Below are 57449 nucleotides of genomic sequence, written 5' to 3'. Positions count from 1 at the left end.
GGCCGGGCCCCGATGTTCATCGACTTTCAGGGCTTTCCCTTCGCCAGCACCGAGCTCCTGGAAACGCGGCTGCCGAACGGCACCGCGGAAGGAGAACGCAGCTACACGCCGTTCTATCGCCACGGCTCCTCCACGGCGCCCGGTTTCGCCAGGGTCCCACGTCTCGCCTATGGGCGTTGGGTCGAGAGCCTGTCCTTCGTCACGACCAATGCCGGTACCTTGCCGCTCATTCTGCAGCACTCTGCCGCGCAGCCTTGGATGCCGAAGCACAAGCTGCAGGCGCCAAGCGAGACGACGCAGGGCACACTGATCGCACGCGTCCCTTACAGCCGTCGCACCGCGATCGGCCAGACGGCGGTGGAGGAGAAGCGCCGGAACGGAAAGCCCCTGCGCATCGGTGCTCCGCTTGCCGGGGTCGCGCCGCTCGCCGCCGACTATCCGCGCATCGGAGTTTACGCTGAGCAATCCGCCGACGGCGCGCGCGATCTGTTCCGCGAATCCGACGGACGCGGGGCCCTGGTGATCGGCAGCGCCACCGCCTCGCACATGACGAACAGCTGGCAACTCGCCGATATCCGCTGGATCGGCGCGCCCTCCGCGCTCGATTTGCGCTTCTTCGATGGCCCGGCCGCGCACCCGGACCATCCCGGCATCGCCAATGTCAGCTTCGAGCAGTTGGGCGCGGCCAATGAGGGCAAGTCGAACGCTGTCGATCTCGCAGCGGTGGACGCGATCGAGATCAGCTCCAGTGCGACGCGTAGCGACCCGTATGATGCCGCCAGCCCGCTCGACGTGGTGCTGACGGTGAGCTGCGGCGGTGTCAAGGAAAGGCGCACGTTCCAGAGCCGGTCCGACACGCTGCGGCTGCGCCTCGTGCTGAAAGCCGCAGGCGGATCGGCCGCGATGAGCTTCACGGATACGGGGGCCCGCGCACCGGACGGAGTGGATGCACCGCTGCTGCTTCTGGCCCCGGAAAAGGATGGCTGGAATGGCGGGCTGAGCGACGAGGTCACCGTCACGCTGCATACGCCGCGGATCGGCTATCTCGATTTCGACCGTTGGCTCGGCAATGCCGATCTGCGCAAGCGGATCTTCAAGGATGACGCCATCGCCCGGCGCTTCGAGGGCGCGCTGCTCGCCGCCTATCTGATGCGTCACCAGGATGAGAGCCTCGCGGCCGCGCTCGACCGGTTGCCCGATCCGGCCGTGGAGCAGCTGCGGATCGAGCTCATCCTGCTCGATCAACTCGCCAGTATGCCGGCGAAGCCCGACAGCGAGACCTTCGACGTCGCGGAAGCGCTGCGGAAGATCGCCGAGAACCTGAAGGACAACACGCTCTGGACGCCCGAGCGTCTGCACGCCAAGATTTTCGCCCCGATCGCGCAGGCATTCTGCTGCACGGTCACTATCGGTCCGGGCCCTTCGCTGAGGCTTGCTGGCAAAGCCAGCGATTTCAGGGCGATCATCCCGGCCGGCCATGTCGCGCGCCTGTCTGTCGATGCGCTCGTCCCGGCCGAGCACTTCGCCGGGCAGGTTATCCATCCGCCCGTGTTCGACTCCGGCCTTCTGCAATTCACGACACGCGCCATCGCCGGCAAGCACCTCGCTTTCCCGGCCGCGGCGGTTCGGGTCGAGACGATGCTGGCCTTCACGCCCGCGCAGCAGGACAGGGAGGCTCGGAACCGGCTTGCCGCCGAGATGATCACGGTTCAGCCGATCCGTAGCTCCCGCCGCTATGAGATCGTCACCAGGGACCAGCTGCCGAAAGGTCCATTGCACGCCGAGCGGACACGCTTCTGGCGACTGATCGGCGAAATCGACGTGACGTCGCAGCGCTGGCGCCCGAGCGGGCGCCCGATCTATCATCACATCAACCCGAGAGATTTTCGCGAGGACGGCCAGAAGGCGGACACCCCGCTCGACCCGGCCGTGGAGCTCCGGCTCGATCAGGCTGGTCGGCTGGCTCGTTTCGAGGGGGAGGCGTTTTTCGACCGCTCGAATCTCGACGCTCAGAGCATCACCCAGAAGCTGCTGCCCTTGCCCTCGCGCACGGTGCTGCAACCGCATTTCTGGGACCAGCCTTCCGCCACCTATTTCCGTCATCGCTTCACCCTGCGCTCGCGCTATGCTGGCGCCTTGCGGGCCGGCCGCGAGCTCATTTCCTGGTCGGCGGAGGAGGCGAGGCCGGAGACGGGCTGGACGATGCGCGTCGCAATGCTCGCCGACCAGTCGCGCATCATGCTGACCCGGCCGCAATTGCGCGCGCTGATCCCCCTGACGACGGCGCCGGGCGGCGGGGCCGACAGGCATCCCGGGCCGCCGGTGATCGGCGTGCTGCAGGAGCCGCCTTTCGCCCGCGGTGGGCTCGCCGATCGGATCGCTTCGGAGATCAAGACCGGCTTCGGCTACGGCTTTGAAGCGCTCCCACAATCGGGCTCGGGCAAGCAGGTCGCAACCGTCGAGATCCTCGACGCGCGCAAGGAGATCGGACCGACCCCCTATCTGGACTACCGCCCCATGGACAAGACGCGGGCGCTCGGCATGACGCTGATGGCAGAAGGCCCGGTCGGCCTGACCTTCGACCATGCCAACGCCACGGCGCCGGCCTTCCCGAACAGCCTCGTCATGCTCTCGCCACGCGATATCGGCGATGCGGCCTCCGACGCCGTTTCGCTCGAGGAGCACTTCCTCGGCGTTTCGCTACGCCGTCACCTCGATCCGGCATGGACGACGGAAGAGACCGTCGCGTCCATCGGCCTCGACGCCGAGCGCGGCTGGTGGATCGAGCTGGATCTGCAGAAGGGGATGCCTGAAAAGCTGCTGCGATACGGCGCCGACGGGGCCGAAGCGGATCTGCTGCTGAGCGCTGAAGCCGGCGGCGCCCTCGTCCTGCGTACCCTCAAGCTCGCCGTCGACGGCCATGTCGCGGGAGCCAAGGACAAGCATGTCGACATTGCACGCTTGCCGTCGATCCAGACGGGCTCGCCGGAGGAACGCGATTTCGCGAAGCTCGCCGTCCTGCATCAGCCGGTCTCCGCCGGACGCTATTCGCTTTCCGTATTCGCGGTTCCGACAGCGAACTGGGTCGACACAGCCGCCGGCCGCAGCAGCGCGCCGCTGATGCTGGCAAGCTTCGAATGGTCGCCGCCCGCCAAGGACAAGGGCAAGGGCAAGAAGGAGCTGCCGGTCGCCGTCACTTTGACGGCAGCGGAAAGCGCTACTGCCCGTGCCGCGATGGCGAGCTTGTCGACCTTCCTGGCCTGGACACGGACCAGCCGCGATTTCGACTTCGTGCATGTCGCCGAGCAGAAGCAGCCGAACGGTTCGGGCGATCAGAATGACTTTGCCGCGGTACCGGTGCAGACAACGGAACTCGTCGCCATGCTCACGGCGAACCACGAGAAGATCCAGCTGATGCGCAGCGGCAGCAATGGCCAGCCCGCCTGGCTGATCTCGTCGACCCTCCTCAGCCCGTTTCCGCTCCACGTCCACCGCCATCTTGCGGCGCTCACCACCCGCTATCTCGACGAGCCGGGGCGGCCGGTCGAGACTTTCTGCCGTTCGTCGCTGCTCGCTGGCGCGGTCAACGCGCTTGTCTTGCCGTCGGGCGCCATCAAATCCCCCTCTGCCGAAGACCGCGTGCGAGTCGTCGAGTTCGAGACGCCGGCCGCGATCCTGTGCGGGACCCCGTCGGAGGCGATCCCGCTGACATACCACAAGGCCTATTTCGACCTGACCGGGACCGGCTTCGGATCGGAAATCAAGGGCATGCGGCTGCTGCTGCGCCTGGTCGGATCGCCCACGCATCTTCGCGGTTTCACGAGCCTGGTGCTCGTGCTGACCGATGCGAACAAGAAGCGCCGCGAGATCAAGATCCAGCTCGACCACAGCACGGAGGGGTTCATCAAGGCGCTCGAGCTTCGGATGGAGGGGGCTAAGGTCGCGTCCGTGCTGCAATTGCGGTCCGACGGAGAGGTACGTCCGGCCTCGAACCATGTCAGTGGCGACGATTTCGCGATGCCGCCAGTGATCGACGGGAATTCCGGCTTTTTCCTGCATATCGCGGCGCAGGGCGGCTCCGGCGAGTTCTGGGCCGACGTTTCGTTGCTGCATGTCCCGAAGCCACTCTCGGGCGCTTTCGAATTCGATTGGCTGTTTGGCCGGGCCGGCGGGGATGAGCCGGCGCTCGAGGTGACGCCGCAGGCCTTGCGCCAGATGGTCGAGGCGCAGGCGCGCATCGTCGCGGTCTCGCCGCCGATCCCGATCATTTCGCATGATGGGGTGCTGAAGACATAGGCGCGGATCGCATAGGCCGACATCTAGGTCCGATCCAGCCATGGCGTTCGACGGAAATCGATGCCGCCAGTCCTGTCATGCGGCTGCGCCGGCTGCCGCATGACAGGGGATGCTGATTGATGACGAGATCGGAATCCGAAAATCGATCGAACAGTGCTTCAGGGTTTCTTCCGGCTCGTGGCGTTTCCTCGGCATTGCGGTCCTGCTGGCCGTCAAAAGACAGGGCTCGGTAGGGACCAGCTCAACAGAGCTCATCAGGGCGCGGTGCGAGGCCGAGAATGTGCCGCCGCAGCTGTATTCGGCCCGGCATCGTTCCGGCTGCTGCGTCGCTCGAAAAAGCTCTAGGCCTCGCGCGACATGTATTCCGGCGCCACGAAATCGTCCGGCGGCGAGGCTTGATAGCGCTCGATCACGACGTCGAAGGCCGAGCGAAGATGCTGCTCCAGCGCTTCCGCTGCGCCCGCCGCGTCCCCCGCCAGCAGGCGGCGGAACACCGCGACGTGTTCGCGCGCCATGCTGCGTATCTCTTCCACGCTGGTGCCCTTCTGGAAGGTGTAGTGCGTCGACAGCAGGGGCAGTTGCGAGCGGTAGATTGCCGAGCACATCTCGCTGTTGGGGCTCTTGAGCACCATGTCGAGATGGAGGTCCTGTTCGAGTTCGAGGATCGTCGTCGCGGCCGGGCGGGTTTCGGCATCGACATAGCGTTCGACCCTGCGCAGGGCACGCGTAACGGCGGGGCGGCCGAGGAGGGGGGCTGCGCGCATAAGGGCGGCGGGCTCGAGCAGCCAGCGCATCTCGTAGCGGTTGCGCAGATCGTCCATGGACAGAGGCCCCACATACCAGCGCGAGCCTTCGAGCCGCGCGATATCGAGCCGCTCCAATCGCACCAGGATCTCGTGCGCGATGGTCCGGCTGACGCCGTAGGCGCGCGCCAGCCCGCTCTCGTTGACGGTGAACTTGCCATAGGCGAGGCAGGCGGAAATTTCGCGCTCGACCTCCGGATAGAGCCGTGCGCGGTGGCTGCGCGAGCCGCCGGCGGTGTCGAACCCCTCCGGCAGGACGAGTCCGGCTTCGAGCAGATCGACCCGGTGCAGCTTGCCGGCTCCCTGCCCGACCTGGAAGCCGCGCCGCGCCAGACGGCTGACCAGCCCCGCTTCTTCAAGCTCCCGCAATGCCGCCGCGGCCGGCACGCGACTGGTGCCGAATGCCTTCGCGACGGAAGTCTCGTTCACCACGGTGCCGTCCGGCAGCGTGCCGTCGCGAATGTTGCTCTGGAGTGTGTCGGCGATGAGCCTGTACATCGGCAGGCCGACCAGGGTTTCGCCGACCTTGCCAGCCGGAGACGCCGAAGCTCTCGTCATGCTGCCTGCGCCTTTCAAAGCCGCTCACATCAGTCGATGCGTTCAGGCGGGCTGGGCGAACCGCCTGAACGCCTCCTCGCTTGGTGTCGAACTCGCGCCCGGCCGTTGTGGGCGCCGAAAGGCGCCGGCCTCGACCGCGGCGGGCTCTTCGAACCAGTCCTTGATCCAGGGGATATACTCCAGAATCGTCGAGGCGGGATGCCAGAAGGCGAGGTGGACGTGAACCTGAGACATGTCGCCGGCATGCGGGGCGACCGGCAGGCGCCGGGCATGGGCTGCATCCGTCACTTGAATGTATTCGGTGATGCCCCCGAGGCGGGTCACGTCCGGCTGGACATAATGGATCGCTCCGGCGTCGAGGAAGGCGTTGAAGGCGTCGAGCGTGTAGAGCTGCTCGCCGAGCGCAACCGGGATCGTGGTCGCCCGGGCCAGTGCGCCGTGGGAGGCGACGTCGTCGTACCAGAGCGGCTCCTCGAACCAGAGCAAATCATAGGCCTCGGCCCGGGCGCAGAAGCGCATGCAGGTCGGGAGATCCCATTTCCCGTTGCCGTCCACCGCAATGGTGACGCTGTCGCCAACCGCCCTGCGCACCTTCTCGATGCGCGTGAGGTCGGTGTTCGGGTCGGCATGGCCGACCTTGAGCTTGATGCGCCGGAAACCGCCTTTTTCGACGGCGGCGACGCTGCCCGCGACCAATGCGTCGTCCGGAATCGAGAGCCAGCCGATGTCGGTGTTGTAGGCGTCGAGGACCGTACTGGTCGCGCCGCCGAGGACATGCCAGAGCGGTTGCTCCGCCGCCTTGGCCTTGAGATCCCAGAGCGCCACGTCGACCGCCGCAAGGGCGAGCTGGGTGATGCCGGCGCGGCCGATCCACTGCAGTGCCGGCGATCGGGCCAGACGGTGCCAGAGCCGCGTGATTTCGCCGGCGTCCTCGCCGAGCAGCAGCGGTGCATAGCAGTCGCGTATGCAGGCGGTGATCAGCCTGTCCGACGGCAGATGCGCATGAGTTCCGGTGAAACCGTAGCCGGAAAGGCCGGTCTCCGTCTCGATGCGGCAGCCGACCACGCCCCAATGCGAGATCGTATGGGTCGAATCGGAGATCTGCCCGCTCGTGACCGGGATATGCAGGATAAAGGGCTCGACCTTGATGATCTTCATGGTGTGCCTCAGGCGACGCGGAAGCGGAGTGCTTCGCCGGCGCGAAGCCTGCGAATATTCTCGCCGATCATCGCAGTGGTGCCGTCGAAGGCAATTTCTGTCACGCCGGCGATGTGCGGCGTCAGCGCGATGCGCGGATGGCCGACGAGGCGGCTGCCTTCGGCCGGAGGCTCCTGGCGTACGGTGTCGAGACCGGCCGCGCGGATGCGCCCCTGATCGAGGGCGCCGATCAAGGCCTCTTCGTCGACGATCGCACCCCGGCCGACATTGATCAGGGAGGCGTTCGGCTTCATCCGGGCGAGGAAGGCGGCATCGACCAGAGCGTCCGACTGGGCGTTGTGGGGCGCCGTCACGACGATGAAGTCCGCTTCCGCGCAGAGGGCGTCGAGCCGGTCTAGCCCGCCGACCCAGGCGAAGCCGTCAGGCGTCGTCTCCGGCGCGGTCCGCTTGACGCCGACGAGCCTCATGTCGAAGGCGCGCAGCCGCTGCGCCACGGCCGAGCCGATGTTTCCGAGGCCGATCAGCCCGGCGCATTTGCCGGCCAGGCCGAGATTGAGGTGCTCGGTCCAGACCCAGCGCCGGGTCTCGATCTTCTCGGCCGACTCGGAAGGCAGGCGCGCGCAGGCCAGGACGAGCATCACTGCGTGCTCGGCCACGGAGGCGGCCATTCCCGAGAACTCCGAGGGCGCGTTGGCGACCTGCACGCCATGGCGCTTGGCGGCGGCGGTGTCGACCTTGTCGTAGCCGACGCCGAACTGGTGGACGAGCTTGATCGCGCTGCCGGCGAGCAACTCCTCGGTGACGGCCATGCCCAGCGGAATCAGCACCTCGCAAGCGCGCGCCGCGGCGTGATCGAGATGGGCGCGGTTCACGATCCGGCAGTCCGGCAGCAGCCGCTCCAGCCGATCGACCAGGGCGTCGGGCCAATCGCCGCACAGCGCGACCTTCACCTCTCGATTAGTCATTGCGCGCTCCTCCCAAAAACGCTTAATGCATACGAAGTTCATTATTCCAAGCCGAGACACGGCGCAAGAAGTCAATGGGAGGCTGTTGCGGAATGGCTAAGATCGTCGGAGTGCAGGTGCTGCAGGCGGACCTGAAGCCCAAGGTGAAGCGGACCGATGCGGTCCAGAGCTTCGAGCTGCAGGAGACCCCGATCGTTCGTATCCGGGATGCCGACGGCGTGATCGGGACCGGCTACAGCTACACGATCGGCACCGGCGGCTCGTCGGTGATCCACATGCTGAATGACCACCTCGTCCCCGTGCTGCTCGGCCGCGAGGCCGACGACATCGAAGCGATCTGGCGCGACCTGATGTATCGCGTCCATGCAACCACCGTGGGGCCCGTGACCTCGCTCGCGCTTGCGGCAGTCGACACCGCGCTCTGGGACCTGCGCGGGCGCCGGACCGGCCTGCCATTGCACCGCCTGGCCGGTGGCGCCAAGGACCGGATCAAGCTCTACAACACCGAGAATGGCTGGCTGCATCTTGACCAGTCCGAATTGGTCGAGGAGGCGATCCGCGCCAAGGAGGACGGTTTCGGCGCTTCCAAGCTGAAGCTCGGGCGCCCGCACGCGGCTGAAGATGCGCGCCGCATCGCCGCGGTGCGCGAGGCGGTCGGAGCCGAATGGGACATCATGACCGATGCCAACCAAGGGTTCCATATGGACGAGGCGATCCGGCGGGCGAAGGCGTTCGAGCCCTTTGATATCGCTTGGTTCGAGGAGCCTATCCATGCCGATGACGTCGCCGCGCATCGCCGGCTCTGCCAGTCGACCTCGATCCCGATCGCGGTCGGCGAATCGATGTACAGCCTGTCGCAGTTCAAGGACTACATGCAGGCGGGTGCCTGTTCGATCGTGCAGACCGATGTCGCGCGTATCGGCGGCATCACGCCCTGGCTGAAGGTCGCGCATATGGCCGAGGGCTTCAACATCCCGGTTTGTCCGCACTTTCTGATGGAGATCCACCTCGGCCTGTGCTGCGCCGTGCCCAACAGCCGCTGGCTGGAGTTCATCCCGCAGCTCGATCTCGTGACCCATACCGGCATCCGTATCGAGAACGGGGTCGCCTTCCCGTCCGAGCAACCAGGGCTGGGCATCGACTGGAACTGGGAAGCGCTTGACCGCACGGTGAGCGCAAGGCAGGCCCACGGCAACTGGTGACGGATCGCGTCCCTGCGCGAACTGCGGACAATGAAGAAGGCCGGCATCATCGATGCCGGCCTTCTTCATTGGGATCCGGGATAGCCGGCGCGCCGAGCGCTCAGGCCGGCTGGCTGCGGCTGCGCAGCCCGGCCACGATCGGCCACAGGATGACGGTGCCGGTCACCAGCGCGAGCGTGCCCGCGATCGGCCGGTCGACAAGGCCGACGAAGCTGCCGCCCGACATGATCATGGAGTTCACGAAGTTCTCCTCGATCATCGGCCCGAGGACGAGCCCGAGAATGGCCGGCGCGAGCGGGATGTCGTTCTCCTCCATGAAGAAGGCGAGCACGCCGAAGCCGAGCATCACCCAGATGTCGAAAAGCGAGTTGTTGATCGCATAGGCTCCCAGGATCGACAGAACCAGGATCACGGGCATGAGCAGATCGCGCGGCGCTTTGAGGATCTTCGCCGAGACCTTGATCAAGGCCCAGCCGAGCGGAAGCATGATCAGATTGGCGAGGATGAAGACGATGAACAGCGCATAGACGTTCTCCGGCGAATTGAGGAAGATCGTCGGGCCCGGGTTCATATTCTTCATGAAGAGCACGCCAATGGCGATCGCGGTGATGGAGTCGCCGGGAATTCCAAAGACCAGTGCCGGGATCCAGGCGCCCGATACCGCGCTGTTGTTGGAGGCGCCGGCCTCGATCAGGCCTTCGGGATGGCCCGTGCCGAACTTCTCCGGCTCCTTCGAAAAGCGCTTGCTCATGGCATAGGACAGCCAGGCCGCCATGTCGGCTCCCGCGCCCGGCAGGATCCCGACCGCGGTGCCGAGCGTGCTGCCGCGAAGTATCTGCCAGGGATACTGCTTGGTGAGGCGCCACATGCTGGCGAAGATGCCGCCGATCTTCTTCTGCACGATCTCGAGCGACCCCGAGGGGCTGATCATGTGGCGCAGCACCTCGGACAGGGCGAACATGCCGACGATGACCGGGATCAACGAAATGCCGGCCATCAGGTCGGTGGAGCCGAAGGTCAGCCGCGGCACCGCGCCCGGATTGTTCATGCCCACCATTGCCACGATGAGCCCGAGCAAGAGCGACAGCACGCCCTTGCTCGGACTGGACGAGCCGATGAATACGGCCGCGCTCAGGCCGAGCAGCGAAATCCAGAAGAACTCGACCGCCCCGAATTTGAGGGCGTAATCGGCGATCGCCGGCGCGGCCGCCATCAGCACGGCGCTCCCGAAGAGGCCGCCCATCACCGAGAAGACGAGGCTGATGCCGAGCGCCTTCTCCGGCTCGCCCTTCAGGCTCATCCGATAGGAATCCTCGACATAGGCCGCCGAGGCGGGCGTACCGGGGATGCGCAGCAGGCAGCCGGGGATATCGCCGGCGAAGATCGCCATCGAGGACGCGGTGACGATGGCGGCCACCGCCGGCACCGCCGGCATGAAGAACGTCAGCGGGACGAGAAGGGCGACCGCCATGGTCGCCGAGAGTCCGGGGATCGCTCCGACCAGGAGGCCATAGGCCGCCGAGGCGATGATGACGAGAAGGACGCTCGGGGCGAGCACCATCTCGAGTGCGGTGAGGTAAGCATCGAGCACGGGGTCACCAGCGGATCGGTTCTAGCAGGCCCCAGGGCAGCTGCACCCTCAGGCCGAGATGGAACAGGCTGTGCATGAGCAGTGCGGCGCCGACGGCGACAGCGAGGGCCAGTTGCCAGCGCACTCCGAGCGAAAGGAACAGCGCCAGCAGCAGCACTGAGACGGTCGGCAGGAAGCCGAGCGTGCCGACGCAGAGCACATAGAAGGCCACGCCGATCGGGATCGCGGCGAAGCGCAGCAGGAACACCGGATTGCGGGTCCAGGGCTGGAGGCTGATGAGCGGCGCCGCGCGCTGGCGGCCACCCTCGACGACCAGTGCGACGGCGGTCACGCCGAGCAGAACGGCCAGAAGCAGCGGAAAAAAGCCCGGGCCATAGATCTGCTTGCTGGGATTGGGCAGTTGTATCCCGGCGATCCCCAGGCACAGCGCCGCAAATGCGGCGATGATTCCGAGGCCTAGATTATTCACCTTCATCGCACACTCCGCGCGGCGGCGGGCCGCGCCGGCGATCGGACCGGCGCGGCAGAGATCGGGTTCAATCGCGCTGTCGGATGCCGATCGCCTTCATGACGTCGCCGGTCTGCGTGAAGTCCTTGTCGAGATAGGTGGCGAAATCGTCACCGGCGGCCCAGACCAGGCCGAAGCCGCGGCCCTTCATCGTCTTGGTGAAGTTCTCGGATTCATAGACTTTCTTCAGGCTGCTCGTCAGCCGCTCACGGACATCCGCCGGCAGCTTGGGAGGGGCGACGATGCCGCGCCAGGCGCCCGCGCTGTAATTGGCGCCGAGTGCCTCGTTCGCCGTCGGCACGTTCGGAAAGGCTGCGGTGCGCTCTTTGCCGATGGTCGCGAGCGCGCGCACTTTGCCGGCTTCGACCATCGAGGCACCCTCGGGCAGCGAGGAGGCAACGATATGGACGCCGCCGGCGGCCAGTTGCTGGAAGCCCGGCGCGGCGCCTTGCGTCGGGACGAGCGTCACCTTGTTGGGGTCGATGCCAATCGAGTGCAGCAGCCCGCCGAAGGCGAGATGGGCGGCGCCGCCGATCGGCACTCCCGACATCTTGTAGGTGCCGGGCTGGCCGGCGCGGATCGCCTCGACGACCTCCTTCGCCGCTTTCCATTGCGAGGTCGCATTCACGTGAATGGCGCTCGGGTCGAAGTTCACCAGCGCGATCGGCGTGAAATTCTTCCAGGTGATGTCGCCGGTGGCGCCCCAGTAATAGGTCGAGAGTTCGGTCGTCGCGAGACCGATGGTGTAGCCGTCCGGTGCCGCCTTCGCGATTTCGGCATGAGCGATGACGCCGCCCGCGCCGACGCGGTTGACGACGTTGACGGGCGTGCCGAGCTCCTGTTCCAGCCCTCCCGCGATCAGCCGCGCCACCGCATCGGTGCCGCCGCCCGCCGCCCAAGGCACGATCAGCGTGATGGGACGTTCCGGATATTTGGCCTGGACGGCGAGGACCGAGGCGGCGAGCGCGACGGCGGCCAGTGTCATTCGTTTGAGCATTTGTACCTCCCTGACGGCGTGATTGTTCGGGTCGGCGAGCCGCGCCTGGTTTCCGCGAAGCTACAAACGGCCCCTTGCAACGTCAATGCATATTGCATGGAGAATGCGATTAATGGCGGCGGCCGTGAGGGTCTTCGCCTGGATGTCAGCTGCGGAAGCGGAGGGCGCTCCGAGAATTGGCGGCCGCCATTCGCAACGGCAAAAGGAAGCCGAGCTTGACGCTTCAATCGTGTAGCTGAGCATTGCGGCTTCGATCGAGGTTGCGATGTATGAGCGCAACCAGGTCAGCGAGGTCCTGGTAGGTCCGCCGGTTGAGCCGTGCGCGCTTGCAGGACGATATCATCCTGACCCTGATCAAGCCGCGCTGCGACCTCTTCGCTACCACGAGAGCTACGGCCATCAGGCCGACTTCGGCATGGCGATAAAGCCGCTATCGCTCCAAGGGTTGGGGGGCGCACAAGTCCAGACTGTGACAGCGCTATCGCATTGCTCAGATTGTGGCTCGGCCTATGGTCGGCGGGAAACAGATCTCTTGGGCAATTGGGGGAAGCGATGACGGCGAGACAGATGCAGGGCTGGCGCGACAGGGCGGCGGTGAGTTTCACCGCGGAAAAGCAGCCGGCGCATGGCTCGCGCGGCATGGTCGTCACCAACCATCCGCTTGCCTCGGCGGCCGGTGCCGAAATGCTGGCGGCCGGCGGAAACGCCATCGATGCGGCGATCGCGGCCCTGTTCACGCTTACGGTCGTCGAGCCGATGATGGTCGGCATTTTCGGCGGCGGTCTCTCCCATATCCGCCTGCATGACGGCACCCATGTCGTGCTTGACGGTCTGAGCGCGGCGCCGCGTGCCGCCACGCCCGATATGTATCGCCCGGTCTCGGACCGCATGCCCGCCTATATGGAGACGGTGGATCGCGAGAACACGATCGGAGCAAAGGCGGTTGCGACGCCCGGCACGCTGCGCGGTTGGTGCGACGCGAACCGGCGCTTCGGACGGCTCTCGCTTGCCGACGTCATGGAGCCGGCGATCCGCCATGCCCGGCGCGGCTTTGCCGTCACGCCCTATCTCGCCGCCTGCATCGCGGAGGCCGCCGCCGATCTGGCCGGGGACCCCGAAATTGCACGCCTGTACCTGCCCGGCGGCACGCCGCTCGCCGCCGGCCACCGCCTGGTGACGGGCGATTACGCGGACACGCTCGCCAGCATCGCCGCCGAGGGACCGGATGCACTCTATGGCGGCGCGCTCGGCCGGCATATCAGCGATCACATGGCCAGGGCCGGCGGCCTGATCGGGCTCGACGATCTCATGGCCGTCAGGACGATCGATCGCCCTCCGGTTTACGGCAGTTATCGCGGCTTCGACATTTACGGGCCGCCGCCGCCTTCGGCCGGTGGCGTGCATGTCGCGCAGATGCTCAACATACTCGAGCACTACGATATGGCCGGTCTCGGCTTCGGGTCGGTCGAGAGCATGCATCTGCTCGGCGAGGCCCTGAAGATCGCCTTCGCCGATCGCGCCGCAGCCACTGCCGATCCCGCTTTCGTTCAGGTGCCGGTCGAGCAGCTCATGTCGAAGGCCTATGCCGGGGAGCGGCGTGGCCGCATCGACACCAGGCGCACCGCCAGTTGGGCCCCCGGCGTGGTCTCATCGGAATCGGCCAATACCACGCATGTCACCGTGGCCGACGCCGAGGGCAACATCGTCGCCAGCACGCAGACGATCAACGGATTGTTCGGCGCCCGCTTCATCATTCCCGGCACCGGCATCGTGCCGAACAACTACATGGCGCTGTTCGATCCCCATCCCGGCCACGCGTTGTCGATCGCGCCGGGCAAGCGCGTCACCACCTCGATGGCGCCGACCATCGTCTTCCGCGACGGCCAACCCGCTTTCGCGCTCGGGCTGCCGGGGGGCTTGCGGATATTCGGCTCGGTGATGCAGGCCCTCGTCAACCTGATCGATCATGGCATGAGCCTGCAGGAAGCGGTCGAGGCGCCCAGGCTGTGGACGCAAGGCGAGGCGCTGGAGGTGGAAGAGGCCGTACCCGCTGCCCAGCGTGACGGGCTCGCCGCGCGCGGCTGGAACGTGCTGCCGGTCGCCCATGTCGGTGGTGGCATGACGGCCATCGCCTTCGGCCCGGGTGGTGCCACCACGGGCGCGGCCTGCTGGCGTGCCGACGGTTTGGCCATGGGCCTCGGCGGCGGCCTGGCGCGGGCCGGCACGCGCTTCTGGCCCGACGCACCGAATGTCACGCTGGAGGCGGATTGACCTCAGGCGGTCAGTTTCAGCACCGCATTGAGCAGCACGTCCGCGCCATCCCGGCATTGCTCGGGCGTGCTGTATTCCGTCTCGTTGTGGCTGATGCCTGTATCGCTCGGGACGAAGAACAGCGCTGAAGGGCAATAATCCATCATCGGCACCGCGTCATGGCTGGCCACGGTAAGAATATCCCGCTGGGAAAAGCCCAACCTCTCGGCCGTGTCGCGGATCAGGGTGCTCATCGCCGGATCGCAGTTGATCGGGCCGAACTCGAAATATTGCTCAAGATCGATCGATACGCCGCGCTCCTGCGCAATGCGGCGGCAGGCGTCGCGCAATTCCATTTCCATGGCGAGCGCCATGTCGGCATCCGGGTGGCGCACGTCGCAGCTCAGCCGGACCTCTTGGGGAATGACGCCGCGTACATTGGGATAAACTTCAAGATAGGGCGCGTTCGAGCGCCCGTCACGCCCGCGCGACCGGCCGATCCGGTCGATCTCCAGCGTCAGCGCCGCCGCGCCGACCAGCGCATCATGGCGCTGCTCCATCAAAGTCGGCCCGACATGCGCCGCCTGACCCTTGATCGTCGCCACGAAATAGCGCGCCTTGAACGAGCCGGTCACCACGCCGATCTGTTCGCCGCCTTCCTTCAGCAGCGGCCCTTGCTCGACATGAACCTCGAGATAAGCCGTGAAGGGGCGCCCCCCGACTGCCATGTTGCCGGCATATCCGATGCGCTTCAGCGCCTCGCCGACACTCAGGCCTGACGGGTCCTGCCGCGACAGGGCGAAGTCGAGCGTCATGTCGCCCGTGAACACCGAGGAGCCCATGGTCATCGGCGAGAAGCGCGCGCCCTCCTCGTTGGTCCAGGCGATCACTTCGATCGGCAGGCGCGTCTGCAGATCCAGGTCGCGCAGCCGGCGCAGCACCTCGAGGCCGGCCATCACGCCATAGACGCCATCGAACTTTCCGCCCGTCGGCACGGTGTCGAGGTGACTGCCGATTGCCACCGGCGCGGCGGCGTGGTCCGTACCCTCGCGGCGGGCGAAGATGTTGCCGATGCCGTCCACCGTGACGCTACAGCCGGCCTCCTCCGCCCATTTGCGGAACAGGTCGCGGGCGCGCCCGTCTTCTTCCGACAATGCCAGACGGCGACACCCGCCTCCGGGCGTTCCGCCGATCTCGCCGATCTCCATCAATGCGGACCACAGCCGGTCGCCATTCACGCGCAGCATGCTCACGGCACAAACTCCCAAAGGCCTACAGGCGCTCGATTCCGCACCATTCCGCCAGGAACAGCGCCATGGTCTTGGTCACGGCCTTGACCGAGTCGAGGTCGACCCGCTCATCGAAGCCATGAGGCCTTTCGCAGATCGGCCCGTAAACCAGGCCGGGCGTATTCTGGTAGAGGCCGAAGAAGCGGGCATCGGTCGCCGCCGAGGTGATCTCCTCCTGCAGGACCGCATTGAATACCGCCTGATGGGCACGACCGAGCACGGCTTCCGGGCCCTCCGCATTCTCCAGCACATACCCTTCCGCCATATGGCCATGATACTCGATGCGCGGCTGGTGGTTCGACAGATAGGGATCGGCCAGCGCCGCCTCGTGCACCCGCGCCTCGATCTCGCGCTGGATATCGGAGAGCTTCACGCCGGGCAGCACGCCGACCCGGATGTTGAGCACGGCCTTGGACGGGACGCTCGAGGTCCACTCGCCGCCCGAGATCTCGCCGAGATTGACCCGGATCGGATGCGGGTGGTCCTTGTAGAGCGGGTGGTGAACCTTGCGGGCGTTCCACTCATCCTCGAGCTGCTTGATCGGCGGCCACAGCAGGAGCGCCTTCTCGATGGCGTTGGAGCCGACATTGTTGAAGCCCGCCGAAGCATGCTGCGGATCGCCTTCGACATGGACGCGGAACCAGATCAGGCCGACCTCGGCCCGCATCAGCTTCGGTTCCAGCGGCTCCGGCACGAAGGCGCAATCGGCGCGGTAGCCGCGTTGCAGGCAGGCAAGCGTGCCGTTGCCGGTGCATTCCTCTTCGACGACCGACTGGAAATGGATCGGCGCCGTCGGCGCAAAGCCCGCCGCGCGCACGGCATCGAACGCGAACAGCGTGCCCGCCAGGCCCGATTTCATGTCGCCGGCGCCTCGGCCATACATCCATTTGCCATCGATGCGCGGCTCGAAGGGCGGTGTCGTCCAGCGTTCCCAGGCGCCCGTCGGCACCACGTCGATATGGCCATTGAAGATCAGCGAGCGGCCCTTGCGCTGTGCCGGACGATAGGTGCCGACCACATTGTAGGCGTTCTCATAGCTTGCATCGACCACGGGCGCGAAGCCGGGCAGGTCCTTGATGTCCTCGACCTGGACCTTCCAGTGGTCGACCGCCAGGCCGCGCTTGGCCATCGCGCTCGCCATCAGGTCCTGCACGGTATGCTCATGACCGCGCACCGACGGGCAGCGCACCATCTCTTGGGTGAAGCGGACCTGCTCGTCGAAACCACGATCGACTGCCGCCGTGATCGCGGCGGCGATATCCTTATCCAGCATGATCGTTCCCTTTGACCTCAGGACGAGGAGCGCGACGCGAAGCGCCGCCTGAACACCGGACCGAGCGTGGTCAGTCCCTTGGGCAGGAACATCACGATGAGGATGATGATCGCGCCATAGACCAGCAGCCGGTACTGATCGAGATCGCGCAGCAGCTCGACGATGCCGGTCAGGATCAGCGCCCCGATCAGCGGGCCGCTGAAGGTGCTGAGCCCGCCGACCAGTGCCATCGCGATCACCAGGATCATCAGGTCGATGCCGACCGCCGCCGTCGGCGTGAGGATGCTGATGTAATGCGCGTAGAAGGCGCCGGAGATGCCGACCAGGAAGGCGCTGATCCCGAAGACCAGCAGCTTCTGGCGGGTGAGGTTGACGCCGAGGCTCTCCGCGGCATCCTCGGCATCGCGCATCGCGATGATCGAGAGCCCCGTCCGGGAGCGCATCAGCAGCATGATCACCGCGGTCGAGGCGATCAGCAGCAGCAGGATGAGATAGTAATACGGTACCTTGTCGGCCGGCGAGAACACGACCTTGCCGAGCAGCGGCAGGGTGAAGCCTTCGAACGGCCGGATGCCCCACAGGCCGAGCTCGCCGCGCGTGATCGTCTGCAGGTTCGAGATCACGATGCGCACGATCTCGGCAAAGCCCAGCGTCACGATCGCGACATGCGCCATCGACCGGATCCGCAGGATCGGCAGCCCGATGAACAGGCCCGTTGCGGTCGCAGCCAGCGCGCCGAGCCAGATCGTCAGCCAGGGGCTCAGGCCCAGCTTGATGCTGAGCAGCGCCGAGACATAGGCCCCGATGCCGAAAAAGGCGTGATGGCCGAAGGTCTTCATCCCGCCAAATCCCGCCACCAGATTCCAGGCCGAGGCGAAGATGCCGAAGATCATCGACAGGATCAGCACATGCAGCAGATAGGGATTGCGCGTGACCAGCGGCACCGCGACCATCCCCAGGAGGGCGACTGCGATGATGAGCCATTGCGACGGCTTTACCGGTTGGAACATGCGTCTCTCCAAACGGTCGGCGGGAGTGTTGGCATGGTGGTGCTGGCTCTCATGACGGCTTCTTGCCGAACAGGCCCCATGGCCGCCACCAGATCACGGCGATCATCATCGCGAAGCCGATGACGTCGCGCCATTCCGACGAGGTCAGCTGCACGCCAATCGCCTCGACGACGCCGAGCAGCAGGCCGCCGGCGATCGCGCCCGGGAAACTGCCGAGCCCGCCGAGAATGACCACGACGAACCCCTTGAGCAGGATCGGCATGCCGCTCCACGGGTTGATCGCATAGATCGGCGCCAGCATGGCGGCCGCGACCGCGCCGAGCGCACCGGCGATGCCGAAGGTGATCAGATAGATGTGCTGCGCCGGAATGCCGACGACGGCAGCCGCGTCGCGGTCCTGCGCAGTGGCGCGGATCGCCCAGCCCAGCCGCGTCTTCTTCAGGATGAAGGTCATCGCCCCGATCGTCACGATGGCGACCACGAGGATCAGCAGGCGCTGCAGCGGCAGGCGGACGCTGCCGATCTCGATCATGCCGTCGAGATAATAGGGCACGCTCTGGAACTGCTCGCCGAAGGTCAGCAAGGCGGCGTTCTGCAGGAAGATCGACAGTCCCAATGTCGCTGCGATCGTCGAGAACATCCAGGCTTCCTTGCCCATCAGGTAATGGACCGTCAGGCGCTGGATCAGCATGCCGAGGATGAAGGTCGCGACGACCGCCACCGGAATGGCGAGATAGGACGGCACCCCATAGGTCACCGCCAGGAAGAACACGAAATAGCCGCCGAGCATGTAGAACTCGCCATGGGCGAGGTTCAGCACGCGCATCGTGCCGTAGACCAGCGCGATGCCGCTGCCGATCAGCGCGTACATCGAGCCGATGATCAGGCCGTTGATGATCTGTTCGAGGAAGATCGCGAAGGTCACAGGCTTCCCCTCAAACGCCGAGATAGACGCGGCGGATCACATCGGAATGGATCATCTCGTCTCCTGTCCCCGACAGCACGACGCGCCCGCCTTCGAGCAGGTAGCCATGGTTGGACAGGCCGAAGGAGAGCTGCACATTCTGCTCGTTGAAGATCACCGCGACGCCGTCCTGGTTGATGCGCTTGATGATCTCGCCGATCTGTTTGACGACCCGCGGCGAGAGGCCGAGATAAGGCTCGTCCATCAGCAGCAGGCGTGGCTTCGACATCAGGCTGCGTGCGATCGCGACCATCTGCTGTTCGCCGCCGCTCATCTTGCCGGCGATCTGGTCGCGCCGCTCCGCCAGGATCGGAAACAGGCTCTCCACCCATTCGAGCCGGTTGCGCGCCTCCTTGCTGACGCTGCGGTGATAGGCGCCCAGCAGCACGTTCTCGCGCACGGTCATCGCCGAAAACAGGCGGCGGCGCTCCAGCACCATCGCGATGCCGAGGCCCACCATCTCATGCGTCGGCACGCGGGTGATGTCCTGGCCCTCGAACATCACCTTGCCGGATTTGGCCGGCGCCAGGCCCATGATCGCCTTGAGCACGGTGCTTTTACCCGAGCCGTTGGGGCCGAGCACGGCGACCACCTCGCTCTGGCCGACCTGCATGGAGACGTCCCAGAGGACCTGGTAGTCGCCATAAAGGACGTTGAGGCCCTCGACCGTCAGTATGGGGGTATCAGCCATGACCGTCACCGTCGCCGAGATAGAGTTCGATGACCTCCGGGTGACGCGCGATCTCGGCCGGCGTGCCCTCGGCCATGCGCACGCCGCGATTCATGAAGATCGCGCGGTCGGCAAGCTCGGTGATCACCTTCATGTTGTGCTCGATGATGATCAGCGTCAGCCCTTCGCCGCGCAGTCGCTTCACCAGTTCGATCAGTCCGGGCACGCTCGCCATGTCGACGCCGCCCGTCACCTCGTCGAGCAGCAGCAGCTTCGGCCGCGTCGCCATGGCGCGCGCCATTTCCAGCCGCTTGCGCTGGCCGGTACTCAGCCCCTTGGCGAGAATGTCGGCCCGTTCGCTCAAGCCAACCATGTCCACATAGCGCCGGGCCTCGACGCGCGCATCGGCCATGGAACGGTGATGGGCGATGGCGCCGACCATGACATTCTCGACGACGGTGAGTTCGTCGAAGGGCTGGGTGATCTGGAAGGTGCGCGCCAGGCCTGCCCGGCAGCGCCGATCGGGCCTGGTGTCCGTGATCTCGTGCCCATCGAAGGTGATCCTGCCCTTGGTCGGCGCGTGCACCCCGGCGATGACGTGGAAGGTCGTGGTCTTGCCGGCCCCGTTTGGCCCCATCAGCGCGAGGATCTCGCCAGGTTGCACGGAAAAGCTCAGATTATCGACGGCGACGATGCCGCCGAAAGCCATCGTGATGCCCTCGACCTTCAACAAGGGCGTCACGGGCGCCGGATTTTGCATAGAGTCGGACCCCGCCGCTGCCACGAAACGATCACGCAATGAAACGGCGCGCCGGGGTACCGTTGACTGGTCCCGACGCGCCTGCCGTGTCCTATTTGGCCGGCTTGAACGTGGACGTCGCAGCGGTCGAGGGCCAGATCGCGCGGCTCACGCCATCCTGGATCTGGGCGATCGGCACCGGGAAATAATCCGCGCCGGTCTTGGGCGTATGGATTTCGGTATCATAGACCAGCCGGGCGATGACGCATTGCGAATCCGTCTTTGCGAAAGCTTCCGACAGCTTGGCGGGTTCGATCGAGCCGGCCTTCTTGATGTTGTCGAGGAGCATCGTCATCTGGCAGTAGCCTTGGGCGTGGTCGCCATTGCCCTCGACCTTGGCCTCCGTCTTGAACATCTCCGCGAAGCCCTTGTGCTTCGGGTTGTTGACGGGGTCGAAGAACAGCGGCGTCCACAACAGCCCGTTGGCGGCGGCACCCGCGCCCTTCAGGAATTCCGGGCGGATCGGGTAGTAGACCGCCAGATGGAGTGATTTGAGGCCCTGCTCCTTGATCTGCTTGACCAGCGCGATGCCGGAATTGACCGAGGTGAAGATCGAGATCAGCACGTCGGGCTCGTTGCCACGCAGCTTGGAGAGCTGTGGATAGAAATCGGCATAGCCGAGCGGCACGGTCTCGCTCGACGACACCGACCAGCCATCCTTTTTGAACAGCGGCTCGGTATATTCGACGTTCGACTTGCCGTAGTCGGTGTCCTCTACGATGAAGGCGACCTTCTTCTTGTCGGCCTTGACGGCGCCCTGCTTGATCAGGTCCTGCACCGAGCTGAACAGCGCATCGGCATAGGCATCGCTGTTGAAGCTCGCCTTCCAGAAATTGCCGAACCGCGCCGGATCGCTCTTGATCTTCTTGGCGATTTCGATGGAGACGGGCTGTCCGCTCATCATGAACTTGCCGAAGCTTGGCGCGACTTCCATCAGCGCCAGCGTGACCGAGCTCGCGATCGTATCGCCGACCAGGATATCGACATTGTCGCGGGTCAGGAGCTTCTGCGCCGCGCTGACGCCGACCTCCGGACGCGAGGCACTGTCCTCGAAGATCAGCTTGATCTTGCTCTTCGCGCCGCCGATCTCGATGCCGCCGGCCTTGTTGGCCTGTTCGGCCGCGACCTCATAGGCCTGCCGCATCGAAATGCCGGAATTCGCCGCCGGGCCGCTCAGGGGGCCGATCACGCCGATGGTGATGTCGCGCGCCGAAACGCTCCCCGCCATGCCTGCGGTCGTGGCGCCGATGAGCGTTGCCGCAAACGAATAGCGGAGGATCTTGTCTGTGACTGCCATGATATTCCCCCTGTTCCTGGTTTGCTTATCGGGAGCCGCCACACGGCTGCGACGCTTCTAGGCCGGTTCGGCCAGCGGCTCGGTTCCGCACCACTCCGCGATGAACAGCGCCATGGCCTTGGTGATGCTTTTCACCGACGACAGGCTGACGCATTCGTCGAAGCCATGAATGTTTTTGGAAATTGGCCCGTAGCACAGTGACGGAATCTGATCGTACAGCGCGTAAACCCGCGTATCGAGATAGGCGGGCGTCATGAAGGTCTCGAGCGGGGCCGCGAAAACCGCTTCGTGGGCCCGGCCGAGCACGGCTTCCGCATCCGAGCCCGGCTCCAGCACAGAGCCTTCGGTGTGGAAGCCGTTGAAGGTGATGCGCGGCGCGTTATTGGAGAAATATGCATCGCCACGGGCGAAGTTCTCGATCGTTTCGCGAATTTCTCTGGCGGCGTCGGCGGCGCGCACGCCAGGGTAAATCGCGATCCGGCAATCGAACACGCACCAGCACGGCACCGAGGAGGCCCAGTCGCCGCCCTCGATCTTGCCGATGTTCAGGTTGATCGGGTGCGCCTCATTCTCGAAATGCGGATGCTGTGCCTTGCGCGTGTTCCACTCTGCTTCGAGTTGGCGCAACCGGCCGATCACCCGGTAGGCGGCATCGATGGCATTGGCGCCCTGGCCCATCTCACGCACATGCACCGGCACGCCGCGCACCTCGACCTGGAACCAGATCACGCCGGCATTGGCCCGGACCAGCTTGTTGTCCTCCGGCTCGGGGATCAGCACCGCATCGGCCTTGTAGCCGCGCAGATGCGTCATCAGGGCGCCGTTGCCGGTCGATTCTTCCTCGACGACCGACTGCACGTAAACCGTCGCCGCCGGCTGCAGGCCGAGACGACGCAGCGCATCGAGCGCGAAGACATTGGCGGCAGCGCCTGCCTTCATGTCGCCCGCGCCGCGGCCGAACATCCAGTCGCCCACGATTTCGCCGCCATACGGCTTGTGCTGCCACATCGCTTCGGGCCCAGGCGGCACCACGTCGAGATGCGACTGGAGGATCAGCGACCGTCCGGTTTCCTTGCGCGGATGATGGATCGCGACGACGATCGGCGCCTTCGAATGGTGTTCCGACCAGGGCGAGCCGCCGGGATGGGCTTCGATCGCCGCTCGGTCCATCGCGAATCGGTCCATGACGTAGCCGCGGCTGCTCAATTCGCGATAGGTGAAATCCTGCACGGCATGTTCTGCGCCACGCACCGAGGCAAACGAGACCAGCTTGCGAGTATAGGCGATCTGGTCGTCGAAACCCTTCTCGACCGACGCAATAATGGCGTTCTGCAGTTCGGGCGCCAGTGCCATCATCCCTCCTCGCCCTGGCAGGTTGCCCGCCTGAGCTTCCGGCGCGCTTCTTATGAGCGAGCTTCGGTTCGACGCTGCAATAGGAAAAGCACTTTGCGATGGTGTCAAGCTGTGTCACGAGGTATCATCAGGCGATACGTCGTCGTGAGCATTAGCAGGCTTGCCCGTTCGCGAAACAGGTCGTGAAAGAGGCTGCGATGGAAGCAAGAGACGGACTGTCCAAAGTGCGTGCCGTCGAGCGGGCCATGGCGATTCTGCGCGCCTTCAGCCCTGCCGCCTCACGGCTGTCGCTTGCGGAGCTGACGCGACATACTGGCCTCGACAAGAGCACCACGCGGCGGCTGCTGCAGACACTCGCCACGGCCGAGTTCATCGAGTTTGACGACAGCACCAAGACCTACGCCCTTGGGCCGGGCATTCTCCTGCTCGTTCCGGGCGTACGCTATGGCAGCGACCTGCGCGATATCGCGGCGCCGATTCTGGCCCGCCTCTCCGAACGGACCGGGGCGACCTCGTTCATCTGGACGTATTTTCGGGGCTTTGCCCTGTGCCTCGACCGTGTCAAAGGGCCCGATCTCCATATCGTCACGCCCTGGTCCGCCATCGGTACCCGCATCGCCATGAACTGCGCCGGCGGCCCACGCGTCCTGCTCGCCTTCCTGCCGCGCGAGGAGCGTGCGCATGTGTTGAGCGGGCCGCTGCCGCGCCACACCGTGCATACCGTGACGGATCCGGCTGCGCTTGAGGCTGCCGCGGACGATATCAGGCAGCGCGGCTGGGAATTCGCCGTGGATGACTACACGCTCGGCCTGTCGGGCCTCGGTGCACCAGTCTTCGACCATGCAGGCGCACTCGCCGGCAGCATCAGCATCACCGCCCTGACCCCGCAATTCGTCATGCAGGATGGCAAGCCGCGCGATCTTCCGCTGGTACTGGAGGCCGCTGCCGAAATCAGCGCGCGGCTCGGGCGTTGATATTGCTTGGGTTGCCGTTTCGGGAAGGCTTGGAGCGGATGAAGGGACGATGCGGGCCGCCATAGCTGACATGGCATGCGCGGACATTGGGCTCGGCTGCGCTGCCGAACCGCACATGTGTGGTTGTCGGCTGGCTCGGCGGGCCCTGCACCCCGGCGATCCTGAAGCGCCGGGGCTCGCGGCAGTGACGGCATGGAGTTGATCCGCTTCCGTCGACTGTTACGGAAGCGGGCCAATTCCAACTCCGTAGAGCATCGAAAAGAACGAGAACCAGAGGATCGTCAGTTGCCGCGTGCGGACCCGGCCGATGCGGTCGGCGCGAGCCTCCGCGCCCCCACCGCGGGGGAGGGGGGGCGGTATCCGCTTCGCCCGGAAATGCTCTACGAATCGAGGGCTGAAAGATCCGGCGCGCAATTGTGCCATTCCGTCACCTGCTGGAAGACAGCGCCAAGGCGGGCAATGAACGCCTCCGAAGCGGGGGCCGAAAGCAGCTGGATGCCGACCGGCAGCCCGGAACCCGAAAAGCCGGCGGGAAGGGCAAGGCCCGTCGCATCGACGAAGTTTCCGGCGCGGGTGAAGACCGCGGGCGAGGAGAAGTCCTCGGTAACCTCCGACACGGGGATGGCAGGATCCGCCAGGCAGGGCGTCAGCAGCGCGTGATACTCCTTGCTCCAGCGCTGCCAGACCAGCTGCATCTCACGATGATAGCCCAGCGCGTCGAGATAGGCCGAGGCGGAGATCGCCTTGCCGCTGAGCACGCGGCTCCGGACGCCTGGCCCGAAGGGGAGTGCCTCATCCTCGATATGGTGGCGGTGATAGGCATAGGCCTCCGAGGCGATGATCACCCCGTTCGCCTGCATGAGGCGCATGAAATCGAAGGGGACGGTCGCTATCTCGATGGTGGCGCCCAGCTCGCGAAAGGTTGCGATCGCCGCTTCCGTTGCCGTTTGGACATCGTCGGCAACCGGCACGGGATAATGGCGCGGGTCCATGGTCGCGATGCGGATGCCTGCGAGCGGGCGTGCACGTTCCGTCCCGGGCCAGCTGGCCTGATCGCCATGCCGGGGGGCGTCACCGACGGCCCGGGTCAGGAGAAGCGCATCCTCGGCGGTCCGGGCGAGAAACCCGATCGTGTCGAGCGTCGAGGACAGCGGGACGGTGCCGGCCAGATCGATCCGGCCGCGCGAGGTCTTCAGGCCGGTCACGCCATTCGCCGCAGCCGGGATTCGCACGGACCCGCCTGTATCCGAGCCGAGCGCGGCAGGAACGAGGCCTGCGGCCACCGCGACGCCGGATCCGCTCGACGAGCCACCCGGAATCCGCGGTTCGCTCAGATCCCACGGGTTGAGCGGCGTGCCGAGATGCGGGTTGGTTCCCCAGCCGCCAAAGGCGAATTCGACCATCTGCGTCTTGCCGAGAACCACCATGCCGGCCTCGATCAGGCGCTGGACCACCGGGGCTGTCGCATCTGCGCGACGCTCGCTCCAGACACGCGAACCGGCTGTGGTGACACGTCCCTTGATGTCGCAGAGATCCTTGACCGCAATCGGCAGGCCATCCAGCGGGCCCAGCCCGTAGGCCGCCGCGCGACGCCGGTCGGCTGCATCGGCCAGATCGAGCGCGGCCACCTCGTCGACCGAGGCGAAGGCGTTCAGCGCTCCATCGAGCCGCCGGATGCGGTCGAGATAATATTCGGTCAGGGAGCGGCTTGAATAGGTTCCGGCTTCGAGGCCGGCGGCCAGCGTCGAAAGCGTGGCCGAGGTCAGGTCGGGCATGAATGACTCAAAAATTGGGGACCGGCTCCATCGCGGAGCCGGTCCCGTTCAGGATCAGCGCTTGTTCCAGGCCGGGATCGGGAAGACCGGCTTCACGGTGGCGACATCCTTCGGCCAGACGGTTTCGAGCCGCCCGTCGGTCTGCGCCTGGAGGACCGGGAAAGGCATCTTCAGCTGCTTGCCGGTCTCGTCGATCGCATAGGGGCCGGCGAGGACCGTCACCTTGTCGGAGAGATCGAGCGAGGCCTTCTTCAGGGCCGCCGCATCGGTGCTCCCGGCCTTCTTGATGATTTCCTCGGTCAGCACGCCCGCGCCATAGGCCAGGACGGTCTGATAGTCCGGCGCGAACTCGGCGTTCGGGAATTTCGCCTTGTAGGCGTCGGCGAACTGCTGGCGGTTCAACCCGGCCGTGACCGCCCAGTTGATCGCCGGATGGTAGTTGGTGTGGCTGAAGATATAGGCGCCATCCTTGCCCACGGCGGCCGCGAACTGCGGCGTCGAGGCATATTCCATGAACACGAACGGGAAATGGATGTTGAGCTGCTTCATCTGGCGCAGAATGCTGATCTGGTCGCCCTCATAGGCCGCCGGGAACAGCGCTTCGGCACCGCTGGCGCGGACCTTCTGCAGGATCGTGCTGAAGTCCTTCTGTCCCTTGGGGAATTTCTCGAGCAGGACGAGCTCCATGCCCGCCTCCTTGACGAGCTCGCGCCCGCCTTCCGCCTCGCCGGCCGGATAGGGTTCGTCGGAGTGGATGATCGCGACCTTCTTGACGCCGAGATCCTTGGCCAGTTCCGTCGACGCCCGCAGGATGGCCGACACCGGCATCTGCGTGCCGGACACCATATATTTGAAGCCCTGGCGATAGAGATCATTGCTGGCGGCCGACCAGACCATCATGTATTTCCCGTGACGCTCGGTCACGGTCGCGGCCGCAGCGGTCAGCGTCGAGCCGAACGGCGCGAAGACCAAATCCACCTTCTCGTCGGAGATCAGGTTCTCGTAGACGCGCGTGACCATCTGCTTGTCGCTGCGATCGTCCAGCTTGACGATCTCGACCGGGACCTTCTTGCCGCCGATCTCGATGCCGCCGCGCTTGTTGACGTCGTCCACCCAGATATCGATGCCGCGTGCGCCTGACTGCGAGGCGAGCGCGAAGCTGCCGGTCGACGAGACGGTCATGCCGACGCGGAGCTTTTCGGCGGCCTCGGCCGCGCCGGCCATGATGAGCGCGCCAAGTGCACCGACGCTCACCGTCCGAAACAGTGTTGACCTCATGAACATTCCTCCCTGCTATCGCGTGACGCCAGCGTCCGCCGGCGCGAGCCTTCATGGCTTGATCCGCAAGCTGATCCAATCCACCTATAACGTCAAGTAACAGGCGAGCGGGCCATGGCGCTGAATTTCAGGCAGACGGAAATCCTGTGGGCCATCGTCATGGCTGGGTCATCGAGCGGGGCTGCCCGGCTGCTGAATGTCAGTCAGCCCGCCGTCAGCAAGATGCTCTCGCAAATCGAGGCCCAGCTCGGCAGCAGCTTGTTCGAGCGCGTGCGCGGCAAGTTGCAGCCGACCGAGCAGGTGCGGCTGCTTTTCGACGAGATCGCCAAGGCGCAGAAGATCATGCGCCGCGTCAACGATATCGCCGACAGTCTGACGAAAGAGGGCGGCGGCGCGCTGTCCCTGGCATCGATTCCCAGCCTGGCCTACGCCATTGTTCCCGGCGTTATCGCGCGTTTCCGGCTGGAAAACCCCGAAATTGTCGTGCGCTTGGAAACCGGCGCCGTGCCGGAGATGATCGAGAGCGTGCTTCAGGGCGAGGCTGAGCTTGGTCTTCTGGTCATGTTGACGGATCATCCGCTCCTGACCGTTCTGCCGCTGTTCGAAGGGCGTATGCTCGCGGCGCTTCCGCGGAATCATCCACTGGCCGTCAAGCCGTTGGTATCGCTCGCGGATCTGTCTCCTTATCCGCATATTCTCGTCGGCAGCCGCATGCCGTTCGGCATGCTCACGAGTAGCGCCTTCGAGCAGGCCGGCTTGCCCTGCCGGGTCTGCGCCGACGTGACGAACAGCCTGCAGGCCTGTGCGCTGGTCGATGCAGGCGTTGGTGTCGCGCTCGTTGACGAGTTCACGGCGCGGAACCTGTCCTGGCTGAACGTCGTGACCCGGCCGCTCAAGGAAAAAATCTCGCTGCGGACCAGCATTGTCCACAGCCGTAATCGGCCGCCGGGGCCGTTGGCGAAGCGGTTCATCGCCTTGCTCCGCCAGTGATCCGCGGAGCCTGTCGCGGGGTCGGCCGGCTCTCCTCGTCGGGCAAGGGCGCAATTTTCGGCCGAGGCTCTGCAAAGAAAATGGACACAGGAAGTAACCTGTAGTTATGATGCCTCCGGATAAGGAGTCGGGCAGCTCGCGCTCGGCCATCAGGGAGGTGACATGCAGTCGGCGGATCACGCGGCGGCGGTCGAGGCCAGTCGCAGACAGGATGAGGGTGGCGAGCGACTGCGCGCGCGCATGGCGGCAGCGTTCTTTGCTGCGGTCATTGCGGCGCTTGCGCTCGTGCCGGTGCTGACCGGCAATACCTCCTTCGCCTTCTACCTCATGCTGTGGATCACGATGGCGAGCGCGCTCAACATCGTGGTCGGTTTCACCGGCTACCTGCCCTTTGGCTATGTCGTCTTCTACGGCGTTGGCGCCTATGCGGCCGGCATCTGCTACAAGGTCCTCGGTTGGCCGATCCCGCTGGCTCTCGTGGCATCCGGGGTCGCCGGCATCTGCCTGGCGCTCCTGCTCGCGCCGACGCTGCGGCTCAAGGGCGTCTATTTCGGCATCGTCAGTCTGGCGCTGGCCACGATCATGCGCCTGATCATCGCCAACCTGCCCTCCGACATCACCGGCGGCAGCATGGGGCTGATCCTGTCCTCCTCGAACAACCCCTTCGCCAGCTACTATGCCATGCTCCTCGTCATGGCGGCGACGCTGCTCAGCGTGCTCTGGCTGGCGCAGTCGGCGCTCGGCAAGGCGCTCAAGGCGATCCGTGACGACGATGGAGCGGCCGCCTGCATCGGCATCGACGTGCCGCGTACCCGCCTCGTGGCCTGGCTGCTTGCGGCGCTGTTCCCGGCGCTCGCCGGGGGCGTCGAGGCCTGGCACACCAATATCATCGATCCCGAATACGCCTTCCACGTGCTGATCACCGCGAAGAGCATCGTCTACGCGATGGCGGGCGGTTTCGGCACGATTATCGGCCCGGTGGTCGGCGCCGCAGTGCTGCTCGGGATCGACCATGTGATCTGGCAGAAATTCCCGCTGATCAACCTGCTCCTGCTCGGTCTCGTCATCATCGCGCTGATGCTCTTCCTGCCGCGCGGGATCGTCGGAACCGTGCTGAAGCGGCGGCCGCAGCTGCGGCGCTTCATCGCCTGAGGGGAAACATCGTGAGCGGACTTCTCCTTCAAGGCATCATCAACGGCCTGATCATGGGCGTGATCTACGGTCTGATCGGTGCCGGCCTGAACATCGTATTCGGCGTGCTGCGCGTCGTGAACTTCGCCCATGGCGAGTTCGTCATCCTGGGCGCCTATTTCGCCTGGTTCCTGTTGCAGGCGCTCGGCATCCAGCCCTTCCTGGCGATGCCTCTGACCTTCGCCGTGTTCTTCGGTGTCAGCTACCTGCTCTATTTCGTGCTGATCCCGCCCTTGGCCAAGGCTGACGACCCCGAGATCTCGTCGCTTCTGCTGATGTTCGGCGTCTCGATCTCCATGGGCGCTCTGATGCTGCTCGTCTTCGACGCCGATGCCCGCTCGCTGTCCTTCGAAATGGAGCCGGTCTTCCTGACGTTCGGACCGGTCGTCGTGCCGACCGTAAGGCTGGTCGCGCTCGCCGCCGCGTTGATGATCGTCGCCGGGTTGGCCTACTTCCTGTACCGGACCCATACCGGCAAGGCTCTGCGAGCGATCATCATGAATCGCGACGCCGTGCGCATCGTCGGAATCAAGGTCGAACAGCTCTCGGCGATCGCTTTCGGCCTCGGCATCGGCCTCGCCGGCGTGACCGGCATCCTGACGGCGCTCGTCTTCCCATCCTTCTCGCCTTTCGTCGGTGCGGACTACACGCTGATCGGCTTCGTCGTCATCGTGCTCGGCGGTCTTGGCCATCCGATCGGGGCGATGCTCGGCGCCATTCTCTTCGCCGTCACCGAGCAGGTCGCGTCGATCTATTTCAACCCGTCGATCGCGACGATCTGCGGCTTCGTACTGATGGTCGCGACCATCTTCGTCCGCCCGACCGGCCTGCTCGGCCGGCAGGCGCTGCGCTGACCGGGGCATCGTCATGTTGAAGGTTGAAGGACTTCAGAAGCGCTTTGGCGGCGTCGCCGCGCTGCGCGGCGTCGGTTTCCATCTGCCGCGCCGCGCGATCCTGGGCGTGATCGGCATGAACGGCTCGGGCAAGACCACGATGCTGAACTGCATCAACGGCATCTACCAGCCCGATAGCGGCAGCATCCGGCTCGACGGCAAGGAGATCGGGGGCCTGCCGGTCCACACCATCGCCCGGCGAGGTATCGGGCGTACCTTCCAGGTGCCGCGCGTCTTCTCGCACCTGTCGCTGCTCGACAATCTCGATGTCGCGCAGGGCCAGATGGGCTTGAGCGCGGCGGAGCGCTACGAGGCATCCTCCTACTGGCTGAACAAGGTCCAGCTCTTCGGGCTGAGGCATAATTTCGCCGAGGAACTGTCGGGCGGACAGCAGAAATTGCTGGAGCTCGCCCGGATCATGGTCGCGAAGCCGAAGGTCATCCTGCTCGACGAGCCCTTCGCCGGCGTGAACCCCGGCCTCGCCCAGCTTCTGATCGCGATCATCGCCGAGCTGCCGCGCGAGCACGACTGCTCGGTGGTTCTGGTCTCCCACGACCTGACCTCGATCTACCAGCTTTCGGGCCATGTGATCGTACTCAACGAGGGGACCCTGCTCTGCGAGGGGGACGCCAACACGGTGCGCAACGATCCTGCTGTGATCGAAGCCTATCTGGGAGCCTGACATGTCCAGCCCCACCATGGCCATCAAGGACGTCACCGTCGCCTATCACGGTGACATCACCATCCTGAACAAGGTCAGCATCGAAGCGCGGGCCGGACAGGTCACCGGCATCATCGGCCCCAACGGCGCCGGCAAATCGACCGCGCTGAAGACCTTCTTCGGTCTGCTGCCCTTGCGCTCGGGCTCGGTCACCCTGCACGGGCGCGATATCAGCCGGCAGAAGCCGCATGACCGCGCCGGAGAAGGCGTCGCCTTCGTCCCGCAGCATCGCAGCCTGTTCGCCGATCTCTCGGTCGAGGACAATCTCGTGCTGGGCTGCTGGGTGTTCCGCCACGACAAGGCGCGCGTCCGGCGGCGCATCGATGCGATCTACGACCGTTTCCCGATTCTCAGGGACAAGCGCAACGATCCGGTTTCCAGCATGAGCGGCGGCCAGCAGCGTTTCGTCGAGTTCGGTCGCGCACTTCTGCTCGAGCCGTCCGTCATCTTGCTCGACGAGCCGACGGCGATGCTGGCACCGAAGATCTCGCGCGAGTTCTACACCTTGATCCGCTCCTTCGCGGATGAGGGGATGACGGTCATCCTCGTCGACCAGAACGTGCGTCGCTGCGCCGAGATTTCCGACCACCTCTACATCCTCGAACTGGGGCGCAACAAGGCTGACGGCAGCCGCGAACAGTTCCAGGAAGGCTCCGCGCTGCGCGACATGGTCGCAGCCTGGATGGACTACAAGATCGACTGACCCGGGAGCGCGTGACAGGTGACCACCACGATCGGTTTTATCGGCCTCGGGATGATGGGACGCCCGATGGTCGAGAATCTGGCGAGCCGCGACGGGCTCGCCGTCATCGCCTTCGACCGCGCACCCGCGGCGCTTGAGGCCCTGACGAGCCTGCCCTCATACGGCAACGCATTATCGACGAGCACCAGGTTGGAGGATCTCGCCGGCTGCGACGTCGTGATCACCATGTTGCCGAACAGCGCGATCACCTCGCGCGTGATCGAGGGTGCTGACGGCGAGCCCGGCCTGGTCCGGATCCTGCGGCGGGGCAGCACCATCATCGACATGGGCTCGTCCGACCCGACCGAGACCATCCGCCTGGCGCCGGTCCTGGCAGCGGCGGGCATCGGCTTCGTCGATGCCCCCGTCTCCGGCGCTGTCGCCAAGGCGCGTGCGGGAACGCTGGCGATCATGGCCGGCACTGACGAGGCGACTTTCGCGCGCATCGAGCCGATCCTGGCGCGGATGGGCGCGACATTGATCCGCACCGGCGCCATCGGCTCCGCCCATGCGATGAAAGCGCTCAACAACTACGTCTACGCCGCCGGGCTGCTCGCGGTCTCGGAAGCGCTGGCGATCGCCGAGCGCATGGAACTCGATCCCGGCATCTTCGCCGATGTGCTGAACGCCTCGAGCGGCCGCAACGTCGCCAGCGAGACCAAGCTCAAGCAATTTATCATCCCGCGCGATTTCGCCGGCGGCTTCGCGCTCGCGCTGCAGGCCAAGGACATCGCGACCGCCGCTAAGCTGCAGGGCGTCACCGGCGTCGACGGGCGGCTGCTGCGGCTGTGTGACAGCGTCTGGAAAGAAGCTGTCGACGAGGCCGAGCCGGGCGCTGACAATACCAGCATCTACCGGCATGTCGCACGGCGAAGCGCCGCGACCCGCTCCTGAAACGTACCGCACGACGCCAATCGGAGATAGACCATGTCGCTCATCGCCATTCGCAAGCGCAGCCTGATCGTCGAGACGATCTATCACGAGGGCGGGCCGGCCCCGGAGAAGCCGCTCAAGCTCGCCGCCGCGAGCGCGGTGATCGCCAACCCCTATGCCGGCCGCTATGAGCCGGATCTCATGCCCTTCATGGCCGAACTGCGCTCGCTCGGCACCTTGCTGGCGACCGAGCTCGTCGAGACGCTGGGTGGCAAGGAGAACATCGAGGTCTACAGCAAGGCCGCGATCGTCGGCATCGATGGCGAGATGGAGCATGGCGCGGTCTGGCACGAGGCCGGCGGCTGGGCGATGCGCACCGTCCTCGGCGAGCCCAAGGCGATGGTTCCGGCCGTCAAGGCCGTGGCCTCGGCCGGCTATCGCATGATGGTGCCGGTGCACTATATCCACGCTTCCTACGTGCGCAGCCACTTCAACAGCATCGAGATCGGTATCCAGGACGCGCCGAAGCCGCGCGAGATCCTGTTCTCGCTCGTCATGGGCACCGGCGGGCGCGTCCATTCGCGCCTTGGCGGCCTGCTCAAGGAGAAGGTCAGCGTCGGCGACGGCCAGCGCTGACACGCGCAGCGACCGGATTGCTCGACAATCCGGTCGGGTCGCGCAGCGGCTTCTGAAGCCGGGCATCGGCCCCGCCCCTTGTTGCGAGGGTAGCGTGCTGAGCCTACAGATCGATGCGACCCCCGTGACCGGTGCGATGCCGGTCACGGGGGTCCTGCGTGCCGCCGGCTGTTCGCATGTGGGCATGGCTCGCTATAGCCGTCCCGCCATGAAGTCGACAAAGGCTCTGATGCGCGCTGGCGTGGTGGCGCCGCCGACGAACACGGCGTGGATCACCTCCACATCGCCCGGGTTGAACTCCTCCAGGATCGGGACCAGCCGCCCATCGGCGATCTCCTGCACGACGCTGAAAGCGCCCACGCGGGCGATGCCGACGCCGATCGCCGCGAGTTGGCCCAGTGTCTCGCCATTATTGGCTTCGATGCTGCCTTTCACCGTCAGGGCGAAGTCGCGGCCGGCACGAGAGAAGGGCCAGACCGGCTCGACACGGCGGAAGTTGAAGTTCAGGCAGTTGTGATGGTGAAGGTCCTCCGGCACCTGCGGCGTGCCGAAGCGGCACAGATAATCGGGCGAGGCCACGATGACCCGCCGGGTCTCGCCCAGCTTGCGCGCCGTCAGCGCGCTGTCGGCGAGCGGTCCGAAGCGGATCGCGACATCGGCCTGGCCGGCGGCGATGTCCACCAGCGTGTCGGTCAGCGCGATGTCGACAAGGATATGCGGATAGAGCGCCGCAAACTCGCCGAGCAGCGGCACGACGCAGAGCCGCCCATGCGACAGTGCGGCGCTGACCCGCAGGCGGCCGCGCGGGGCGCCCTGATCGGCGATCTGCTGCTCGGCATCGTCGAGATCGGCGAGAATCCGCCGTGCTGCCTGCAGATAGGCCTGTCCCTCGGCGGTGATCGAGAGCGCTCGCGTCGAGCGCAGCAGGAGCCGCACGCCGAGCCGGGCCTCGATGCGGTCGATTGTCCGGCTCACCGCTGAAGGACTCAAGCCCAGCAGTCGCGCCGCCGCCGAGAAACTGCCCTGCTCGACCACGGCTACGAACATCGCCAACGAATGCGCCCGATCGGCGCTCGGTGGTGTCTTTGCGTCCATCGCAGATATCCTCGCCGGTCAACCCGGGTAATCCCGTGCCTGCCTCACCTCTATCTGTGCATCAACATAGCAACAGAAGAGAGAGCCATGGACTATCGTCAACTGGGGTCGTCGGGGCTGCGCGTTCCGGCCTTGAGTTTCGGAACGGGCACCTTCGGCGGCAAAGGCCCGCTGTTCAGCGCCTGGGGACAGAGCGACAGCCGCGAGGCGCGGCGGCTGATCGACATCTGCTTGGAGGCCGGCGTCACGCTGTTCGACACCGCGGACGTCTATTCAAACGGCGCCTCGGAGGAAATCCTCGGAGAGGCGGTGCGCGGCCGGCGCGGCGACGTCCTGATCTCGACCAAGACCGGACTGCCGATGGGCGACGGCCCCCAGGACTGGGGCGCGTCGCGGTCGCGGCTCGTCCGCGCGGTCGAAGCCTCGCTGAAGCGCCTCGGCACCGACCATATCGACCTGCTCCAGCTTCACGCCTTCGATGCGTCGACGCCGGTCGAGGAGCTGATGGGCACGCTCGACCGGCTGATCGTCGATGGCAAGCTGCGCTATGCCGGTGTCTCAAACTACCCCGGATGGCAGTTGATGAAGGCGCAGGCCGTCGCCGATCGCCATGGCTGGCCGCGCCTCGTCGCGCATCAGGTCTATTACTCGCTGATCGGACGCGCCTATGAGACCGAGTTGATGCCGCTCGGCCTCGACCAGGGCATCGGAGCGCTGGTCTGGAGCCCGCTAGGGTGGGGACGCCTGACGGGCAGGATCGGCCGCGACCGGCCGGTGCCCGAAGGCAGTCGCCTGCACGAAACCGAGCAGTTCGCTCCGCCCGTCGAGACCGAGCTTCTCTATCGCGTCATCGACGCAATCGAGGCCGTCGCCGACGAGACCGGCCGCACAGTGCCGCAGATCGCACTGAACTGGCTTCTCCAGCGTCCGACCGTCGCGTCGGTGATCATCGGCGCGCGCAACGAAGAGCAATTGCGCCAGAATCTCGGCGCCATCGGCTGGTCGCTGACCGCCGATCAGGTCGCGGCGCTCGATGCCGCGAGCGAGGTGCTCCCACCCTATCCTCACACGCCCTATCGGCAGCAGGAGGGCTTCGCCCGCCTGGCGCCGCGCGCTGTCTGAGGTGTCGCCATGAACCTCAATCCCGGCTTGATCGCGCTGTCGGTAGGCGCCTTCGGCATCGGCGTCACCGAGTTTGCACCGATGGGGCTGCTCCCCGTCATCGCCAACGATCTGGGCGTTTCGATCCCCAGCGCGGGGCTGCTGATCAGCGCCTATGCGCTGGGCGTGATGATCGGCGCCCCGCTGATGACCCTGACGACGGGCCGCGTGCCGCGTCGCACACTCCTGATCGGCCTTGCCGGCATCTTCACGGCCGGCAATTTGCTCGCAGGCGTCTCGGACAGCTACGGGATGCTGCTGGCCGCGCGCATCCTGACCTCCTTCAACCACGGCGCCTTCTTCGGCGTGGGCTCGATCGTCGCGGCCGGGCTTGTCCCGCCGCAGCGGCAGGCGGGCGCGGTAGCGGCAATGTTCATGGGCCTGACCATTGCCAATGTCGTCGGCGTGCCGCTAGCCAGCTGGGCCGGTGAGCATCTCGGCTGGCGTGCGGCATTCTGGGGTATCGCGGCACTGGGCGTGGCGACCATGGCGGCGCTACGGCTGACCCTGCCGCCGCTGCCGGCACCGAAGAACGCGAAGGCAATGGCGGAGTTGCGCGCGCTGACACGCGGTGCCGTGCTCGGCGCTCTGGCCCTGACGGTGATCGCGTCGAGCGCCATGTTCACCGTCTTCACCTATATCGCTCCGATCCTGCAGGAGGCGACGCAGGCCTCGTCCGCCTTCGTGACGGCGATGCTGTTCACCTATGGCGTGGGCCTCACCATCGGCAATTGGCTGGGCGGCCGCTTCGCCGACCGTTCGGTCGACCGGACGCTGATCGTGACGCTGGCGTCGCTATCGGCCGTTCTCGTCGGTTTCGCGATCCTGATGGGGCATGCGGCTGTGAGTGCCGTGCTGATCTTCCTTTGGAGTATCGCGAGCTTCGCGCTGGTCCCACCGCTGCAGGTGCGGGTGATGTCGGCGGCCTCCGACGCGCCGAACCTCGCATCGGCCGTGAACATCGGTGCCTTCAACCTCGGCAACGCATTTGGAGCTGCGCTTGGAGGCGGCGTCATTGCCGCCGGGCTTGGTTATCCGATGGTCGCGCTGGCCGGGGCCCTGACCTCGGCAGCCGGTCTGGTGGCGGTCATCATCAGCATGGGACACGCTGCGCGAAGCGATAGGCTGCGGCTCGGTACGCAAACTGGTCGGTAGGCGTCCTGGGTGCCAGGAGCAGCTGAGCTTCTGGCGCCCAACCCATCATCGAACGCTCGCTGTGCGTCAGGGGCTGGTACTGGCTCCTTACCCGATCTCGGGCCATGCCTCAGACAAGGGCCTCCTCCTTCTTGCCGAGCAGCGTGAACAGCACGACCAGCGGCAGGAAGGTCAGCAGGATGAGCACCGTGCCCAGCGCCGATGCGAGGCCGAAATTGCCGTTCACGACCTCGTTGAAGATCTCGATCGCGACCGTCGTCGTCGTTCCCGACTGCAGGATCAGCGTCGCACTGAGTTCGCGGATGGTATTCGACCAGGTCAGCAGCGCGCCCGAAAGGATCGCCGTCGCCAGCAAGGGCACGGTGATCTTGGCGAAGGTTCGCCCCGGCCCCGCACCGAGATTGATCGAGGCATCCTCGGTATCGCGCGAGATCTGCTGCAGCATGCTGACCGAGGACCGGACCGAGAAGGGCAGCCGGCGGATGAAATAGGCCAAGATGATGATGGCCGCGGTGCCGGTCAGGGCGAAGGGCGGTTCGTGATAGGTCACGACCAGGCCGACGCCCAGCACGATCCCCGGAACCGCATAGGAGAACATCACCACGGTATCGAGCAGGCTCGAAACCGGCCCCGGCCGGCGCACGATGATGTAGGCGATCGCCGTCCCGATGATCGCGCAGAGCATCGTCGCGACCGTGGTGTAGAACAGCGTGTTCCAGAGCGGCAGCGTGATCCGATCGAGGATGCGCGCGTAATTGTCGAGCGTGAAGCTCGCGACCAGGACCGGCCCGTTCGACTGCAGGAATGACGAGACGACGATGTTCACCAGCGGCAGGAGCGCGAAGCCGATCAGCAGGAAGACGAAGGCCGTCGCGGCGATGCGCTTGCCCAGCGGCTGTTCCTGGACCTGCAGCGGGCGGATCGCCGAGGTCGCGTAGGAAAACCGCGCCGAAAGCCAGCGTTGCAGCAGGAGCGCCCCCGTTGTGACCGACAGGAGCAGCACCGAGAGCGCGCTTGCAAGGACCGGGCGGCCACCGAACTCGTTGACGAACTCGCCATAGATCAGGACGGGCAGGACCCGGAAGCGTTCGCCGAGAATGATCGGCGTGCCGAGATCGGTGAAGGAGGCGATGAAGACCAGCAGGGCGCTCGTGGTGATCGAGGGCACCAGCAAGGGGGCGATCGCGGTACGGAAGGTGCGGAACTCGCTGGAGCCGAGATTGCGGGCGGCATCCTCGACGCTCTGGTCGATCGACTTCAGGCCCGAGGAGACGAGCAGGAAGACGAAGGGGAAGAACTGCAGCGTGAAGACGAAGATGATCCCCGAGGCCCCGTAGATCGAGGGCAGCGAGACGCCGATCGAATTGAAGAACTGGGTCAGGACGCCGCTGCGCCCGAACAGGACGACCCAGGAATAGGAACCGATGAAGGGTGGGGAGACGAAAGTCAGGACGACGGCGGCGCGCACGAAGCCGCGTCCCCAGATCTCGTAGCGATTGACGAAATAGGCGGCAGGAACGCCGAGGCAGACGGCGAAGATCATCGCCCAGATGCTGACCCAGAAGCTGTTGATCAGCGTCTGGTAGTAGAAGCGTTCGGAGAAGAAGTTGACGTAGTTCTCGAAGATGCTGCCGGTCTTGGCCCCGGCCGAGAGGCTGACGCCGACGATGTTCGCGACGGGCACCAGCAGGAGCCCGACGATGAGGACGAGGACGATGGCCGTGACCACCGGCCAGAAGCCGAAATGACGGGCGAGCCCGCCGCCGCGCCGCAGCGGGGTCTCCGTGTCGGTGACGGCGCTCATCAGGCAGCCTCGGGCGCGAACAGGGCGATGGCAGCTGGCGACAGGCCGAGGCGGTGCCGGGTTCCGATCTCGGGGAGCATGACGCCGGTCCGGCTCGCCCCCGCGACCTGGACGAGATGGCCACCACCGAGATCGATGGCATAGCGCACGGTCCCGCCGAGGAACTGAATGTCGGTCAGCGTCCCGACGAGCCCGTCACCATCGCCGTCGAGCGGGCGCAATTCGATGTCCTGCGGGCGGAAGGCGGCTTCGAGGGCGCCTTGCGGCAGCTCGCCGCGCAGCTTCGCCGTGAACTGGCCGCCCGGCAGCTCGATCCGGACGAAACCGGCCTCGGCATTGCCGCGATGGACCGCCGGCAGGAAATTGTTCTCGCCGATGAAGCTCGCAACGAAGCGCGTGCTCGGCTTGTTGTAGATGTCGTGCGGGCTGGCGACCTGCTCCAGTCGGCCGCCGCGCATCACCGCGATCCGATCCGACATCAGCAGGGCTTCCTCCTGATCATGCGTGACATAGATCGTGGTCACGCCGATCTTGCGCTGCAGCGCGCGGATCTCGGTGCGCAGATGCATGCGCATCTCGGTGTCGAGATTGGAGAGCGGTTCGTCCATGAGCAGCACGTCGGGCTCGATCACCATGGCGCGTGCGAGCACGACGCGCTGCTGCTGTCCGCCGGAGAGTTCGCGGGGCTTGCGGTGGCCGAGATGGGAGAGACGGGTCAGCGCCAGATAGGTGTCGACCTTCTGCTTGACCTCGGCGGCCTTCAGGCCGCGGGCCCGTAAGCCGTAGGCGATGTTGTCGACGACGCTGAGATGCGGAAAGATCGCGTAGCTCTGGAACACCATGCCCGTATTGCGGTGCTGCGGCGCCAGATCGTCGATGCAGCTGTTGCCGAACAGGATGCGTCCGCTCGTCTGCTTCAGAAAGCCGGCGATAATGCGCAGCAGCGTCGTCTTCCCGCAGCCGGACGAGCCGAGCAGGGTGAAGAACTCGCCCTTGGCGATATCGAGGGAGACGCCGTCGACGGCGATGGAATCGCCATAGCGTTTCGTCACCTGATCGATATGGACGGAAGTGGAGGCCATCTGGAAATCCGGTCGGTCGCGCTTGTCACGGAGGGACGGGCGAGAGGTCGTGCTCTCGCCCGCGATCGGCTCGGCGGGAGCGCCTACTGCTGCGTCTTGACGATGATCTTCTGCATCCTGTCGAGCACTTCGGCCCGGCTGGTGGCGGCCCATTTCGCATCGTAGTCGATCAGCTTGAGCTCGCCTGCCGGCTTCATCTCTGGATGGGTCTGGACGCCCTGGCGGGTCGGCCGGCGGCCCGGGAACTTCGCGGTGAGTTCCTTCTGAGCCTCCTCGGAGAGCAGGAAGTCGGCGAACAGCTTCGAGGCCTGCGGGTTCGGCGCACCCTTGACGATGAACATGCCCTCCGGCTCCAGCAGCGTGCCGTCGGCGGGGTAGACGATGCCGGCGGTACCGGCGAGGACGTAGTTGATCGCAGCTTCCTCATAGGTGACGCCGATCGGGTATTCGCCGCGGCCGACCTGCTGGAACACCAGGCTCGATTTGAGGATGATGTTCATGTTCTTGGTCATGTTCTCGACCATCGTCCAGCCCTTGTCGTCGCGGCCGTAGATCAGCAGCCAGGTGTTGAGCGCGGCCAGCGCCGAGCTCGACTTCGACGGGTCGGCATGGACGATCTTGCCCTTCCATTCCGGCTTGGCGAGATCGGCCCAGGTTTTGGGCGCCTGGTCCGGCTTCACCTGGCTCTTATTGTACATCATCACCATGGTGCTGGCGGCGAACGGCGTGTTGTAGCCGTTGGCATCGAGCATTTTGGGCTCGACCTTGGCGAGCTCGGGCGAGCTGTACTTGTCGAAGAGATCGGGCGCTGAGGCGCCGGTATCGGAGAAGCCACCCCACATGACGTCGGCGGCCGGGCGGTTGCGCTCGGCGCGGATGCGGTTCAGCAGCTCGCCGGTGCCAGCCTTCACGGTCGTGACGCGAATGCCGTATTTGTCGCCGAACATCTTGGTGAAATGGTCGACCATTTCGGACGGGTGGGAGGCATAGACGACGAGCTTGCCCTCATGGGCCGGAGTCTGCGCGAAAGCCGCCGCTCCCAAGGCGAGCGAGGCCATGGCTCCGGTCATCAGTGATTTGAAGAGTGTCTTCATGGGTTCCCTCCGCTGCGTTCGTTCTGCGTTTTGCGCCTGCCGGCCGAACGATCCGGCGGCGCTTTCGGTCTTCGAGGCTCAGACGATGCCGCCACCGCTTCCCGTGCTGAGCGGGCGACGCGCGGCGACGCGCTTCCGGTAGCCGGACAGGCGATAGGCGCCGACCGGCTCGATCGCCCCCCCGGCCCGGCGCCGTGCCTCGGCGAGCAGCGGCGTCACATCGGTGCGGAAGGCGCGGCGCAGGGTCTCCGCGGCCATGGCGGCATCGTTGCGCGCCTGTAGCTCCGCGAGTTGCACCCGGTCGACGAGCAGCGCCTGCGCATGGGCACGCCTGGCGGCATCGGCGCTGAGCATCAGGCTTTCGATCGGGTCGGTGAGATTATGCGACTGGTCGAGCATCAACGCCGGAGCCTCGTCCCAGGCCCGGCGCTGCTCGGCATCGACCAGTTCGTTGAAGACCAGGAAGAGCCGGAACGGATCGACCGAGCCGGCATCGAGATCATCGTCGCCGAAGCGGGAATCGTTGAGATGGAAGCCGCCGAGCTTTCCGGCCGAGATCAGGCGCGCGACGATCAGCTCGATATTGGTCGAAGGGGCGTGATGGCCGAGATCGACCAGGCAACGCGCCCGGTGGCCGATGGCCTGGGCCGCCAGAAGGCAGGAGCCCCAGTCCTGCACCACCGTCGCATAGAAGGCGGGCTCGAAATTCTTGTACTCGAGGAGCAGCCGCCAGCTTTCATCGGGCAAAGCCGCCTCGATCGCGGAGACGGATTCGACATAGCGCTCGAAGGCGCGCGCCAGATGGGACTGGCCGGCGAAGTTGCTGCCATCGGCCAGCCAGATCGTCAGCGCCCGTGCACCCAGCGCCGTGCCTTTGTGGATGCAGTCGATATTATGCGCGATGGCCTGCGCCCGCACCTCGGCGTCGGCATGCGACAGGCTGCCGAACTTGTAGGAGAGCGCCTGGCCGGGCTGGTCCTGGAAGGTGTTGGAGTTCACCGCATCGAAGCCGAGGCCGAGCTCCTGCCCACGCGCCCTGACCGTCGCCATGTCGGCGACCGCGTCCCAGGGGAAATGCAGCGAGACGCGTGGCGTCGCCCGGCCGAGCTGCTGGATGACGGCACAATCCTCGAGCTTGTCGAAGATGTCGGCGGGCTCTCCCGGTCCCGGGAAGCGCGCGAAACGCGTGCCGCCGGTGCCGACGCCCCATGACGGGACCGCGATCTCCAGCGCCGAGACTTTGTGCAGCAGCGCTTCGCAATCGATGCCCCGTCGCGCCAGCGAGCGCGAAAGCGCCTCGTAATCCTGCGCGAGCCCGTCGGCCTCCTGCCGGTTATGCGCCTCGATGATGCCGGGATCGATCAGGAACTCTGCCATGATCTATCTCGTGAAGGCGGGCGCGTGCCCGGCATCGACATTGAGAATGTTGCCGGTCGACTTCGCTGAGAGGTCCGAGGCGAAGAAATAGACGGCTTCGGCAATGTCCTCGGGAAAGACGTTGAGCTTCAGCATGCTGCGCTGGCGGTAGACTTCGTCCAGCGCGTCGGGGGCGACATTGTAGGCCCCTGCGCGTTGCGCACGCCATTCGCCTTCCCAGATGCGCGAGCCGCGCAGCACGGCATCGGGGTTGACGACATTGGCGCGGATGCCATGCGGCGCGCCTTCCAGGGCGAGGCAGCGGGCCAGCTGGATCTCGGCAGCCTTCGCCGTGCAATAGGCCGAAGCGTTGGGCGAGGCGACCAGCGCGTTCTTCGAGGCGATGAAGACGATGGAGCCGCCGCGCGCCTGCGCCCTCATCAGCCGGAACGCCTCGCGAGAGACCAGAAAGTAACCGGTTGCGAGAATGTCGATATTGCGCTGCCAGAGTTCGAGGCTGGTTTCCTCGAGCGGCGCGGCCGAGGCGATTCCGGCATTCGATACGAGGATGTCGAGCCCGCCGAAGGCGAGCGCCGCCTCGCCGAACAGGGCGATGACGGTCCGCTCATCGGTCACGTCGACGGGAAAGGCCGCGACACGGTCACGGCCGTGGCTCTTGACCAGCGCAGCTTCGGCCTCGCGCAGCGCCGCCCTGTCGATGTCGCAGATCACGACGCAGGCGCCTTCGCCGAGCAGCCTTCGGGCCGTGGCGAGGCCGATGCCGCCGGCGCCGCCAGTGACCAGTGCGATCCGTCCCTCGAGCGGCTTGTCCTTCGGCAGCCGCTGCAGCTTGGCTTCCTCGAGCAGCCAGTATTCGATGTCGAAGGCTTCCTGCTCCGGCAGCCCGGCATAGGTCGAGGCCGCGCTGGCGCCGCGCATCACGTTGATGGCGTTGACGTAGAACTCGCCGGCGATCCGTGCCGTCGCCTTGTCGGCGGCGAAGGTGAACATGCCGATCCCGGGCACGAGGATGACGACAGGGTTGGTATCGCGCACAGGCGGCGAGTCCGGGCGCCTGCAGCGCTCGTAATAGCCGAGATAGTCGGTGCGATAGGCTGCGATCGCCTGTCGTAGCGTCGGCAGCAGTTCCTCGCCATCGAGGCGCGAGGCATCGATCTCCAGCACCAGCGGGCGGATCTTGGTGCGCAGGAAATGATCGGGGCAGGAGGTTCCGAGCGGCGCCAATGCGGCGAGGTCGCGGCTGCAGACGAAATCGAGCACCGCCGCCTGATCGTCGAAATGGCCGACCTTCGCGCGCCCTTCCGAGACGAGGCCGCGCAGGATCGGCATCAGGCGGGCCGCCGTCATGCGGCGCTGCTCGGGTGCCAACATGTCCACGGCCGCGCCGCCGAAAGCCGGCTTGCCAGCCTCTTGCTCGACCAGCCAGGTGATCGCGCGATTGATCACCTCGACCGTGGTCTCATAACAGCCACGCTGGGTATCGCCCCAGGTAAAGAGCCCGTGGCTGCCGAGAATGACGCCGCGCGCGCGGGGATTGTCGCGCACGAAGCGCTCCAGCATCAGCCCGAGTTCGAAGCCCGGCCGCCGCCAGGGCAGCCAGCCGATCTCGTCGCCGTAGATCTCGCGCGTGATCGCCTCGCCATCGACCGAGGCGGCGATGGCGATGATCGCATCGGGGTGGACATGGTCGACATGCGGACGGTCGATCAGGCCGTGAAGCGGGGTGTCGATGCTGGCGGCGCGCGGGTTCAGGCCGAAGGTGCAGTGCGGATAGAGGGCGACGGCATCGTCCTCCATTTCCGGACCGGTATAGGCCTGCCGGACGCTGCGAAAACGCGCCATGTCGAGCGTCGCGAAACCGTCGAGCCGGATCGAGCCGAGATCGCCGCCCGAGCCCTTGACCCACATCACCTCGACCGGGGCGCCGGTCAGGGGATCGGGCATGTCGAACTTGGAGGAGGTGTTGCCGCCGCCGAAATTCGTGATGCGCTTGTCGGCGCCGAGCAGGTTCGAGCGATAGACCAGCAGATCCTGTGGCGAGAGCGTCTCCGCCAGCCTCTCATCCCATGAGCTGGTGAGCAGACGCGACAAACCGCCCGCAATGGCGTGATCGGCCATGAGATCCTCGACTTCGGCGTTTCCGGCGAGCGGCTCGTATCGACCGCCTTTTCATAAATTCATCGCGAACTCTCAATCATTGTCAAGTTCGATCAAGTTCTGTCATTTTCTTGCAAGCGGCATTGCGGTGCGCCTGAAAAAATGAAGGATGCAGCCGGCAGCGACCGGCGCCGGGCCAAGGCGGGGAAACGGAAACAAGATGCTCGAACGCGAACGGCACCGGCTGATCGTCAAGCTGACCAACGAGCGCTCGATCATCGCGCTCTCCGATCTCGTCGACATGCTGGATGCATCGGAGGCGACGATCCGGCGGGATATTGCGGCGCTCGACCGCAATGGCGAGCTGCGCCGGGTTCGCGGCGGGGCGGAGGCGCTGCGGCCGCGCCATCAGCACCAGCTCGCGGGCGTGCCCTTCGCCATGAGCCGCGACGTCAATGTCGCGCAAAAGCAGGCGATCGCGCGCGAGGCGGCCCGGCTGGTCGAGGACGGCATGAGCGTCATCCTCAATGCCGGCTCGACGACCTTCGAGCTGGCGCGCCTGTTGCGCGGGCGCAACCTCGACGTCCTGACCAATTCATTCTCGATCGCAGGCGAACTGCTCTCGGTGCGCCCGGGCTGCCGCGTGACGATTCCGAGCGGGACGGTCTATCCCGAGCACAACATCATCCTGAGTTCCTTCGAGCATGACGGCACCGAGAGCTTCGCCGGCGAGGTGCTGTTCACGAGCTGCTACGGGCTTGGCCGCGCTGGAGCGACCGAGAGGGATCCGCTCATCGCCCGCGCGGCGCAGAAGCTGGCGCATCGGGCCGAGCGCGTCGTAGTGCTGGCGGACAGCGCGAAGCTCAAGGTCCGTTCTTCCATGATCGTCGCTCCGCTCGAGGAGATCGACATCATCATCACCGATAGCGGTGCCGGCGCGGCCGAGATCGAGCTGCTCCGCAGTCTGTGCCCCGATGTCCGTGTCATGGAAGCGGCGACTGCGACCAAGCCGCCGAGCCTGCGCTCAGCGTCCTGAATCCTGGGCTTCGGCGATCATCTCCTGCCAGGTGTTGCGATAGCCTTCTAGATCCAGGTCGAGCGCGGCGATCTCCTGCGCGGCGAGCGCGTAGTCCGGCAGCTGCCCGGCCTGCGACGGCCAATGCGCGAGCAGCGCCGCGCCGACGCCGGTTCCGTGCTGGTCCCGCGAGGCGAGGACGCGCACGTCCGGCAGAAGCGTGGCGAGCGCCCCGAGATAGAGCGGATTGGTGGCGAAGGGCCCGTCGACATAGAGCTTGGAAACGCGGCCGGTGAGGGCGAGGCTTTCGCAGGTCATCAGAGCGCAATAGAGCGCCGCCAGCGCCGCGTTCTGCGCCGGCCCGGATGGTGTTCCGCGAATGGCCCCACTTCTTCCGCCGAACGGCCCGCCCGCCGCAAAGGAAGGCAGCGCGAAGACCTGCGCCGCCACGACCGCGCGCAGATCCTCGAGGCTCGCTTGCCCGCTGAACTCCGCTATTGCGGCATATTCCCGCCCGCCCATGAAGCGAGCCGAGGCCACGGGGCGCCCGAGCACATCGATATTCGCCAGCGTATCGCGCTCGGCCGAAAGGCCGGGGACATTACCCTGGGTGTTGAAGCAGACGAACCAGGTGCCCGTGCTGACGAGCGCGAAGGGGTCCCGCGAGCCGGCGAGATAGCGCAGGAAGGCGGCGTTGCTGTCATGCGCGCCGGCCAGGACCCGGCATGCGGCGGGCAGGCCGAGCGCAGGCGCTGCCTTGCCGAGCACCGCCCAGGCGGGGGCGATCGGCGGCAACAGGCGGTCCCAGCCCATTGCGCTGGACAGCGAGGAGGGGCCGGCTTTCAAGGGCGCCCAGAGGTCGGTGTGGCAGCCGAGCGATGAGACTTCCGAGACCAACTCGCCGCTGAGTTTCCAGGCCCAGTACTGCGGATAGGCGATCAGCGCCCGAGCCTCGTCGAAGAGACGCGGCGTGGAACGATCGAGCGCGAAGAGTTGCCGTCCGGCATTGAGACCCAAAGGCAGATTCGGCGAAAAGCTCTCCGTGAAATCCGGCCGCAGAATGTCGTACTCGGCCGAAATGGTGTCAGGCACACGCTGTTCGTAGTCGACGATCCCATGGGCAAGCCCGCTTTCGCCCATGATGGCGAAGGCAGCTCCATGTGTGGTCGGCACGATGGCGGAAAGGTCGAAGCGCCTCGCGATCTGCTTCAGGCTGGCCAGAATGAACGTCCAGCAGCGCATGGTGTCGAGGTGCCGGCCATCACTGATGGACGCGATGCCATGAGTGGCGACGACGTTCAGATCGCGATCGACGGCGAGGATCTTGCTGTTGGTCTTGCCTATATCCAACACGGCGGTGACACCGGAAGTCATCGTCGTTCCCCCCGCGACATCGAGGCGAACATCGCACCATCCATGCTGCGAAGGCTATTCCCATAGCATCGGAGTTTTCCGAAAAGTGAACTACGGTTTTCGGAAAACTCCGATGCGGCAACAATGAGATAGATCATCGTGACCGCGTCCGAACGGGCGCGCCGCGATCTAGGATTGAAACGCGCTAGCGAGTTTCGCCTTGGCGTCGATCGATCAGCTCGCCCGAAAACGGAGCATCCGACAGTCCGCGAAGTCGGAAACGGACGTTCATCGAAAGCGGATCTTGCCAGCCTCGACCTCGATCCGGGCCTCGAATGCCATGAAGCTCATGCCAGCAACTGCTCGCGCGAAAGACCGTTGCTTGTAAGTTCGGGCAGAATGTCATTGTCCTGCGCTAGATCACGGCCATAGAGCGCCGAGAAGATGGCAAGCCCGGCCTCATGCAGCGGCATCGGCGCGCCGGCCAGCCGTCCGAGCTCGGCGAGCGGCAAGAGCCCGAACGGGACGTCTTCCAGCGTGTAGCGTGTGTCGATGGTGGCCGGGCCGAGCGTTGTCGGCTGGGTCTCCGCCAGCATCCGCGAGGTCTCGCCGAGCGGTGCGTCCGGCACGCCATAGGTCAGCGAATAGTGCTCGCGCATCGTCCGCACCTTGAGGCCGAACGCGGCGGCCAGAGCCAGCCGCTCGGCGTCGATGGCTTCGAGCAACCGGCCGACCGCCATGGTCAGATTCTCGCTCTGCCCCCAGGCTTCGCCCTTCTCCATGCGGGTGAAGTTGGCAAGCGCCAGAGCCATGTGGCTTTGCGGGTTGACGTTGCTCAGCGAGACGGCGAGCAAGCCATCCACGGCACGGAAACGATCGCCGAATAACCTGCGGCAGAGATCGAGGCCCTGATCGGCGAGCCGTCGCGGCAAAGTGGCGATGTCGACCTTGCTGCGGATGGTTGCGATCTTGACCGTGTTCGGTCCGGTACGGCGCGAGCGCAGGATCGTCGTGCTGAGCGCGATGATCGGCACTTCCACGCCGCGCGCGGTGAGCAAACGCGACAGGTAGAAGGCACCGAGCGAGGCGTGCGAGGAGATGATGACCGGCTGCCCGGGCGACAGCAGCGGCGCCATCGCGTCCATGACATGCTTGTGCCCGTTCGCCGGTAGGGCGATCAGGACGGCGTCGGCACCAATCACAGCAGCCTCGCAGCTCGGCGCCACGTTGGGCCGGAACTCTCCTGCGATCTTGCCTTCACTGATAAGCGGGGCGCCGGCGGCAAGCGCCTCCGTGCTCTTGCCCGAGGGCGACCAGAGCACGGCCTCATGCCCGTTCTCGGCGAGAAATGCGGTGGCGGCGAAGGCGGCTGCGCCCGCGCCCATGATGGCGACACGCATCGGGGTATCCTCAGTTGAAGAAGCGGCTCGGGCGGAATTCGATAAGCTCGTCGCGCTCACGCCCATGGACGAGCTCGTCGGCGACGACCTCGCCGAGGAAGGCGCCGAGCGTGACACCGCTATGGCTGACCACGGCATAATAGCCGGACAGGCCGGGCACCGGGCCGACGGCGGAATAGGAGTCCTTCGGGATCGGCCGCGTCGCGATCCGGACTGCCTCGACCTCGACATGCTTCAGCGCGGGAACGGTCTTGATGGCGCGGCGCATCAGCTCCTGCGCCTGCGGGTGGGATGGCACGGCGCCTTCGTCGGAGGTCAGCAGGCGATCGAGCTCGTTCGAGCGCAACAGGAAGCGTCCGCCGCCATCGGGCCGCATGTTCACCAGGGGCGTACGCAGCGCGCTTCTGAGCGGCGTGCCCGCCGGCGGGGTATAGGCGACGATGCCGAGTGTCGGCGCCAGCGGGATGCGATGCTGGGGCGTCTGGACGACGTCGTTGAGCCAGCGGCCGGCGCAATTCACCACGACGTCGGCCTCGATCGTTCGGCCATCGGCCAGCACGATGCCGGTGCAGCGCTCGCCGGCTAGCACGAGGCGGTCGACGCGGGCCTCGATGACGGTTGCGTCATGCCGCTCCACAGCAGCAGCGATCAACGCGCCGGAATAGGGAACAGGGTCGAGCCAGCCGTCCTGGGGATAGTGGATGACCGGGGCGTTCCCGATCGCGTCGGGATTGATCTCCGGTTCGAGCTTGCGGACGTCGTCGAGGCTGAGGACCTCGGCCGGATAGCCCCAGGCGATCAGCTGCTGCAGCTTGGCGAGCGGATCGGTGCCGTCGCGGCCGCCGGCTTCTGCTTCCGCGTCCTGCCATTGCAGCACGCCGGGCCGGTGGTACCAGTCCGCGCCCGGAAACTCGGCCAGGATGTCCTCATGCGCCTGGCGGCCGGCGAAGTTCAGCCGGAAATAGGCCTCCGAGGTCAGCTTCTCGCAGGCATTGACCCAGGCATAGGTCACGCTGGAGGTGCCGCCGCCCGGCCGCCTTTCCTCGACGATGGTGACCTCGGCTCCGGCCTGCGCCAGGCGATAGGCCACCGATGAGCCGACGATGCCGGCCCCCACAACGATTGCTTTCATTGTCCAATCCCCGAAAGGTCAGGATGCGCCGGCCGGGCGTTCAGCCCTTGCCGACCAGGATGCGGTCCAGCCCGTAGATGCGGTCCACGATGGCCATGAGCAGGAAGGTGAGGAGGATGACGACGGTCGAGACCGAGGCCACCAGCGGATCGATCGACTCCTCGATGTAGTGGTACATGCGTACCGGCAGCGTCATCGAGGATGGGGTCGCGACGAACACGGTCATCGTCACCTCGTCGAAGCTCTGGATGAAGGAGATGACCCAGCCGCCGGCGACGCCTGGGATCATCAGCGGGAAGAGCACGCGCCGGAACACAGTCCATTGCGAGGCTCCGAGCGAGATCGCCGCCCGCTCGATCGCCGGATCGCTCGTCGTCAGCGCCGCCAGCACCAGCCGCAGCCCATAGGGGAAGATCACCAGCACATGGGCGCCGAGCAGCCCGATGAAGGACCCGGTCGTGCCGATCTGGGTGAAGAAGCGCAGGAATGCCACGCCGAGCACGACATGCGGGATGATCAGCGGCGACAGGAAGAGCGCGACGAAGCCGTCCCGCCCCGGGAAACGGTAGCGCGCCAAAGCGAGCGCTGCGGGCACGGCCAGCACCATCGCCAGGCTCGCCGAGAGGACGCCGAGCAGGATGCTGAACCAGAAGGCGTCGATGAACTGGCTGTGGCGCAGGATCGCCCAGAACCAGCGCAGCGAGAACGAGGTCGTCGGCAGCGACAAGAGGTTCGAGGGCGTCAGCGACATCCACATCACCACCACCAACGGCGCCAGCATGAAGGCGACGAACACTGTGTGGAACGCGATCGCGAAGGTTCCGTTTCGGCTCATTGTGCGAACCTCGCATAGCGCCGCTCGACGATACGGTTGTAGGTCAGCATGATGGCCGCGTTGACGATCAGCAGGACGATGGCGATGGCGGCGCCCAGCGGCCAGTTCAGCGTGCCCAGGAACTCGTCATAGGTCGCGGTCGCGACCACCTTGAGCTGGCGCCCGCCGATGATCGCCGGTGTCGCGAAAGCGCTGGCGGCGAGAGCGAAGACGATCAGCGAGCCCGAGAGGATGCCGGGGATGATCTGCGGCAGCACGATGCGGCGGAAGATCGTGAACTCGCTCGCTCCGAGCGAGCTCGCGGCGCGGATAACCTTGGGATCGAGGCGCTGGAGCGCGGCCCAGACCGAGATCACCATGAACGGCACCGCGACATGGACAAGCGCGATGACGACGCCCTGGACCGTATAGAGCATCGGTATCGGGCCCGAGGCGAGGCCGAGCGCCGCCAGGACCTGGTTGATCACGCCGTTGCGGCCGAACAGCAGGGCCCAGCCCAGCGTGCGGACCACCACCGAGATCAGCAGCGGGCTCAAGGTGACGATCAGGAAGATCGAGCGCCATGGGGCGCGCATGCGCGACAGGAAATAGGCTTCCGGTGCGCCGATCAGGATGCAGATTGCCGTCGTCGCCAGCGCGATGCCGACCGTGCGCAGGAAGATCGTATGGTAGTAGGGATCGCCCAGGGTGTCGGCGTAATTGCCGAGTGTCAGGCCGCCGATCTGTCCAGTGTTCAGGTCGAAGGCCTGGAAGCTCAGACCTGCGATCATGGCGAGAGGCGTCACCAGCAGCGCTGCGAAGACGAGCAGCGCGGGCAGGCTCAACAGATAGGGAGCGCGGCGCTTGCGGCTAGCCACGGGGCGCCTCCGGAACCACGGCGGCATCCTCCGGCATCCAGGCGATCGAGACGGCGTCACCTTCCCGGAAATGGGGTATGCCGCGATGCGGCTCGGAGACCAGCACGCTGCCGAGCTCCGTCTGGATCGAGAACAGCCAGGAACTGCCCTGGAAGACACGCGATTGCAGACGGCCGTCGACCGCGCCCGTACCCGGAGCCCCGAGCTGAACCTTCTCCGGGCGCAGCGCGATCAGCACGGCCTGGCCGACCGGCACGGGACGATGAAGCCGCCCGCCAACCTCGGCCGCGAGTCCGTCGATGCGCATGCGCGCGATCGAGCCGTCCACCGCAGTGACCGTGGCCGGCAATTGCGAGGAACGCCCGACGAAGGCCGCTGCAAACCGGCTCGTAGGGGCATCGTAAAGCGTCAGCGGGTCGGCGAGCTGCACGATGCGGCCGGCATCCATCACGGCGATCTTGTCGCAGGTCGCGAGCGCTTCCGCCTGGTCATGCGTGACCATGATCGTCGTGGTGCCGACGCGACGCTGGATCGCACGAATCTCGACCTGCATCTCCTCGCGCAGCTTGGCGTCGAGGTTCGACAAGGGTTCATCGAGCAGGAGCAGAGCGGGTTCTATGGCGAGTGCCCGCGCCAGCGCAACGCGCTGCTGCTGGCCGCCGGAGAGCTGGCGTGGATAGCGCTCGCTCATGGCCGATAGGTGCACGAGGTCCAGCGCCCGGCGGATCGTCTGATCCCGCTCGGCGCGGCCCATTCCGCGCATCTCCAGCCCAAAGGAGATGTTCTCCGCCACGGTCATGTGCGGAAAGAGCGCGTAGCTCTGGAAGACGATGCCCATGCCGCGCCGGTTCGCCGGCACACCCGCGAGGTCGCGGCCGTCGAGCAGGACGCGCCCGCCGCTCGGCTCCTCGAAGCCGGCAACGATGTTCAGAGTCGTGGTCTTGCCGCAGCCGGAGGGCCCGAGAAGCCCGACGAACTCGCCCGGCTCGATCGAAAGGTCGATGCCGGAGAGCGCCGTGAAGCTTGCGAAGCGCTTGGTCAGCGCCTCGAGCACGATTTTGGCCATTGATAGGAGAACTCGTTCGGGAGGTGTCCGGCCGGGCAAGGCCGGCCGGATCAGGATGGCTCAGCGTTCGACTTCGCGATTCCAGCGCTGCGTCCAGGCTGCACGGTTCTGGTTGACGGTCGGCCAGTCGATCCTGGCAAGCTTGCCCACAGCCTCGTCACCGACGGCGAGCCCTTCCTTCTCGGCTTCGCTCAGCTCGGTCTTTCGATTGACGGGACCATAGCCCGCCTGCGCGAAGATCTTCTGGATCTCGGGCGACAGCATGTGCTGGATGAATTTCTGCGCCTGTGCCGACACGTCGCTGTCGACGACCGGGCACATCGACACCATCAGCGCCGCCGCACCTTCCTTGGGCTCGACGGCCTGCAGCGGCAGCCCCTCCTTCTTCAGTGCGACGGCGCGCGAGCGCGCAACCACCGTCATCGCGATCTCGCCGCTCTGCAGGAGTTCCTCCAGCTTCGGTGCAGAGGGGGCGAAGGTCACGATGTTCGGGCGGATCTCGTCCTTGAAGGCCTTGAAGCCGGGGTCGATGGCGGCCTCTCCGCCGCCCTTGGCCCGCGCGACCATGATCAGTCCATGCAGACCGGTCGTGCTCGCGGCACCCAGAAGAGCCAGCTGGCCCTTATAGGCGCTGTTGCCGAGGTCGCCCCAGGATGTCGGGACGGGCAGTCCCTTCTCCTTGAAAATCTTGGTGTTATAGACCGGCGCCGTGACACCGATGCCGAACGCCATCGCCTGATCGGCGAGTTTTGCGATCGGATAGATGTCATCCAGGACCGGCGCCTTCTGGATCGGCGCGCAGAAGCCGAACTGCACGGCCTGATACATCGGTCCGTCATCGACGATCGCGACGTCGATCTCCTGCTTGCTGCGCTGAGCCTGCAACTTCGCGAGCGTCGCTGTCGACTGCCCGGCGACATATTCGATCTTGACGTTGTTGGCCTTCTCGAAAGGCGGGATCACGGAGTTCCGCATGAGGCGCTCGAACGATCCGCCATAGCCGGCGACATACATGGTGTCCTGCGCAAGGGCGCCGGGCGCCATCCAGCCCGTCGCCGACAGGGCCATGCCCAGTGCTATCGAGCAGATTCCATGATGTGGAGACTTCATGTCGGCAACCCCTCTCTTTTCCTGATTGCCGTCAGGGTTCCGATTGGAGGGGCCATCTGTCAATTGACGAAGTATGGATCGGTCGATCCGGATTTGATATGGGCGCAACTCTTCGTCCGGCGAACGTTGCCGTTCGCCGAGCGCCCTTTAACCGGATTATGAGGCGTTCCGTCCCGGAGTACTTTGATTTGTCGCAAATAGGCCACAAGCACTGGGAAGCCTTCAATGCCGTGCTGCATGTCGGCAGCTTCACGCAGGCGGCGCGGCTGCTGCGTACCTCGCAGCCCTCAATTTCCCGGCTGTTGAAGGAACTGCAGGAGCGCTTGGGCTTCGCCCTTTTCACGCGGGCGGATGGACGCAGTTGGCCGACGGCTGAGGCACTGGCCCTGCACGATGAGGTCGAGCGCAGCTTCGTTGGACTGGAGCGCATCGCCGAGCGGGCCGCCCAGATCAAGGACCAGCGTGTCGAGCAGCTCAGGATCGTCAGCATGCCGGCGCTCGCCCACCAGTTCCTCCCGGCGGCGCTCGCTCGCTTCCTGAAGGAGCACCACGGTGTCGCGGCCGCCCTTCAGGTCCAGCGCTCAGAGACGATCGCATCCTGGGTCTCGACCCGCCAATTCGACATCGGCTTCGCGATGCTGCCGATGGAGAAGCCGGGGGTCGATATCGAGCTGTTCGATCCGGCGATCGGGGTTTGCGTGATGCTCCCCGACCATCCGCTTGCGGCGCGCGACGTCATCACTCCGCGAGACCTGCACGGGCTGGCTTTCGTCGGAAAGGGACGGGACAGCTTTGCCCATCTGCCGCTGCAGCGCGCTCTGGATGATGCCGGCTCCATGCCGGACATTCGCGTCGACACTCCCATCGCCGCCGTAGCTTGCGAGTTGGTCGCCAATGGCGTCGGGGTGACGATCACCGATCGCTTCACTGCGGGTGCCTTTACTTCGCGAGGCCTCGTCTGGCGCCGTTTCGAGCCGGACGTGCCCTATAATTTCGGCGTGCTGTTTCCCTCCCACAGTCAACGGACCGAGCTCGTCGAGGCGTTCATGCACTTTCTGCGAAGCGAAAGCCCGAATTGGAGGCCCGCGTAGCGCCACTTCTGGACATGCGTGCGTTGCCGGAAAGCGGACATCCCCGTCTTATGCCGAGGAGTCAGCCGCTGTGGTTTCGGTCTTGTCGCGGCTAGCGCGCAACTTGAGCCGTCTTCGTGGCGTCCGCCTGAAGACGGATGTCTTGATGCCCATAGTTAACGTAAGGTAATTATGGCGTATTTCTTGGGCTGGAGCAGAGCGTCGCGACTGCTCGCTGCTGGAGATGTCGACGACGCTGGAGGCTTGCATGGGCGCGGTGAGGTCGATGGCGATGTCATCCAGCACGGATGCGATGACTGTGCTCCTGCTGTTGGCCATGTCCATGACAGCAACTCCCGGTTCGGCCAACGCGACGGAGGCACCCCGCGTATTGGCACAGGCGGCCAGCCAAGCCTGGACCGCAAAGGTCGATACTAATCCACGCGGTGTCAGCATCGAGGCGCGCGCCTCAAGCGGCACGGCCCGTTTGACCGGCGGATGCGCGACGACTCTGCTCAGCCCCGGGCTTTGGATGACGCTGTTCAATCCTCCCGGCCGGCCCCGGTCGACGGTCGGCGAATTACGATGAATTTCGCCGTCACGGGCGGTTTCGGCACCCAGACCTTCAAGGCCAGGATGCGATATGAGGCGCCTGGCGATTCCTGGCCGTCTGAAGGGCCGATGCCATCGGACTTCCTCAGCGCCTTCGAAGCGGGAGGCCTCCTGACGATTTCCGATCCGGCGGGACGGAAGCTGGCCGGTTTCAACCTGCGAGGCGCAGAGGAAGCCACCCAGCTGATGCGCCGGGTCTGCGGCCTGTGACGGAGCGTTCGCACCCGGCCCGGGAGTGATCGATGCGCGGAGCATGTGTCATCGCATTCGCAATCTCGGTCCTCATGCCGGGCGGTCCCGCCATCGCGGAAAACGGCGGCCGCGGGCTGCTCGGCGAATGAACCGGGACGTTCAGCTGCGACGATGTGCTCCAGAGCGCCACGGTCCTCTTCGCGAATGATGCCGGCAGGGGTCTTGGAGGCGAGTTTTCGTTTCGAGGACCAGGCCCCTGCGGGACCACCGATCGGTCGCTTTGTCGTGACGGCCCATGCCTTGCCGAGCGGCGAGTTTCTCGTATCGCCGGGGCGCTGGCTGGTGCAGGCTAGGGGATATCCCTCGCTGGCCTTCACGGTCCGTCGCTCGCCCGATTGGCAACGCCTCGCAGGATCATTCGACAATCGACGCTGCGGCACGATCGAGCTCGCCTATGCGAGACCCGTCGATGCGGCTCAGCCGCGGCCTCCGGCGACAGCTGGCTCCGCGCCGAGCGGGGCCATGCGCGGGCGAGATGGGGACGACAAGCCAGGCTCGCAGGATTGCGAAACCCTTCCGACAGCCGGCGCCCGCAGCGATTGCGCCGACATGGTGCGCTATACTCCGCGGATAGGCGATTCTGCGAAGCAGTCGGGGCGCTTTGCGAACCGGGAACTGATCAAGGCCTGCGAGTCCACCTACCTGGCGATCGATCCGGTCAAGGCACCCGAATGCTATTCCGGGCTGGCCGCCCTCGGCCACTGGAAGACGACCGTGACCAGCCTCGCGCAGGAGCACCCGACCTGCGAGGCCTTTACGGGCGCTCAGGCGGATGATCGCGCACAACTTCCCATTACAGGTCGGGATGTGGCGTCGCTACCCGGCGCTCGACTGCCCCAATGTCGACCGGATCTTCCTGGCCCGAGGACTGGGGGTGGACGCGACCTGCGCGCGCAACGGTGCGGACCGGGCGAAGGAGCTGGCCAGTTGCACCGGACACGCCCAAGGCACGCCGGCATTCCGCGAAGCTTGGCTCGAGGCGCTGTCGCAGTGCCGCGCGGGCCAGCCAATGCCGCTCTACGCCGCCATCAAGGCCCGTCGCGCGGAGTGCAAGATCAACGATCTCTTCGAGTTCGGCTGCAGCGATGTCGTGGAGGTGGCGGCGGGCTACGAGCTCGCCCCCGCCGAGCAGCTGGCTGCCGCCCGGATCGAGATCGCGGCGTCGGAAACCAGCCGGCCGCCGCGCGAAAGCGACATCATCGCCGCGCTTAAGGCGGAGTTCTCCTCGCGCTTCCGCTGCTACGACAACCGGGAGCTGAAAATGCCCGAAGCGTTCTTTCGCTGCACGCGCACATTCGAAACGACACCCGTAGAGCGCGAACACATGGACCGGCTCGACGACTGTCCGTCGTCAGATGATTTGAGACTGTTTCGATGTCTCAGGAACGGAGGCTCTGGCTCATCTGGGTTTGAGGCTATGCGGCCTGCAGATGATGCTGCAAGCGTCTTTTCTGGATGGTCTGGCGCTTGATCCTTTCGCGTTCGGTGAGGATGGCCGGCCCGCGGCCGAAGTAGACATCGGCGGGCGTGAGATTGCCGAGGCTCTCGTGGTAGCGGGCCTGGTTGTAATGCTCGACGAAGGCGGCGACCTGCCGTTCGAGGTTGCCGGGCAGATAGTAGTTCTCGAGCAGGATGCGGTTCTTCAGGGTCTGGTGCCAGCGCTCGATCTTGCCCTGGGTCTGGGGATGGTAGGGCGCGCCGCGAACATGCTGCATGCCCTTGCCATCGAGCCAGGTGGCGAGGTCGGTGACGTCGTCCGCCCGCATCGTGGCGCAGAGCTTCCAGGCGACGATATGGCGCGAGAAGTCGTCGAGCACGGTCGAGAGATAATACCAGCCCCAGCCGGTGATCTTCAGGTAGGTGAAGTCGGTCTGCCAGAGCTGGTTGGGCGCCGTGGTCTTATCCTTGAACTCGTACGCCGCCTTGATGACGATGTAGGCCGGACTGGTGATGAGATCATGCGCCTTCAGCAGCCGATACACCGACGCCTCCGAGACGAAGTAGCTCTTCTCGTCGGTGAAGCGCACCGCCAGCTCGCGCGGGCTCAGCTCCGTTTCGCGCAACGCCAGCTCGACGATCTCGGCCCGGATTGGGTCAGGAATCCGGTTCCAGACACGATCCGGCCGCGAGCGATGATCGGCGAGCGCCTCGATCCCGCCGGTGCGATAGCGATCGTACCAGCGATAGAACGTGGCGCGGGGAATGCCGAGCTTCTCCAATCTTAAGCCTTCTCGGATGCGGGATATCTCATGTGTCGTCTTCCCCATCCGCCAGCATGCTTTTTTTGAGCAGGCGGTTTTCCAGGGTCAGATCGGCCACGGCTTCCTTCAGCGCCTGTGCCTCACGACGCAGCTCCTTGACCTCGTCCGACGTCGCGGCGCGGGCCGTGTCACCGGCGAGACGGCGCTTACCGGCATCGAGGAACTCCTTCGACCAGCCGTAATACATCGACGAGGCGATCCCCTCGCGCCGACACAGCTCGGCGATACTCTCCTCGCCGCGTACGCCTTCCAGCACGATGCGGATTTTCTCTTCAGCCGAGAACTGTCGCCGCGTCGCTCGGCGGATATCCTTCACGACCTGTTCTGCCAGTGCTTTCTCCGGCCCGGAGTTGTGTCTCATCTGCGCTCCAAAATGGCTGCGATGATCCAGAAATCCTCCCTTCCCGAAAACCCCTGTGGCCCGCCCCCGTTAGGTGGCCCGGTTCTAATCTAGTGCATGGTGGGCTTGGCGGCCACGGTTGAGATGGCCGGCGAAGCGGGTTGGGTTTGCGCAGCCGGCCAGACCACAGCGACCGGTGCTGGCGGCTTGTAGCCGAGCGAGGAG

47 protein-coding genes and 1 pseudogene (1 of these 48 running past the window's edge) are annotated in these 57449 nt (G+C 65.7%); 17 read left to right on the top strand and 31 right to left on the bottom strand.

What is annotated here, in order from left to right; translation table 11 throughout:
• A protein-coding gene (locus J0J10_RS10835; RefSeq protein ID WP_291646502.1) for a hypothetical protein crosses the window boundary here: on the top strand, nt 1-4296 show its 3' portion. The gene continues 2169 nt to the left of window position 1, outside the view; 4296 of the gene's 6465 nt are visible here — the last part of the coding sequence; its start codon lies off the left edge, out of view; it ends in the stop codon at nt 4294-4296.
• 341 nt (nt 4297-4637) lie between these two features.
• On the opposite strand, the gene J0J10_RS10830 is transcribed toward J0J10_RS10835, so the two are convergent.
• From J0J10_RS10830 to J0J10_RS10820, 3 genes are read right to left on the bottom strand one after another with little or no spacing between them, the layout of a single operon-like run.
• On the bottom strand, nt 4638-5657 hold the full coding sequence (locus J0J10_RS10830) for a GntR family transcriptional regulator (RefSeq protein WP_291646501.1): 1020 nt from the start codon (nt 5655-5657) through the stop codon (nt 4638-4640).
• A 42-nt stretch (nt 5658-5699) separates the two neighbouring features.
• Complete coding sequence (locus J0J10_RS10825; protein WP_291646500.1) at nt 5700-6815, bottom strand: mandelate racemase/muconate lactonizing enzyme family protein; 1116 nt, start codon at nt 6813-6815, stop codon at nt 5700-5702.
• Between the two features lie 8 nt (nt 6816-6823).
• A complete protein-coding gene (locus J0J10_RS10820) occupies nt 6824-7780 on the bottom strand; it encodes an NAD(P)-dependent oxidoreductase (RefSeq protein ID WP_291646499.1) in 957 nt (318 codons plus the stop codon).
• 92 nt (nt 7781-7872) lie between these two features.
• Between J0J10_RS10820 and J0J10_RS10815 the strand changes: the two genes are divergently transcribed.
• Nucleotides 7873-8982 carry a mandelate racemase/muconate lactonizing enzyme family protein gene (locus J0J10_RS10815; RefSeq protein ID WP_291640459.1) on the top strand — a complete coding sequence of 370 codons (1110 nt, stop codon included), beginning with the start codon at nt 7873-7875 and terminating at the stop codon, nt 8980-8982.
• Between the two features lie 100 nt (nt 8983-9082).
• Here J0J10_RS10815 and J0J10_RS10810 read toward each other — a convergent pair whose 3' ends face one another.
• The 3 genes from J0J10_RS10810 to J0J10_RS10800 all read right to left on the bottom strand — a co-directional run bounded on the left by J0J10_RS10810 (nt 9083) and on the right by J0J10_RS10800 (nt 12078).
• The gene (locus J0J10_RS10810; RefSeq protein WP_465247193.1) at nt 9083-10573 is read right to left on the bottom strand and encodes a tripartite tricarboxylate transporter permease; all 1491 of its coding nucleotides are present in this window, start codon (nt 10571-10573) and stop codon (nt 9083-9085) included.
• Between the two features lie 4 nt (nt 10574-10577).
• Nucleotides 10578-11048, bottom strand: coding sequence for a tripartite tricarboxylate transporter TctB family protein (locus J0J10_RS10805; RefSeq protein WP_291646498.1), 471 nt, complete (start codon nt 11046-11048; stop codon nt 10578-10580).
• A gap of 61 nt (nt 11049-11109) precedes the next feature.
• Nucleotides 11110-12078, bottom strand: coding sequence for a tripartite tricarboxylate transporter substrate binding protein (locus tag J0J10_RS10800; protein WP_291646497.1), 969 nt, complete (start codon nt 12076-12078; stop codon nt 11110-11112).
• 552 nt (nt 12079-12630) lie between these two features.
• Between J0J10_RS10800 and ggt the strand changes: the two genes are divergently transcribed.
• Nucleotides 12631-14349, top strand: a complete 1719-nt coding sequence (ggt, locus tag J0J10_RS10795) for a gamma-glutamyltransferase (RefSeq protein ID WP_465247192.1) — start codon at nt 12631-12633, stop codon at nt 14347-14349.
• A 2-nt stretch (nt 14350-14351) separates the two neighbouring features.
• On the opposite strand, the gene J0J10_RS10790 is transcribed toward ggt, so the two are convergent.
• From J0J10_RS10790 to J0J10_RS10755, 8 genes are all read right to left on the bottom strand, one after another.
• On the bottom strand, nt 14352-15575 hold the full coding sequence (locus J0J10_RS10790) for a Zn-dependent hydrolase (protein WP_291646689.1): 1224 nt from the start codon (nt 15573-15575) through the stop codon (nt 14352-14354).
• Nucleotides 15576-15600: 25 nt separating this feature from the next.
• A complete protein-coding gene (locus tag J0J10_RS10785; protein ID WP_291646495.1) occupies nt 15601-16890 on the bottom strand; it encodes an ArgE/DapE family deacylase in 1290 nt (429 codons plus the stop codon).
• A gap of 17 nt (nt 16891-16907) precedes the next feature.
• Nucleotides 16908-17900 (bottom strand): branched-chain amino acid ABC transporter permease, encoded by a 993-nt coding sequence (locus tag J0J10_RS10780; protein ID WP_291646494.1) that lies wholly within the window; start codon nt 17898-17900, stop codon nt 16908-16910.
• Nucleotides 17901-17949: 49 nt separating this feature from the next.
• Entirely contained in the window at nt 17950-18825 is an 876-nt protein-coding gene (locus tag J0J10_RS10775) for a branched-chain amino acid ABC transporter permease (RefSeq protein WP_291640449.1), read from the bottom strand.
• 10 nt (nt 18826-18835) lie between these two features.
• A complete protein-coding gene (locus J0J10_RS10770; RefSeq protein WP_291646493.1) occupies nt 18836-19555 on the bottom strand; it encodes an ABC transporter ATP-binding protein in 720 nt (239 codons plus the stop codon).
• Nucleotides 19548-20276, bottom strand: a complete 729-nt coding sequence (locus tag J0J10_RS10765) for an ABC transporter ATP-binding protein (protein WP_291640446.1) — start codon at nt 20274-20276, stop codon at nt 19548-19550. The genes J0J10_RS10770 and J0J10_RS10765 overlap by 8 nt, the downstream gene beginning before the upstream one ends.
• 109 nt (nt 20277-20385) lie before the next feature.
• On the bottom strand, nt 20386-21630 hold the full coding sequence (locus J0J10_RS10760; protein WP_291646491.1) for an ABC transporter substrate-binding protein: 1245 nt from the start codon (nt 21628-21630) through the stop codon (nt 20386-20388).
• 57 nt (nt 21631-21687) lie between these two features.
• Nucleotides 21688-22983, bottom strand: a complete 1296-nt coding sequence (locus tag J0J10_RS10755) for an ArgE/DapE family deacylase (RefSeq protein ID WP_291646490.1) — start codon at nt 22981-22983, stop codon at nt 21688-21690.
• Nucleotides 22984-23180: 197 nt separating this feature from the next.
• Here J0J10_RS10755 and J0J10_RS10750 point away from each other — a divergent pair, with 197 nt between their 5' ends.
• On the top strand, nt 23181-23957 hold the full coding sequence (locus J0J10_RS10750) for an IclR family transcriptional regulator (protein WP_291640475.1): 777 nt from the start codon (nt 23181-23183) through the stop codon (nt 23955-23957).
• Between the two features lie 380 nt (nt 23958-24337).
• Here the strand turns inward: J0J10_RS10750 and J0J10_RS10745 are convergent, their stop codons facing one another.
• Together J0J10_RS10745 and J0J10_RS10740 are read right to left on the bottom strand one after the other, a co-directional pair.
• Nucleotides 24338-25732, bottom strand: coding sequence for an amidase (locus J0J10_RS10745; RefSeq protein WP_291646488.1), 1395 nt, complete (start codon nt 25730-25732; stop codon nt 24338-24340).
• Between the two features lie 54 nt (nt 25733-25786).
• Complete coding sequence (locus J0J10_RS10740) at nt 25787-27010, bottom strand: amino acid ABC transporter substrate-binding protein (protein WP_291640437.1); 1224 nt, start codon at nt 27008-27010, stop codon at nt 25787-25789.
• 114 nt (nt 27011-27124) lie between these two features.
• Here J0J10_RS10740 and J0J10_RS10735 point away from each other — a divergent pair, with 114 nt between their 5' ends.
• The 7 genes from J0J10_RS10735 to J0J10_RS10705 all read left to right on the top strand — a co-directional run bounded on the left by J0J10_RS10735 (nt 27125) and on the right by J0J10_RS10705 (nt 33056).
• Nucleotides 27125-28000: a LysR family transcriptional regulator gene (locus tag J0J10_RS10735; protein ID WP_291640435.1), complete on the top strand. Its 876-nt coding sequence runs from the start codon at nt 27125-27127 to the stop codon at nt 27998-28000.
• A gap of 162 nt (nt 28001-28162) precedes the next feature.
• Nucleotides 28163-29152: a branched-chain amino acid ABC transporter permease gene (locus tag J0J10_RS10730; protein WP_291640433.1), complete on the top strand. Its 990-nt coding sequence runs from the start codon at nt 28163-28165 to the stop codon at nt 29150-29152.
• Nucleotides 29153-29163: 11 nt separating this feature from the next.
• Nucleotides 29164-30045 (top strand): branched-chain amino acid ABC transporter permease, encoded by an 882-nt coding sequence (locus tag J0J10_RS10725; protein WP_291646487.1) that lies wholly within the window; start codon nt 29164-29166, stop codon nt 30043-30045.
• A gap of 13 nt (nt 30046-30058) precedes the next feature.
• Complete coding sequence (locus J0J10_RS10720; protein ID WP_291636783.1) at nt 30059-30766, top strand: ABC transporter ATP-binding protein; 708 nt, start codon at nt 30059-30061, stop codon at nt 30764-30766.
• 1 nt (nt 30767) lies between these two features.
• Nucleotides 30768-31508 (top strand): branched-chain amino acid ABC transporter ATP-binding protein, encoded by a 741-nt coding sequence (locus J0J10_RS10715; protein ID WP_291646486.1) that lies wholly within the window; start codon nt 30768-30770, stop codon nt 31506-31508.
• Between the two features lie 18 nt (nt 31509-31526).
• The gene (locus J0J10_RS10710; RefSeq protein ID WP_291646485.1) at nt 31527-32441 is read left to right on the top strand and encodes an NAD(P)-dependent oxidoreductase; all 915 of its coding nucleotides are present in this window, start codon (nt 31527-31529) and stop codon (nt 32439-32441) included.
• Nucleotides 32442-32474: 33 nt separating this feature from the next.
• Nucleotides 32475-33056, top strand: a complete 582-nt coding sequence (locus J0J10_RS10705; protein ID WP_291636778.1) for an amino acid synthesis family protein — start codon at nt 32475-32477, stop codon at nt 33054-33056.
• Between the two features lie 192 nt (nt 33057-33248).
• On the opposite strand, the gene J0J10_RS10700 is transcribed toward J0J10_RS10705, so the two are convergent.
• Nucleotides 33249-34151: a LysR family transcriptional regulator gene (locus J0J10_RS10700; protein WP_291646484.1), complete on the bottom strand. Its 903-nt coding sequence runs from the start codon at nt 34149-34151 to the stop codon at nt 33249-33251.
• 87 nt (nt 34152-34238) lie between these two features.
• Here J0J10_RS10700 and J0J10_RS10695 point away from each other — a divergent pair, with 87 nt between their 5' ends.
• Together J0J10_RS10695 and J0J10_RS10690 are read left to right on the top strand one after the other, a co-directional pair.
• Nucleotides 34239-35273, top strand: coding sequence for an aldo/keto reductase (locus J0J10_RS10695; RefSeq protein ID WP_291646482.1), 1035 nt, complete (start codon nt 34239-34241; stop codon nt 35271-35273).
• A 9-nt stretch (nt 35274-35282) separates the two neighbouring features.
• On the top strand, nt 35283-36467 hold the full coding sequence (locus tag J0J10_RS10690) for an MFS transporter (protein WP_291646480.1): 1185 nt from the start codon (nt 35283-35285) through the stop codon (nt 36465-36467).
• Nucleotides 36468-36576: 109 nt separating this feature from the next.
• On the opposite strand, the gene J0J10_RS10685 is transcribed toward J0J10_RS10690, so the two are convergent.
• The 5 genes from J0J10_RS10685 to J0J10_RS10665 form a co-directional block, all read right to left on the bottom strand.
• Entirely contained in the window at nt 36577-38271 is a 1695-nt protein-coding gene (locus tag J0J10_RS10685; RefSeq protein ID WP_291646478.1) for an ABC transporter permease, read from the bottom strand.
• The gene (locus tag J0J10_RS10680) at nt 38271-39353 is read right to left on the bottom strand and encodes an ABC transporter ATP-binding protein (RefSeq protein ID WP_291646476.1); all 1083 of its coding nucleotides are present in this window, start codon (nt 39351-39353) and stop codon (nt 38271-38273) included. The genes J0J10_RS10685 and J0J10_RS10680 overlap by 1 nt, the downstream gene beginning before the upstream one ends.
• Before the next feature lie 83 nt (nt 39354-39436).
• Complete coding sequence (locus tag J0J10_RS10675) at nt 39437-40447, bottom strand: extracellular solute-binding protein (RefSeq protein ID WP_291646475.1); 1011 nt, start codon at nt 40445-40447, stop codon at nt 39437-39439.
• A gap of 78 nt (nt 40448-40525) precedes the next feature.
• On the bottom strand, nt 40526-41824 hold the full coding sequence (gene rhaI / locus J0J10_RS10670) for an L-rhamnose catabolism isomerase (protein WP_291646473.1): 1299 nt from the start codon (nt 41822-41824) through the stop codon (nt 40526-40528).
• Nucleotides 41825-41827: 3 nt separating this feature from the next.
• The gene (locus tag J0J10_RS10665) at nt 41828-43942 is read right to left on the bottom strand and encodes a bifunctional rhamnulose-1-phosphate aldolase/short-chain dehydrogenase (RefSeq protein ID WP_291646471.1); all 2115 of its coding nucleotides are present in this window, start codon (nt 43940-43942) and stop codon (nt 41828-41830) included.
• 199 nt (nt 43943-44141) lie between these two features.
• Between J0J10_RS10665 and J0J10_RS10660 the strand changes: the two genes are divergently transcribed.
• Nucleotides 44142-44957: a DeoR/GlpR family DNA-binding transcription regulator gene (locus J0J10_RS10660; protein ID WP_291636762.1), complete on the top strand. Its 816-nt coding sequence runs from the start codon at nt 44142-44144 to the stop codon at nt 44955-44957.
• Here the strand turns inward: J0J10_RS10660 and J0J10_RS10655 are convergent.
• The 7 genes from J0J10_RS10655 to J0J10_RS10625 all read right to left on the bottom strand — a co-directional run bounded on the left by J0J10_RS10655 (nt 44946) and on the right by J0J10_RS10625 (nt 52689).
• On the bottom strand, nt 44946-46310 hold the full coding sequence (locus tag J0J10_RS10655; RefSeq protein ID WP_291646470.1) for an FGGY-family carbohydrate kinase: 1365 nt from the start codon (nt 46308-46310) through the stop codon (nt 44946-44948). The two genes, J0J10_RS10660 and J0J10_RS10655, sit on opposite strands and share 12 nt — an antisense overlap.
• A gap of 326 nt (nt 46311-46636) precedes the next feature.
• Nucleotides 46637-47689, bottom strand: coding sequence for an NAD/NADP-dependent octopine/nopaline dehydrogenase family protein (locus J0J10_RS10650; RefSeq protein WP_291646469.1), 1053 nt, complete (start codon nt 47687-47689; stop codon nt 46637-46639).
• Between the two features lie 10 nt (nt 47690-47699).
• On the bottom strand, nt 47700-48821 hold the full coding sequence (locus tag J0J10_RS10645; protein WP_291646467.1) for an NAD(P)/FAD-dependent oxidoreductase: 1122 nt from the start codon (nt 48819-48821) through the stop codon (nt 47700-47702).
• A gap of 40 nt (nt 48822-48861) precedes the next feature.
• Nucleotides 48862-49656: an ABC transporter permease gene (locus tag J0J10_RS10640; protein ID WP_291646466.1), complete on the bottom strand. Its 795-nt coding sequence runs from the start codon at nt 49654-49656 to the stop codon at nt 48862-48864.
• Nucleotides 49653-50540, bottom strand: a complete 888-nt coding sequence (locus tag J0J10_RS10635; RefSeq protein ID WP_465247191.1) for an ABC transporter permease — start codon at nt 50538-50540, stop codon at nt 49653-49655. The genes J0J10_RS10640 and J0J10_RS10635 overlap by 4 nt, the downstream gene beginning before the upstream one ends.
• Complete coding sequence (locus tag J0J10_RS10630) at nt 50506-51579, bottom strand: ABC transporter ATP-binding protein (RefSeq protein ID WP_291646465.1); 1074 nt, start codon at nt 51577-51579, stop codon at nt 50506-50508. The genes J0J10_RS10635 and J0J10_RS10630 overlap by 35 nt, the downstream gene beginning before the upstream one ends.
• A gap of 60 nt (nt 51580-51639) precedes the next feature.
• Nucleotides 51640-52689: an ABC transporter substrate-binding protein gene (locus J0J10_RS10625; protein ID WP_291646464.1), complete on the bottom strand. Its 1050-nt coding sequence runs from the start codon at nt 52687-52689 to the stop codon at nt 51640-51642.
• Nucleotides 52690-52787: 98 nt separating this feature from the next.
• Between J0J10_RS10625 and J0J10_RS10620 the strand changes: the two genes are divergently transcribed.
• On the top strand, nt 52788-53780 hold the full coding sequence (locus J0J10_RS10620; RefSeq protein WP_291646462.1) for a LysR substrate-binding domain-containing protein: 993 nt from the start codon (nt 52788-52790) through the stop codon (nt 53778-53780).
• A gap of 48 nt (nt 53781-53828) precedes the next feature.
• Here the strand turns inward: J0J10_RS10620 and J0J10_RS10615 are convergent, their stop codons facing one another.
• Entirely contained in the window at nt 53829-54104 is a 276-nt protein-coding gene (locus J0J10_RS10615; protein ID WP_291646461.1) for a hypothetical protein, read from the bottom strand.
• Between the two features lie 153 nt (nt 54105-54257).
• Between J0J10_RS10615 and J0J10_RS10610 the strand changes: the two genes are divergently transcribed.
• Together J0J10_RS10610 and J0J10_RS10605 are read left to right on the top strand one after the other, a co-directional pair.
• Nucleotides 54258-54581 (top strand): hypothetical protein, encoded by a 324-nt coding sequence (locus J0J10_RS10610; RefSeq protein ID WP_291646459.1) that lies wholly within the window; start codon nt 54258-54260, stop codon nt 54579-54581.
• 814 nt (nt 54582-55395) lie between these two features.
• Entirely contained in the window at nt 55396-56094 is a 699-nt protein-coding gene (locus tag J0J10_RS10605; RefSeq protein WP_291646458.1) for a hypothetical protein, read from the top strand.
• On the opposite strand, the pseudogene J0J10_RS10600 reads toward J0J10_RS10605, so the two are convergent.
• Nucleotides 56039-57245: pseudogene (locus tag J0J10_RS10600) on the bottom strand (integrase core domain-containing protein). The gene J0J10_RS10605 and the pseudogene J0J10_RS10600 sit on opposite strands and share 56 nt — an antisense overlap.
• Nucleotides 57246-57449 lie beyond the last annotated feature (204 nt).

Origin of the sequence: Allobosea sp. (assembly GCF_017308075.1) — a bacterium.
Classification (GTDB): Bacteria; Pseudomonadota; Alphaproteobacteria; order Rhizobiales; family Beijerinckiaceae; genus Allobosea.
Note: the sequence above shows the minus strand (reverse complement) of the source record. Positions and strands in the feature narration are given on the sequence as shown.

What these genes read in the sequence shown, in the direction of transcription:
- J0J10_RS10830 (WP_291646501.1), bottom strand. Translation starts at nt 5,657, where the DNA reads ATGACGAGAGCTTCGGCGTCTCCGGCTGGCAAGGTCGGCGAAACCCTG.
- J0J10_RS10825 (WP_291646500.1), bottom strand. Translation starts at nt 6,815, where the DNA reads ATGAAGATCATCAAGGTCGAGCCCTTTATCCTGCATATCCCGGTCACG.
- J0J10_RS10820 (WP_291646499.1), bottom strand. Translation starts at nt 7,780, where the DNA reads ATGACTAATCGAGAGGTGAAGGTCGCGCTGTGCGGCGATTGGCCCGAC.
- J0J10_RS10815 (WP_291640459.1), top strand. Translation starts at nt 7,873, where the DNA reads ATGGCTAAGATCGTCGGAGTGCAGGTGCTGCAGGCGGACCTGAAGCCC.
- J0J10_RS10805 (WP_291646498.1), bottom strand. Translation starts at nt 11,048, where the DNA reads ATGAAGGTGAATAATCTAGGCCTCGGAATCATCGCCGCATTTGCGGCG.
- J0J10_RS10800 (WP_291646497.1), bottom strand. Translation starts at nt 12,078, where the DNA reads ATGCTCAAACGAATGACACTGGCCGCCGTCGCGCTCGCCGCCTCGGTC.
- ggt (WP_465247192.1), top strand. Translation starts at nt 12,631, where the DNA reads ATGACGGCGAGACAGATGCAGGGCTGGCGCGACAGGGCGGCGGTGAGT.
- J0J10_RS10790 (WP_291646689.1), bottom strand. Translation starts at nt 15,575, where the DNA reads ATGCTGCGCGTGAATGGCGACCGGCTGTGGTCCGCATTGATGGAGATC.
- J0J10_RS10785 (WP_291646495.1), bottom strand. Translation starts at nt 16,890, where the DNA reads ATGCTGGATAAGGATATCGCCGCCGCGATCACGGCGGCAGTCGATCGT.
- J0J10_RS10780 (WP_291646494.1), bottom strand. Translation starts at nt 17,900, where the DNA reads ATGTTCCAACCGGTAAAGCCGTCGCAATGGCTCATCATCGCAGTCGCC.
- J0J10_RS10770 (WP_291646493.1), bottom strand. Translation starts at nt 19,555, where the DNA reads ATGGCTGATACCCCCATACTGACGGTCGAGGGCCTCAACGTCCTTTAT.
- J0J10_RS10760 (WP_291646491.1), bottom strand. Translation starts at nt 21,630, where the DNA reads ATGGCAGTCACAGACAAGATCCTCCGCTATTCGTTTGCGGCAACGCTC.
- J0J10_RS10755 (WP_291646490.1), bottom strand. Translation starts at nt 22,983, where the DNA reads ATGGCACTGGCGCCCGAACTGCAGAACGCCATTATTGCGTCGGTCGAG.
- J0J10_RS10750 (WP_291640475.1), top strand. Translation starts at nt 23,181, where the DNA reads ATGGAAGCAAGAGACGGACTGTCCAAAGTGCGTGCCGTCGAGCGGGCC.
- J0J10_RS10745 (WP_291646488.1), bottom strand. Translation starts at nt 25,732, where the DNA reads ATGCCCGACCTGACCTCGGCCACGCTTTCGACGCTGGCCGCCGGCCTC.
- J0J10_RS10740 (WP_291640437.1), bottom strand. Translation starts at nt 27,010, where the DNA reads ATGAGGTCAACACTGTTTCGGACGGTGAGCGTCGGTGCACTTGGCGCG.
- J0J10_RS10735 (WP_291640435.1), top strand. Translation starts at nt 27,125, where the DNA reads ATGGCGCTGAATTTCAGGCAGACGGAAATCCTGTGGGCCATCGTCATG.
- J0J10_RS10730 (WP_291640433.1), top strand. Translation starts at nt 28,163, where the DNA reads ATGCAGTCGGCGGATCACGCGGCGGCGGTCGAGGCCAGTCGCAGACAG.
- J0J10_RS10720 (WP_291636783.1), top strand. Translation starts at nt 30,059, where the DNA reads ATGTTGAAGGTTGAAGGACTTCAGAAGCGCTTTGGCGGCGTCGCCGCG.
- J0J10_RS10715 (WP_291646486.1), top strand. Translation starts at nt 30,768, where the DNA reads ATGTCCAGCCCCACCATGGCCATCAAGGACGTCACCGTCGCCTATCAC.
- J0J10_RS10705 (WP_291636778.1), top strand. Translation starts at nt 32,475, where the DNA reads ATGTCGCTCATCGCCATTCGCAAGCGCAGCCTGATCGTCGAGACGATC.
- J0J10_RS10700 (WP_291646484.1), bottom strand. Translation starts at nt 34,151, where the DNA reads ATGGACGCAAAGACACCACCGAGCGCCGATCGGGCGCATTCGTTGGCG.
- J0J10_RS10695 (WP_291646482.1), top strand. Translation starts at nt 34,239, where the DNA reads ATGGACTATCGTCAACTGGGGTCGTCGGGGCTGCGCGTTCCGGCCTTG.
- J0J10_RS10690 (WP_291646480.1), top strand. Translation starts at nt 35,283, where the DNA reads ATGAACCTCAATCCCGGCTTGATCGCGCTGTCGGTAGGCGCCTTCGGC.
- J0J10_RS10685 (WP_291646478.1), bottom strand. Translation starts at nt 38,271, where the DNA reads ATGAGCGCCGTCACCGACACGGAGACCCCGCTGCGGCGCGGCGGCGGG.
- J0J10_RS10680 (WP_291646476.1), bottom strand. Translation starts at nt 39,353, where the DNA reads ATGGCCTCCACTTCCGTCCATATCGATCAGGTGACGAAACGCTATGGC.
- J0J10_RS10675 (WP_291646475.1), bottom strand. Translation starts at nt 40,447, where the DNA reads ATGAAGACACTCTTCAAATCACTGATGACCGGAGCCATGGCCTCGCTC.
- rhaI (WP_291646473.1), bottom strand. Translation starts at nt 41,824, where the DNA reads ATGGCAGAGTTCCTGATCGATCCCGGCATCATCGAGGCGCATAACCGG.
- J0J10_RS10665 (WP_291646471.1), bottom strand. Translation starts at nt 43,942, where the DNA reads ATGGCCGATCACGCCATTGCGGGCGGTTTGTCGCGTCTGCTCACCAGC.
- J0J10_RS10660 (WP_291636762.1), top strand. Translation starts at nt 44,142, where the DNA reads ATGCTCGAACGCGAACGGCACCGGCTGATCGTCAAGCTGACCAACGAG.
- J0J10_RS10655 (WP_291646470.1), bottom strand. Translation starts at nt 46,310, where the DNA reads ATGACTTCCGGTGTCACCGCCGTGTTGGATATAGGCAAGACCAACAGC.
- J0J10_RS10650 (WP_291646469.1), bottom strand. Translation starts at nt 47,689, where the DNA reads ATGCGTGTCGCCATCATGGGCGCGGGCGCAGCCGCCTTCGCCGCCACC.
- J0J10_RS10645 (WP_291646467.1), bottom strand. Translation starts at nt 48,821, where the DNA reads ATGAAAGCAATCGTTGTGGGGGCCGGCATCGTCGGCTCATCGGTGGCC.
- J0J10_RS10640 (WP_291646466.1), bottom strand. Translation starts at nt 49,656, where the DNA reads ATGAGCCGAAACGGAACCTTCGCGATCGCGTTCCACACAGTGTTCGTC.
- J0J10_RS10635 (WP_465247191.1), bottom strand. Translation starts at nt 50,540, where the DNA reads ATGCCGCCGTGGTTCCGGAGGCGCCCCGTGGCTAGCCGCAAGCGCCGC.
- J0J10_RS10630 (WP_291646465.1), bottom strand. Translation starts at nt 51,579, where the DNA reads ATGGCCAAAATCGTGCTCGAGGCGCTGACCAAGCGCTTCGCAAGCTTC.
- J0J10_RS10625 (WP_291646464.1), bottom strand. Translation starts at nt 52,689, where the DNA reads ATGAAGTCTCCACATCATGGAATCTGCTCGATAGCACTGGGCATGGCC.
- J0J10_RS10620 (WP_291646462.1), top strand. Translation starts at nt 52,788, where the DNA reads ATGGGCGCAACTCTTCGTCCGGCGAACGTTGCCGTTCGCCGAGCGCCC.
- J0J10_RS10615 (WP_291646461.1), bottom strand. Translation starts at nt 54,104, where the DNA reads ATGGACATGGCCAACAGCAGGAGCACAGTCATCGCATCCGTGCTGGAT.
- J0J10_RS10610 (WP_291646459.1), top strand. Translation starts at nt 54,258, where the DNA reads ATGCGCGACGACTCTGCTCAGCCCCGGGCTTTGGATGACGCTGTTCAA.
- J0J10_RS10605 (WP_291646458.1), top strand. Translation starts at nt 55,396, where the DNA reads ATGATCGCGCACAACTTCCCATTACAGGTCGGGATGTGGCGTCGCTAC.